The organism is Nocardioides sp. DN36 (assembly GCF_055380375.1).
The window spans coordinates 3,941,281-3,996,889 of sequence record NZ_AP043823.1 but is presented as its reverse complement, the minus strand read 5'-3'; the positions used below and the strand labels follow the sequence as shown (position 1 = coordinate 3,996,889).

Sequence of the window (55,609 nt, the reverse complement as noted above, 5' to 3'; positions counted from 1 at the left end):
GCCGACGCAGGAGGCGCACTGGTCGACACCGCCGACACCTACTCCGACGGGGTCTCGGAGTCGATCCTCGGCACCTGGATGCGGCGCCGCAGGAACCGCGACCGGGTGGTCGTCGCGACCAAGGTCGGAAACCATCCGCGCTTCGAGGGACTCTCCGCGCACACCGTGACCGCAGCCGTCGAGGAGTCATTGCGCCGGCTCGGCACCGACCATGTCGACCTGTACCTCGCCCACTACCAGGACGACCGGACGCCCGTCGAGGAGAGCGTGGGCGCCTTCGACGCCCTGGTCCGTTCCGGCAAGGTCCGGGCGGTGGGGCTGTCCAACTTCAGCGCAGGCGCTGTCCGCCAGTGGCTCGAGGTCGCCCACGGCAACGACCTGGCCGCTCCGGTGGCACTTCAGCCCCACTACAGCCTGGTTCATCGGCAGCCGTTCGAGTCGGAGCTCGCCGACCTCGCCGCCGAGGCACAGCTCGCGGTGCTGCCCTACCGTGCCCTCGGCGGCGGATTCCTGTCCGGGAAGTACCGCACCCAGGCCGACACCCGGGACCGAGCCCGCGGCGCCGGCGTACGACCACTGCTCACGCCCGAGGGCCTGGACCTGCTCGACACCGTGCGTGCGATCGCCGCGGAGCACCAGGTGGGTGCGGCCGGCGTCGCACTCGCCTGGTTGTTGCACCAGTCGACCGTCGTGGCACCGCTGGCGTCGGCCACCAGCATCGGCCAGCTCGACGAGCTCCTCGCAGCACCGGCCGTCGACCTGACGCCGCTCGAGCTCAGCCGGCTCGCCGGCGCATCCGCCCGCCTGTCGTGACGGGTCAGCCGAGCCGCTCGGCGCGCAGCGCCCGGACCACGCGGCCGATCAGGTCGAGCGGCATCGGCTTGTCCAGCGGGAAGCGCCCGGTGCCCCGGGTGGCGCGGTACGCCGCCAGCTCGGACTCGAGCCCGCCGTCGGCCGCGGTGCCGGGCTCGGGCAGCGGGTAGAGGCTGACGTAGCTCTTCCAGCCCGCGAAGTGGACGACCGAGCGTCCACCGACCTTGTAGGTCGGCATGTCGTAGGCGATGGTCTCGGTCGCGTCGGGCAGCGCCGACCGGATCGTCGCGCGCACCTGCTCGAGCACCGGCCGGACGTCGTCGGGGAACGACGCCAGGTAGGCGTCCACGTCGGCGAACTTCGCGGTCACGACTCCCCCTCGAGCTTCTGCAGGCGGGTGCGCAGCAACGGCTCGCGGTGGCTGTTGCCGTGCAGCGCGACGTACCTCTCGCCGAAGGCCGCGAGCAGCGCGTCGTCGAGGCGGCGCACGGCGCCGGGCGGGTAGCGGTAGCCCATCCGCTCGTTGAGCACCGCGGTGTCGATGGGCCGGAGCACGTCGCCGAGCTCGTCGAGGGAGGTGATGCCGAGCTCGAGGAGCAGCCCGGAGATCCACACGTAGTGGTCGGTGCGCGACCAGCCGGCGTCGGCGTACTGCCCCGCCAGGAAGGCCGCCAGCTCGCGCTGGCTGATCCGGGGGTCGTCGTCGGCGGGCTCGGCGGGGGTCGCGCCCATCCCCTCCTGCAGCCGGTCGCGGATGGTGGAGAACTCGCGGTCCGCGAGCTCGAGCAGACCGGCGGCCAGGGTGAAGCGGCGGTCGAAGTCCTGCACGTGCTCCTCGGGGATGGTGCCCTTGTAGCGGATGTCGTGCTCGAACTCCGCCCACGCGTGCTGCAGCACCGTGCGGATCTGGACCTGCACGACCCGGTCGCGCAGCAGGTCGTACGCCGGCTGGCTCTCCCGCGCAGCATCCAGGCTCACCAGCAGGTGCCGGCTGGCGTAGCCGAAGCGCCCCTCGCTGGCCGTCTCCCGGCCCATGTCCCGGTCGTCGCGGACCACGACCTGGTCGCGCAGCAGGTCGGCGACCGCGGCCACGTCGCTGTGCACGTAGGTGATGACCCGGACCCCGATCACGTCGGTGATGTCGTGCAGCGGGTCGGGGAAGGCCAGCTCGCCGTCGACCACCCGCGCGGCCTTGGCCGCGAACGACGCCACGGTCTTGGCCCGGCCGGTGACGCTGAGGTAGTTGATGCCGGCGTCGTCGAGGACGGTCTGCACGAGCGCCACCGCCTGGTCGGCGGCCCGACGCAGCGCCGCGTGCTGGGCGGCGTACTCCCGGACGGCCACCCGGACCGGGTCCTCGACGGCGGCCACCCGGCGCTCCCGCGGGGTCGGGACCAGGTCGTCGGGCAGCGTCGGGGTCACGATGTAGCCGCGCTCGAAGTCGCCGTACGTCGTGGTGAGCTCGGGCAGCCGCTCGGTGAACAGCGCGACGTAGGCGCACACGACCGCGTCGACCTGGTCCTCCACCACGCGCAGCTCGCTCTTGCGGGTGGCCTGCTCGACGCGGACCACAAGGTCCTTCCACGCACCGTCGAGCAGCAGCGGCGGGTCGGCGTCCGCGAGCCCCTGGAGCAGGCCCATCAGGACCAGCAGCTCGCCGCGCAGCCGCTCGAGGGAGCGGCCGGACTTGTTCTTGTACTTCAGGGTGCGGCCGAGCCGGAACAGCGCGACGGTCGCCGGGTGCGGGTAGACCTCGATCGCCCGGCGGGCACGGCCCGAGCGCGGGTTCATGTCCAGGCCCAGCCTCGAGGACAGCTGCGCGCCCCGCGGCGTGCCGCTCAGCTCGGGCTTGCCCGTGTTGGAGGGGTGCGCGCCGGCGTCGAACCGGGCGAAGTCGCGGTTGAGGTCCGCCTCCGCCGGCCGGTTGCCGGTGGCGTTGGGCACGATCAGCGGCGCGTCGATCGCGACCAGGCAGTCGCCGGCGACGTACGGCGCCAGCGCGGCCTCGATCTCCTCGTCGGTGGAGACCGCGGACAGGTGCACCAGCTGGCCGCTGTCGTCGAGGACGGCGAGGCCGGTGGGCTTGCGCAGGCCCCAGGCCAGGTCGACGCCGACGAAGTACATGCGGTGAAGCCTGCCCTATCCGCGGCTGCGGCGCCTCGGGCTCCTAGATTGAGGCCATGCCCCAGGACCTCAGCGCCGTCGACTGGCCCGTCCGGACCGCACGGCTGACGATCCGGCCGGCGACCGTCGACGACTTGCCGGAGCTCTACGAGTTCCGGCGGCTGCCCGAGGTGGCCGAGTGGCTGCCGACGCTGCCCACCGACCGGGACGCGTTCGTCGAGAGGCTCAGCGACCCCGACAAGCTCGCGGTCACGCTGGTGGTGGAGCGGGACGGCCGGCTGGTCGGCGACCTCTACCTCCACATCGGCGACCCCTGGGCCCAGGCCGAGGTGGCGGAGCAGGCGAAGGGCACCCAGGCCGAGCTCGGCTGGGTGCTGGCGCCCGAGCACGCCGGGCAGGGACTCGCGACCGAGGCCGCCGCCGAGCTGCTGCGGATCTGCTTCGAGGACCTCGGCCTGCGCCGGGCGGTCGCGCTCTGCTTCGCCGACAACGTGGCCTCGTGGCGGATCATGGAGAAGCTCGGCATGCGCCGCGAGGAGCACAACGTGGCCGAGTCGCTGCACCGGTCCGGCCGGTGGCTCGACGGCTACGGCTACGCGCTCCTCGCCGACGAGTGGCGTGCGGGAAGGATGGGCGGATGAGCAGCCACCCGTGGTGGACCACCGCCGTCGTCTACCAGGTCTACCCGCGCAGCTTCGCCGACTCCGACGGCGACGGGATCGGGGACCTGCCCGGCATCACCAGCCGCCTCGACCACCTCGAGCGGCTCGGCATCGACGTGCTGTGGCTCTCACCGATCTACCCGTCCCCGCAGGACGACAACGGCTACGACATCAGCGACTACCAGGACGTCGACCCGCTCTTCGGCACCCTGGCCGACCTCGACGAGCTGATCGCCCGGGCGCACGCCCGCGGCATCCGGGTCGTGATGGACCTCGTGGTCAACCACACCTCCGACGAGCACCCGTGGTTCGTGGAGTCGCGCTCCTCGACCGACAACCCCAAGCGGGACTGGTACGTCTGGCGTCCCGCCCGGCCCGGCACCACGCCCGGTGAGCCCGGGGCCGAGCCCACCAACTGGGGCTCGTTCTTCTCCGGACCCGCGTGGGAGTACGACGAGGCGTCCGGCGAGTACTACCTGCACCTGTTCAGCAGGAAGCAGCCGGACCTGAACTGGGAGAACCCGGAGGTCCGGCGCGCGGTGCACCGGATGATGCGCTGGTGGCTCGACCGGGGCGTCGACGGCTTCCGGATGGACGTCATCAACATGATCTCCAAGGACCTGCCGCGCGGGGCCGAGCGCGACGGGGTCGTCCCGCCCGGCGGCACGCACGGCGACGGCGGCCCGTTCTTCCTCTGCGGTCCGCGCATCCACGAGTTCCTCGCCGAGATGCACGCCGAGGTCGTCGCCGGGCACGAGGCGACCCTGCTCACCGTGGGCGAGATGCCGAGCGTGACCGTCGAGGAGGCCCGGCTGTTCACCGACCCGGCCCGGCGCGAGGTCGACATGGTCTTCCAGTTCGAGCACGTGGGCATCGACCAGGGCGCCACGAAGTGGGACGTGCTGCCGTTCGACCTGACCGCGCTCAAGGCCTCGCTGGGCCGCTGGCAGGAAGGGCTGGCGGAGAACGGCTGGAACAGCCTGTACTGGAACAACCACGACCAGCCCCGGGTGGTGTCCCGGTTCGGCGACGACGGCGAGCACCGGGTCCGCTCGGCCAAGCTGCTCGGCACCGTGCTGCACCTGCACCGCGGCACGCCGTACGTCTACCAGGGCGAGGAGCTCGGCATGGCGAACGCACCGTTCGCCGGGATCGACGACTTCCGCGACATCGAGTCGGTCAACCACTACGAGCAGGCGGTCGCCCTCGGCGCGGACCCGGCGGACGTGCTGGCCTCGCTGCGGGCGATGGGGCGCGACAACGCCCGCACCCCGATGCAGTGGGACGCCTCGCCGAACGCCGGTTTCACCAGCGGCACGCCGTGGATCGCGGTCAACCCCGACCACACGGAGGTCAACGCCGAGGCCGCGCTGGCCGACCCGGACTCGGTGTTCCACCACTACCGGCGGCTGATCGCGCTGCGGAAGTCCGAGCCCGCGGTCGCGCACGGCGACTTCACGATGCTGCTGCCCGACGACCCAGTGGTCTATGCGTTCACGCGGCGCCTCGGCGACGTGGAGCTGCTGACGGTGGCGAACTTCTCCGGTGAGCCGGTCCGTCCTGCGGTGCCCGGCTGGGAGCAGTGGGCGGGCGCCGAGCTGCTGCTGGGCAACGTGGCCGGAGCGACCGGTCCCGAGCTGGCGCCGTGGGAGGCGCGGGTGCTGCGGCGTACCGGCTCCTGACGTCGGGCTGCATGCCCATTCTTGGGGCAGCGCACCCCGTCCCGGCGCGCGTAGCGTCCGGGAGCAGGAGGCCGCGATGGACAAGGACTGGCTCGAGGTCGGCTGGAAGCTGCTGGTGACCCGCGGCGCGATCGCGATCGTCTTCGGCATCGTGGCCGTCGCCCGGCCCTCGGAGACCGCGACCGCCCTCGCGCTGCTGTGGGGCATCTGGGCGATCGCCGACGGGGTCGGCTCGCTGGCCCAGGCGTTCTGGCCGGGCGCGGAGTCGTCCGCGCGCTGGCTGCTGGCGGCGATGGGCGTCATCGCCCTGCTCGCCGGGATCGTGGCGGTGACCAGCCCTGCGGTGACCGCGGTGACGCTGACGTGGATCCTCGGCCTGTGGCTGATGGTGCGCGGCGTCTTCGAGCTGTTCGGCGCGGTCTCCTCGACGACCACCGTGCCCCGCGGGCTGCTGGTGCTCACCGGCCTGATCGACCTCTTCCTCGGCGCGCTGTTCGCGGCCAACCCGGGCCGGAGCGCCACCGGCATCGCGGTGCTGCTCGGCCTGGTGGCGCTGCTGTGGGGCGTGGTGTTCCTGGCCGTCGGGCTGTGGGTGCGCCACGAGCGGAACGCCCACCCGGACCCTGCCGGCGCCGGTCCGGCCGGCGCGGGTCCGTCGCTCGGCGTCTGAGGAGCGTGCCTCGGCCGCTGGTCGACGCACGCGGGTGGCACCGCCGAGGGGATACTTGTCGCCGGTCCGGGTAAGGGCCCTTCCATGGCACCGGAACTCATCGCGGGACGTTATGCGGTGCTCCGCGCCGTCGGTCGCGGCGGCATGGGCACCGTGTGGCTCTGCCGCGACGAGCTGCTCGGGCGTGAAGTGGCGCTCAAGCAGGTCGGCGTGCTCCCCGGGGAGTCGGTGCCCGACGTGGCCCGGGCCCTCCGCGAGGCGCGGTTGTCGGCGGCCCTGAACCATCCCCACGTGGTCTCGGTCTTCGATGCGGTCGAGGCTGACGACCACATCTGGTTGGTCATGGAGTACGTCCCGGGCGAGACGCTCTCCGAGCTCGTCGCCCGGGAGGGCCGACTCGCCCCCGAACGGGTCGCCGCCATCGGTGCCCAGGTCGCTGAGGGACTGGTCGCCGCCCATGCCCGCGGCACCGTCCACCGCGACGTCAAGCCCGGGAACGTGCTGGTGGCCGGAGACACCGCCAAGATCAGCGACTTCGGCATCGCCCGCGCCCACGGTGAGGACCAGCTGACCCGATCGGGCCAGGTGATGGGCACGCCGCTCTACTTCTCCCCCGAGCTGGCACGCGGCGCCGACCCCTCGCCCGCGGCGGACGTCTGGGCGCTCGGCGCCACCTTGTACACGGCCGTCGAGGGAAAGCCGCCGATCGCCGGCCGCGGCAGCGCGATCGCGACCCTCGCTGCGATCGCGGAGACCCGGCCGCCGCACCCCGAGCACGCCGGGTTCCTCGCCGAGCCGATCGGGCGGATGCTCGACCCGGACCCGGTGTCGCGCTGGACGATGGCGGACGCGGCGCACGCCCTGCGCCAGGCCGCGGACGTGCACCGATCCCCGGGGACGCTGACGATGACCGGTGCCGCGGAGCCTGCGCCCCGTGCGGCAGCGGCATCGGCACCTGTGAGCGCCGACGTCGAGACGCCGCCGGATCCCGGCCGGCGCTCCCGCTGGCCGGTGCTGCTCGGGGCGTTGGTGCTGCTGCTCCTGGCCGGGGTCGTCGGTGCCGTGCTCCTCCAGCAAGACGGGCCCCGTCCCGCGGCCGGCCCCGACTCCACGAAGCAGACCCCGACCCGAGGGAAGTCGGAGTCACCGAGCCCGTCCGCGACTGGCTCCGCCTCGCAGTCGAGCTCACCGTCGTCCTCGCCGTCGTCATCGACCCCGTCGTCGGCTGCGCCGGGGGCTGCGCAGAGCGTGGCGGCGTACTACGCCCTGCTGCCCGGGGACACCCGGACGGCCTGGGGGATGCTGGGCAGGGACGCCAGGGCGCAGGCGGGCGGCTACGACCGCTACACCGGCTTCTGGGGGACCGTCAACGACGTCGACGTGGACGTGGTCTCGACCGACGGTGACGTGGTCACCGTCCGGCTCACGTACACGAGCGGTGAGGGCACGTCGGACGAGACGCGGCAGCTCGAGGTCGAGCGCGACGGCGGCGACTGGATCATCACCGAGGACCTGGGGCCGGTCAGGTCCTGAGCAAAGGTTCCCACGCGGAAGACGTGCGGCTTCGGCACGGCTCCGACGCAGCGTTTGTCTCGCGATGGCGTCGGCGCCGAACAGTCTTCCGCTCCGAGAACTGCTGTGCTTGGCTGATCCGGCTCGCTTCTCCAGCGGGCAATACTCGGAAAACGGAGGAAATCATGAAGATTGAGGTTCGCAAGGTCGAGCAGGTCCGACTCACGTACGAATGCTCCGCCACCCACTGCGACAGCTGATCGCGCGCTCCCGGCGAGGCAGGCCGCTCTAGAGGCAAGCCCGCCGCAGGAACCACGGTGGCCCGCCACCTCGCACTCGCGAGTGGCGGGCCATCCGTGAGTATCCGTCCGCGCCCACCACTTCCACTCCGCTCGGGGGACCGATCTCGATGAAGCCTGACACCGTTCCGCAGCTCAAGCCGATGGCGTGGCGGCAAGCCGACGATGCCGTGACGATCATCCATGATCCGCGTGAAGCGATCGAGCTGTCCGATGACGAGGGAGCCGTGTCCGCGCTCCTGTCCCTGCTCTCCGACGGCACCCGGGACCTCGCGCAGCTGCACGAGTCGATCCTGGAGACGCACCCGGCAGTGACGGCCGAGGAGGTCGCCGGTGCCGTCGAGGCCCTCGACGAGCTTCGCCTGCTCGAGCGCGTCGCGAGCACGCCTTCGCCGCACGACATCGACGGTCGGCACGTCAGCAACGCCGCCTTCTTCAGCACCTTCTCGACCCTCGACCTCAGCACCGACGAGATGCTGGGCCGGCTCGGCTCCGCCCGGGTGCTCCTCCTCGGCGTCGGCGGCCTCGGGTCGAACGTGCTGCAGAACCTGGCCGGGCTGGGCATCGGCCACCTGACCCTCGTGGACAGGGACCTCGTGGAGCCGCGCAACTTCGCTCGCCAGTTCGTCTACCGCCGCAGCGACATCGGCCGGCCCAAGGTCGAGCGCGCGGCCGAGTGGGTCCGGGAGTTCGACCCGGGCATCGAGGTGGAGACGCTGGTCAGGGACATCACCTGCGCCGACGACGTCGCGGCGCTGATCGACCACACCTCACCCGACCTCGTCGTCTCGGGGGTCGACTCCCCGCCGGAGTCCATCGATCGCTGGGTCAACGCCGCCTGCGTGCGCCGCCGGGTCCCCTACATCCGCGGCGGGATGAGCGTCACCGAAGGTGTCATCTGGTCCGTCGTCCCAGGGCTGACGGCCTGCTACGCCTGCGGTCGAGACGCAGCGGTCAAGAGCGACGACGCGCGTCAGCGAGAGACCTGGGACCAGATGCACCGGGCGGCGGTGCCACGCGTCAACCGGGGGATCGGGCCGGTGGCGACGCTCCTGGGCGGCATGGTGTCGATGGAGGTCACCAGACTCCTGCTGGGCTACGCCCCGCCCGCGTACGCCGGCGGCCTGGCCGTGATCGACCTCCGCGACGGCTGCCGCTTGGACGTCTCGATGGGTGCGCCGAACCCGGACTGCGAGGTCTGCGGACGAACGGGCGACAGTGCCTGAGAGCACCTCGGAGCGGGACCTCGCTCGGCTCCGGCTGGCCCTGGAACCGGTGGTCGTCGTCCCCGAGAACGACGACGAGGTCCGCATCGGGAACCGGGGCACGGCCTCCTTCGTCGCCGTACCCCGCGTCGGCGGCGTCGTGATCGAGGGCCTCAAGGACGGCCGGTCCATCGCCGACGTCGCCGCCGAGGCTTCGGCACTGGCCGGCGCGGAGGTCGACGTCGAGGACTTCCTCGACACCCTGGAGAGCGTCAACGTCATCGACTACGCCGCCGTCGACGTCGCCGCCTACCGCGGGGTCCGGTGGATCGGGAAGCTGCCGCCCTGGGTGGTCGCTCCGTTGTTCGGCCGCATCGCCTGGTGCGTCTACGGCGGCGCGTTCCTCTTCGCGGTCATGGTGCTGCTGCTGAAGCCGGAGCTCCGCCCGACCTGGGAGTCCTACCTCTTCCTCCCCAACCCGCTGGTGGCCATCCTCGTCCTCTACGCCTCGAGCTTCGCCAACGGCTTCCTGCACGAGGGCTACCACTGGCTGGCCGGGATCCACGCCGGGGTGCCGGCGCGCTTCCGCATCAGCCAGCGGGGCATGGGCCTGGTGTTCGAGACCGACCTGACGCTGCTCCTGACGCTGCCGCGTCGCAAGCGCTACGGGCCGATGCTGGCGGGACTGGCGCTCGACAGCGTCCTCCTCGCGGCCTGCCTGGGCCTGCGCTGGGCCTACGCCGATGGGCTCGTGGACCTTCCGGCATGGCTACCGCGGTACGCCGGTGCCCTGGTCCTGCTCATCGGCTTCTCCATGCTCATCCAGTGCGCGGTCTTCCTGCGCACCGACCTGTACGCCGTACTCGCTCTCGCCCTGAGGTGCGACAACCTGTACCGCACCAGCTGGCTCACGCTCAAGGACTCGCTCCGCGGCCTCGACCCGGCCGAGAGCGCCGAGCTCGACCAGGCCAGCCCGAGGGACCGCGACGTCGCACGCTGGTTCTACGTCCTGTACGTCGTCGGCATGCTGGCCGTCTTCTGGTGGTTCGTCACGTACGCCATCCCCTCGCTGGTGTCGCTGACGTTCTGGCTCGTCACGAACCTGGCCTACTACTCGCCGACGACCTGGGACTTCTGGGGCTCGGCAGGTCTCATGCTCCTGGCGGTCGGCGTGTTCCTGGCCCCGCTGCCCATCTGGTTCAGGGAACGTCGTCGACGCGCACGAGGACTGATCGCATGAGCACCGCCCAGACCGCTGCCCGTCGTGGACGGCGCCTCACGCACCTGGTCGTCGTCCTGATCGTCTCGGCGCTGGTGGTCGGCTACTCCCTGAACCAGCAGGCCCGGACGGTCGTCGGCCTGGTCCGCGGGTCCGAGACGGGCCTCGAGGTGCGGACCGAGCCCTGCCTCCCGGGGCGGGCCGTTCCCATCATGGACAGCCCGCACCGGCCGCTGGAGCAGCTGCGCGACCATGACTACTCGTCCGACCCGCCGACCTCCGGACCACACTTCGCGATCCCGCCGCAGCCGGGCATCTACACCGACCCGCTGCCCGCGCCGTCGTTCATCCACGCCGAGGAGCACGGCCACGTCGTGATCGCCTACCGCCACGACCTGCCGCCGGAGAGTGTCGACCAGCTGTCGAAGATCGCTCGAGAGCACCTCGACGAGGTGATCCTGACGCCCTACGAGGAGATGTCGAAGCCGGTCGCGCTCGCGGCGTGGGGCCGTCTCGAGACGATGTCCGACGTGGAGCCCGACAAGGTGGAGGCGTTCATCAACGAGCTGGCAGGGCGGTACGACCACGGCTGGGCTCGGCCACCCGCCTGCTGAAGGACCTGGTCGGGTCCTGAAGTCGGGGACGTCCTTCAGAGGGCGAGCTGGTCGAGGCGGTAGCCGTGTTCCCACTCGAGCTCGCGGGCCTCGGCGCGTTCCTGGTCGTGCTGGTTGCGGAGCTCGCCGAGGGTCTCGAGGAGTTCAGTCGCGGTGAACTGAACCTCGCCGGCCTCGATCTCGAGCTCGGGCCACTCGGTGCTGACGGGTTTGGCGGGCGGGGCCACGTCGTGGGTGAACCCGGCGGGGGTGCGGAGCCGGAACGAGCCGGTCTCGTGCTGCTCGACGGTGAAGCCGGGGGCGTGCTTGGCGGTGTGGCCGCGTTTGCAGGCCGGCCACAGGTTCCCGGGGGTGGTGGCGCCGTGCGGGTAGGGGTCACGGTGGTCGAGCTCGACCTGGGTGGCGGACCGGTCGCAGGCCGGTTCGAAGCAGCTGCCCCATTCGGCGACCACGTGCCGCCAGATCGGGGCGGTCGGCTTGTAGGAGGTGGTGGACAGCTCGACCATCCGCCCGGCGGGGTCGGTGAGCATCCGGTGCCAGGTGGCGTCCGGGTCCGCGGCGATGGCGCGGGCGAGTCCGGCCGGGATGACCGTGCCGCCGGCCAGGACGCCGGGGTCGTCGCCGATCCCCATCACGGTCTGGATCGGGACGGTCAGGTTGATCACCGGTCGGGCGTACGCCGGGGTCGGCACCCCGTCGCCGCGGCCGATCAGGAGGTCGATGGCGAGGTCGGACTTCAGCTGTGCCACGGTCCGCTCGTCGCCCTCGCGGCGGAGTTGGCGGGCGGCGTGGGTGAGTCGGTGGTCGGCCAACATGACCCGGTCGGTGGTGGCGGTGATGCCGAGGTGGGCCATCCCGTCCTCACCCTCCGACGCTCGGACCCGGCGGTCTGCCTTCGCTGTCCGGTGGCGTTCCTCGGCGTCGGCGGCCTTGAGCCGGTTGATCTCGTAGGTCAGCTTGTTCCGCAGCTGCTTGGGGGTGCACACCACCACCGGCGGCACCCCGGCCAGGCCGTGCGCGGTGGAGAGGTGCCTGGTCAGGAACTCGGTGAGCCGTGGGCCCAGGATCCGCAGGCGGAGCGGGTCGGTGACCGCGTGCCGGACCACGTCGGCCAGCACCGTGGCCCGGTAGGAGTCCAGCTGCCCGGCCCCGCACAGGCCCCACACGTCGGGGAGGTACTGCTCCAGGAACAGGGCGACGTTCAGCTCGTGCCGCACCCGTGACTCGGACAGCCCCCACAGGGCGGAGACCTCGGTGACCGTCTCCGCACGGGGGGTGAGGGTGAAGTGCCGGGAGACCGCCGTCCGCGCCTGGTAGTCCGCCTCCCGGCGGCGGTGGAACTCCACCAGCCGCCGCCAACGCTCCGCGTTGGCCCGGGCCTCGACCACCCCGGCGGCGACACCACCGGCCAGCAGGTCGTGGTCACTCAGGTCCGTAAGATCGTGTGCAGGGTCCATCGCTCATCCCTTCCGTCAAGCGTTCGACCCTTCACCACACACGCTAGACGGGACCACCGACACTCCGGCCCCGAGCGGTTCAGCACCCGGGTGCTGAACCGCGGCACGGGTGTCCGTGCCTTGTACTCGCCGGGATCCGAGGAGGGGAAGCTCAGCACTCAGGTGCTGAAACGGGGCAGGGGCTGTAGACGTCCAGCTACCGTCCCCGACGCGAGACCGTTGAGCTCACTGGATCTGAACTCGGGCGTCGAGGACGAAGACGCCGCCGGTTCAGCGCCTAGGTGCTGAAACCTCAACTGCCGCCGACATCGATTCCCGACACCGCGCACGAAGCACGTCCCGTCCGATCGGACAGTGACCGGCGACCCAAGTGTCAGGGGCATTCCGCCCAGATAGACGCACGGTCGATCCGCGTTCACGGATCGCCCTTGACCCGGGCACTGCACGTGAGGTCCTGCCTTACGAGGCTCTTCCTTCGCAGATCGTCTACCCCGCCAGACGGTCTGAGATCACCGCGCGGCGAAGCCGCGGCACACCACGCCCCGGTCAAGGGGTGACCTGCCAACGCGACCAGGCCGGGGCCTGGCTTGTCGTGCACCGTTGGTCGACCACCCGACCTTGAGGATGCGGAGCGCTGCCGAGAGCTCGCTCACATTCACGTAGGTCGCCACTCGACGTCAGTTCATTCATCAGCACCGGAAACGACACGGTGAGAGTCCGTGCTGCGCGTGGAAGGAGAGCCTTCATCAGACCCGGCACGCGATACTGGATCAGACCTTCGGTTGTGCCTACCTCGGTTGAGCGTCACTCGGGATGGCGCCTTGTTTGGAGCGCTGCCTTGCAAGCAAGAGGGATCGCTTAAGATAGGCGTCCGCGAGGGTCGAGACGTCGCGCCTAAAACCAGGCGTTAGCGAAACAAGTTCGGCGTCGATTCCCGCGGCCTTCGCGGTCGCGAGGGATCTCGTCACCGACGGCGCTCCTTCCCCGATCGCCGCGACGACGACATGGGTGACGAGTTCCGGCCGGTAGTCGATGAGCCACGTCGTGACTGACCCGTCTGGTTGAACGAGCGTCGCAAGTGTGAACCGTGATCGCCTCGCTAGGTCCAAGAGCTGAACGAAGCCGTCTTCGGCCTTTCCTCCGGCCTTGTACTCCACGGCGAGGGCGCCTTCCCGGAGCTCGAGGACACCATGGACCCTGAGGCCGCGGTTGCTGAGCTCGGCATTCTCGGCCGAGGTTGTGGCGCGTGCTCGACCGACAATATGGTCCGTTGCCTGTGCCGGCTGGGCGCGCCCGACCGATGCCCGCTGGGTCGCGGACTGGGTTGGTCGGACTGCGCCGGTGCCGTCAACACCTACTGACGTTGTCGGCGCCAGGATCAGCTGCGCGCCTGTGTCCGCGGTGTCGATGACGAAGCCGCCATGTTCCGCGCAGAGCTTGGTCAGGCGTGCGCGGGCCACGATGGCTCTTGCCTGCACCTTGGGATGCAGCTGGCCGAGCAGTTGGGTGAGGAAACCGCGCATGTAACCCTTCGACGGAGGGTGCGCGCCGGCGAGTGCGTTCGTTGCGAGCTGAAGGGCCAGGTCTTGAGCCCTGAGCTCGTGATCGAACGAAAGGTCTGCGGCCGCGGCGCTGCAGCTTTCGGGGTCGGCGAGTTTCTGGCGATCCGAGATCAGGCTCAACATCTCGGGCAGTGGGGCGCGATCGATGATGTTCTTGGCCGCGTCTGGCACGACGGACCCGGTTCCGGCCTTCTCTACGTTAGAGACACCGTCTTGCAGCAGTTTCTTGCCGGTGGCGTCGGTGTGCACCTGCTTCGCGAGAGCTTCGTCGTGGACGCCTGTCCCGGTCAGGGCGGAGTGTGTTTCCGCTGCGGTAGCGGCGGCCCTGTTTCGGATCAGGGCTTGGCTGGCTGTCGGGGTCCGTTGGGCCGCTTCGGCAGCTCGGACGACCGCACGTGCTCGCGGGGTGCTCACCTAGCGTCCGCCAGCGATGATGATTCGCCGTAGCATCACGCCCTGCACGGCAAGGTTGGCGATGTCGGCGAGCTGTCCGGGGTCCTCGGCCGTGTCGCCGCGACGGAGCAGTCGGTTGACTTGCAGAGAGGCGGAATAGAGGGTGCGTTCGGCCGCTCCGAGGCTGCGTCGGAGCAGGAAATCCCCGGTGGCAAAGAGAAACGCCGCGACGGCCCCATAGGGCCCGAGCGGAGCGACCAGGGTACTGATCGCCTGAATGATAGCGCTCGCCGCCTGCTGGTGGGCGGCATCGCGGTCGTGCTTCTCGGCGTCCTCGGCCAGGAGCGCAGAGACCTCAGCCTTGACGCGTGGTGGCATGTTGTCGAGTGCTGTCGGGACGAAGAATGGCAACCTCCAGACAGCGAGCGGTCCCGAACTCTCGACGCTTGCCAGCAGGTCGGCGACCGTCGTCGAGGTCTGGGGCGAGGTCAGCATGGCCTGGGTGGATTGGTTCGCCGCTGCCCTCAGATTGGTGATTGACTCGTCGACCTTGTCGAGTGCCCGGTAGACCAGGTCGATCACGCCTGCCTCAGAGGCTTTGACGTCGCTGGGGTTGAGGAGACCGAGCTCGTCGAGGTCGATTACCAGCAGGATGGGATGCGCGGTCGCCAGGTCCTGCCAGCGCTGCACGAACTGTGCGGTGGCGCGGACCTTGTCCTCGTCCTTCTTGACGATGCCGAGGGACTCGAACGCTGGGCGCCAGCCCTCCTCAACGGTGAACGCAAGGGTCGCCACGCCGTGTGCTGCGCTGGCCGCCTGGCTCAACCGGGCCAGCGGCGTCAGGGCCAAACCGAGTGCCACGGCCCGGACAAGGGTGTTGCTCCCGGAGAGTTTGTCGAGGTCGGCGGCACGGCGCAGGGTCGTCAGTTCGCGGGCGGCGGTCATGAACGTCCTCAGGTCGCGGAGGTTTAACGGCGCGGTCGCGACGTAGGTCCCGCGGATCGCGGGGAAACGGGCTTTGGTCTCGACGACGAGTTGTTCGGTTGCGAACAGGTGCAGGTGGAGCAGTTGACTCGCGGCGATGTGCACGGCGAGAACGCCTTGGGCGAGGCGCGCGATGGAATTGACACGGGCTGTCTCGATGGCGACGAGAGCGTCGTCGAAGGCAACCAGAAGTCGGGTGCGGTCGATCTGCTCGCGGGTGTCGCCTACGTCGTAGAAGAAGTGCTCGAACCACTGGTCTCGCTGTCGGGTCGAGATCTCGAGGACGCCATAGGCGGAGGTCACGGTAGCCGCGTCCAGCCATGTCGGTTTGGACTGGAGAACCGCATCGCAGAATCTCGTCGCGAATCTAGACACCTCGATGTCCGGCACGGCGCCGTACAGGCTTCCTGCGGTGAGCGTGACCGATGCGCGTTCGGCCGCGGTGATCGGGCCGCACCCCATCTGGTAAAGCAGTCGGCGTGTTTCGTCGAGCCAGGCCGGGTTGCGGGCTATTGCTGTGTTGGTTTCAACGCTCATTTCGGGTTCAGACGGTCGGAGGTTTGGAGCTTGACCAGGTCGGTGGGGATGCGAACGCGGTCCAGGCGCACGCGTCGAGGGTGCTTCGGTCGTACCCCAGTCGCCTCTGCGATTTCGTCGGCGATCGACAGGTAGACCGGTTCGTCGACGCCGATCAGGAGGTCGCCGGGCAGCACGATGCCCGTGGACAGGTAGAGCGCCACCGATTGCTCGAACCCAGGACGCACCGGTGCGACCGACCTGGTCGCGCCGGCGGCGAGGAACTTGTCCCACAAGGGGTCATCGGTGCTGGAGGTGATCGCGGTGTCCCAGCCGGAGGTATCACCCCAGTAGTAGGGATAGTGGATCCAGGTGGTGTTCTCCCATTCGATTGCTTGCTCGAGCAGAAGCACCGCGTCCCGGCGCCGGTTCATCGCCTGCTGGTCGATTTCTGGCCAGCGGTCCGCGGGGCTGGTGGCGTCGGGGTCTTGGTGGACGCTGTTGGTGCCGCCGTACGGTGACCGGTCGGGTCGTTGGCCCAACAGTTCTTCGACGATGAGGCGGCGGATCTCGGTCCGTTCGACATCCGCGTGATCGGCGAGGTCGAGGTCGGCGAGGGCTCGTTGCTGGGATGAGGTTGCGAGGGCGTCGGCGAGTCGCGATTCCCAGTCCGAGTGTCGCTGGTTGAAGGCTGCGCTAATCCGGTCGAAGTTGTGGATCTGCCAGGCGGCACGGGCCTCATCTGCGAGTTGGCAGTGCACGGTCACCGAGACGACCGCGCCCTGGCATTCCCGTACCTCCATGATCACCGGGACAGTCGAGCCGCTGTCGGCGTCAATGGTCTGGTGTTGGTCTCCCGACGAGGTCGCCCCGGTCATCGGCAACGAGGTGTCACCTTCGCTGAGCAGTCGGAACGGTGGGTTGTCGCCAACGCCGAGCATGACCAGGCTGGTGGCCGGGTGGCCGACCTCGTCCTTGATCTCGGCGGTGCCCGATGCGGTCCATGACCCAGTGTGATAGCCGTCGGGAACCTGGATCGACGCAGAGGCGAGGTAGGGATCTTGGTCCTTGCTCGGCTGGGTCAGAATGGTGGTGGTCGACCTGAGCTGCGGTGGCGGTGCTTGGATGTCACCGGCGCCGACCTGGGCGGCCATGGCGAGGTAGTTGTCGAAAGTCAGCAGCTCGGCGGTCAGCGGCACCTGTGTGCCGTGCACGTCCACGGTCGGGAATGTCGGTTCCGGGCCGGCGACGGTTTCAGGTGAGTTTGCGGAACGGGCCGCTGCGAGGGCGGCGCGGATGCCGCCGCCGGGCACGGGTAGCAGAAACTCGAGCATTAGTCGCTTGCCGTAGTTCTCCATCCACACGTCGCACACGGCGTCCACGTTGCGGTACACGCCCGACCGGTTCTGGGCCCCCCGGCCGGTGTTGCGGAACGAATGCGCGTCGCGGTCGTCATTTTCGAGAACCCTGGCTGTGGTGCGGGACTGGATGACGCGTTCGACCACTCGTTGCTTGGCCTGTTGGGTAATCGTGTTGGCGTAGGCCTCGGAGGCGTGGTCGGAAGTCTGGCGGCTGTCGCTGCTGGCGTAGCGCGCGTCGACACTGCCGCTGACGAACTCGCCGTACTTGGCGCTGATGCTGAACCCGCCGGATAACGATGTCGACTCCTGGACTGCGGCGCTGGCTTCGCGCAGCAACTGGACCTGTGTCGACGTCGTCAGGTCGGTCTCGATCTCGGTGGTGGTATCGGTGGTGAACGAGGTGGTGCTGGTGGTCTTCTCCCGTTTCCGCAGCACGCGTCGCCGGGACTCCCCGGCCATCACGTTCTCAATGTGGGCGATGCTGCCGAGCTCGTACCGCGCCTTGCCCATACGGACGATCTTCAAGTCTGCGATCAGGGGCGGTCGCGACAAGCGGCTCAACGGGAGCGCCAACTGCGAGGAGAGCCGGATCGGGGTCTGGTCGAGCAGCACGGCTACTGCCGACGGGGCGGTCAGGGCGTCCGGGTCGCCGTCGGCCTCGCTGAGCTTCTCCAGTAAGGCGGCCAGGTGCACGGTCCGAAGCAGGCCGGCGATCCAGGCGACGTTGTCGTCTCGCGTGCCGCCGCCGACGCCGAGTCCGATCTGGATCTGGGAGTGGAGGCGGAGGCGGTAGGAGTTCCAGTCGGGTGAGCCGACGACGTCGCCGAGGGTGCCCAGCAGATTGGTCGAGAGCCACTCATGCAGTTCTGGCGACCCGATCTGATCATCGCGCCCCAGGAGCAGGTCGTTCAGTTCAGCCATAGGAACGCGGATCAGGTCGTAGCCGTCGCGAAGCACGCTCGGATCCTGGATTCCCCCGTTGTCATCGACGCAGGTCCCGTCGTGCGTCCCGGACTCGTTGTCCGGGGGATCCAGCTCGATGTAGCCGGTGGACTCTGAGACCGGTGCCGGTGCTCGTAGAGACGCCAGCCGGAACACGTCGACCGCCTGCCCGGTCTCGAGTTGGCGGTCACCGTCCTGGGCGCGTCCCCCGCCGTCGGCCGCCGAGTGGGCTGCGTTCTCTGGGTCGTGCTCGGAGGTGTTGTCGTTGGACTGCGTCATCCGCGGTTCGTCGTTCTTATCCCGACCTGGTTCCTGACCCTTCCGCTTGGGGTTGCCGGCCTGGGTGTCGTCGCGATCGAGTGCAGGTGCCGCGACTACCGCTATGTCGACGTCGGTGTCGTCATCTAAGACGGTGATCACGATCTGGTCACTGGGGCCGGGCGCGTGGAAGGTCAGGCTGCGCTCTGCAGCCCTTCCGAGGGTCAGCGCGGGTGCATGACGGGCGCCCTTCGGCGCGCTCACTGCGATCGATCCGGCTCGGACGTGGGCGTGAATGGTGAGGTTGACACCCTCGCGACGAACGTTCTTGAGGGGACGAACGAGTCGTAGCCCGGCGTGGCCGGCGACGCGTAATCCGGCCGTCCCGTCGATCCGGTGGCGGATGACTTCCGCTGACATGTCATCGTCGAGGACTAGCCACTTTCCGACGGTGCGGTGGTTCAGTGGGGTGTTTCTGGTCGTGGTCGTCATCTCAGCTCCTGTAGGTCGACACCCGCGCCTACGCGTGGCGTGCTGGGTGCACCCGCACGCTTCCGGGACCGGCCTGCGTGTGCGTCCGCGTCGGTCGGCGCCAGGACCTCCAGCTCGAGGTTCTCCTCAGACGCGGCTCCTCCGTCGCTGACCACACGCACTTGCCACTGCCCTGGGGGTGTCGTCTCTGGCACCCGGAACCTGACGCGGCCCCGTGCGCCGAGAAAGATCAGGTGACGTGGCTTTCTTCGCTCGGCGGGGTCGACGAGCTCGGCGGTGGGTCGATCAACGCCGGGACCAGCGGTGCCAACAACCAGGTTGCTGCCCAGCACCTCCACCACTCCGCCGGCGGGCACGCTGCTGGGGTCGAGTCGGACCAGCTTCAGCGGGTTGGAGGCCAGGCCCTTGTTGCCGGTGTAGACGACAGCCGAGGTGCCGGTCAGGGCAGTGAACGCATCGGGGAGCGCGGGGATCCCGTGGATGGGGCCCTGGACGAACTGCGTGAGCACATAGAGCACGGCTACGAGGTTGAATAGCGCGTACTGGAAGTCGACCAGGTCGAGGTCACCCTGGTCATCGGCCACTAGGTCGAGGACGCTCGCGCGTTTGGCTTGCGCCTTCTGCAGTTTGCCAGATTCGATCTTCTGGCGCGTGGTTACCTGGCTGAGCACGGCGGCTGCGAATGGCCCGCCGAAGGCGATCAGGTACTGGGGAGAGAGGTTCTTGGTCGCGGTGTCCACGAAGTCCGGCGGGACCTGCCCGTGAGGTAGGGGCACTCGGGTGGACTCCAACAGCGCCATGAACACGATGGTCAACAGGCAGTAGCCGATAACGATGGTCCACATCAGCGCGATCGCGCGCGAGGTCGAGAGTCGCCCGTCCTTTCCGACGACTAGGCCGCCGCGCCGTGCAAAGGGCGGCCGCTCCCGGGTCGCTGAGCGCAGGCCCCAGAAGATCAGTGCGAGGAACACGAGCAAGATTCCCAATGCCCACGCCTGCTGTGCACGGAACTCGATGGCCTGGGGATAAATAGCCCGCGCGGCACCATTCATAGCTGCCCCCGAAATCGGTGAACTCTGACCTATGAGCATGTGAAAATGGCCAGCCCGTCGGCAATAATCACTTTGAATAATGAGTCGGAGTACTGGGTCGCAGGTCGCCGAAGGCGCATCCGGGCCTTACTCGGGGGCACCGATGAACGAACGAGAGCACGAAGATCAACGTCCGGTTGTGACCTTGGCCGGCGGCAGCGCCGACGAGGGTGCGTCCCTGTCACGGGAGCTCGATCGCGCGGGCGCGATGCTTCTCGCTGAGCTGATCGAGGCAGACGAGGTACTCCACACGAGGCTCGACCTGGCGGGTGGGACCGCGACCGTCGCCAGTGGCGTCGGCCAGGATCCTCAGTTCGAACTGGGGGAGGCGCTGGGCAGGTTCGGGCACTTGCATCCCGCTGTGCTCAGCTACCTGGCCGAGGGCGACGATCGTCGCCCGCGACGCATCAGCGACGTGTGTGGGTCGTCAGCTTGGCGAAACAACCCCGCCTTCCTCGAGGTCTTTGGCGACAGCAGAGCCATCCACCAACTGAGTCTGGTCACGGAACTCAGCGACAGAGTCGGCGTCGGCTGGGTGCTGACCCGTAGCGGCCGAGACTTCTCCGTGGACGACGTGGCGATCGCGACGCGCGCGCTCCCTCACCTGACCCGGCTGGCAGCCCTCTCCCGACGCCTTCGGCCAGAACCACCGACTCAACCACTCCTCACTGCACGCGAGGCAGCGGTCCTCGATCTGCTCGCGACCGGAGCCGCCGCCCGTACGATTGCCCGAACCCTGGGCATCAGCATTCCGACGACGCGCAAGCACCTGGCGCACATCTACGAGAAGCTCGGTGTACACGACCGCCTGAGCGCTGTATTGATGTCGACCGGAATCCGATGACCATCTGCTGCACCTGGTGCAGTCAACCCATCCCCCCGGGTGCAGCGAGTCCGGGATGACCGGTTCGTACGTGCGTCACTCCGCCGCGACAGCCGCCAGCGTCGTGCCGCTGCCTCGTAGCCCTCCGGAATCGATCTCGAGTCGTGTCACTGGGGCAGCCTCAAGATCCATCGATTAGAAACGCCTAGGACTGCAGGACTAATGCGACTCAGGGGGAGATCGCCGTCGCCATCCTCAACGCTCGGCTGACCGGTTTCACAGCAGCGCAGAACGGTACATACGACCTGAACATCGACTGGTTGGAAGTCCTAACCGCGGCCGCCTCCGTTGGGGCGCCACCAATGGTGATCCTCCCCTATCGGCGACCGCTCATCGAGATCGAATGGCGCATCCTCATGGTGGCCAGCAATCTGACTACGTCGGTTGACCGGCACGGGGTCCAGGTTTGGAGGAAGTCCGACGCCTTCGAACAACTCGATCCAAGCGAGAAGGGGGCGGTGAGCTACTTCTTGGGCATGACGCAAGCCCAAGTGACCTGCAGGCGACGTCTCCGCATACCCTTGCTGGCTCATCTGGATACTCTGCTCAAATTGCTCGGGACAGCATTGGCCGGCAAGCGTCCCGACTTCGTCGGTGTTGACTTCAGCGGCGCGATCCTTCCTGTCGTTGTCGAGTCGAAGGGACGGACCGGGCCAGCCGGGCCGAAGGTTCTGGCGGACGCCAAGGCGCAGGCGCTCGCCTTCCCACATGTGGCCGGTTCATCCGCGCCGGCGGTTGTGGTTTCGGGTTCTGGATTCCGAGCGAGTGGAAGGTGGACCGCGCGGCTTCACGATCCGCCCAACGACCGTGCTTCTGATCTCGTGGTCTCGAGAAATGCGGTCATTGCTAGCCACTACCTTCCTCTGGTCGAGGCCGTCCGCGAGGCTCCAAGCAAGGAACGTCGTGAAAGCGACTGGTATGCGGCGTTGCCAGGAATCGACGCGAACTTCATCATTCCCGCCGTGGCATTCGAGGCACTCTCCGGTTACAGCCTCGCTGAGACGTATTCAGACAAGAGCCTGGCGGAGGCTGGAGCAGCGATCGCGGAATCTCTCGCTCCCCGCAGGGTCCAGCGCGGTCAGCGAAGGTACGTGGGGCGTAACGGCGTTGGGTTGCAACTCGGACCGACTTGGCAGGACATGCTGGGCCCCGAGTCTCGCTGAGGTCTGCTGTTGAACCCTCTTCCCAAGCGAGCGTTCGCAGTCTGATTCCCATTCCGGCGGTAGGCCAACGGGCATGCGTCCTTACGCCGCGAGCAACCGTCGGACGAGGCCGTGACCGCCACCCTCGTTCGGAACTCCGAGGGCGTGCGAACTTCAGAGGCCAAGCCTGGCGGTGACCCTCGGGATCGCGGCGCGAGGCGCGGACTTCATGACCCGTTTGTTGCGTCATCCCCGATCGGCGGGCAGCCGGCTCGTAGGTTTCGATCATGAGGCACGGGGAGACGGAGTGGTTGATGCAGAAACGCCTCACCGCGGGCTGGCTCACCCAGATGCCGGTGATTCATAGCGAGCCGCTCTTCCTTGCTGCCTGGGAGGTGATGGCCAACTACAAGGTGAACGACTCCCGGAGGCACTGGAACGTGCCTTCGATCGACTTCGTGTTTCTCGACCGCGCTGGGTTGATGGTCCTGGTCGAACTGAAGCGAGAAGTTCGCACTCCGCGCGCTGGATGGGACCTCGTCTGTCAGGTCACCCACCGTGCACACGCGCTGGCATCTGGATTCAGCCAAGTCGGACTCGAGAGCGTGTACCTCGACTGCCGTTCAGGACTGGATGGCCGCGCTACACGCTCGTCCGACATCAAGCCGCTACTCGAGGCGCATGCCGAAGCCTTCAGTCAGTCGCCGATAGACGAGCTTCCGGCGCTGCCGGTCAGAAGGATGGTGATGGCTGATGACTTCGCTCCATCGTTCGCACGAGTCTTGCGCTCCGTGAACACGGGGACGCCCACCCAAGTGGCCTCGGCGCTCAGCAGCTACAAGCCCACCGGTGAGATCAAGCGATACCTAGACCTTCGTCAGGATCCGGCCCTCGTTGACACAGGACCAATCCACGCGGTCACAACCAACGGACGAGCCTGGCCGAGGGCCAAGTAGGACTCCGCCGATCTGCGAGCTCCTATGCGTCTCATCACCGCCTGGAGACAGGTTGCGCGCGGGACGATTCGTCCAAGGCGCCTCACTCCGTGTGTGTGGCGATCCGCGGTCGGGCGTTGGCGTCAGGTCGCCGGGAGCCCCGTCATGTCGAAGACCACTCTGCTGCCCTTCCAGCCCGAAGCGATGAGTACGGCTCAGCTGGCTGCGGTGTCCTACCTGGCCCGCTACTCCGGGCACACCCACACCTTGTACGCCTACCAACTGCGCCGCTGGTTCGGCTGGTGCGAGACCAACGGCCTTGACCCGTTGGTCGGGATCCAGCGGGCGCACGTGGAGCTCTACATTCGTCACCTTGGCGACTCCGGCCTCATGCCCTCCTCGGTGACCACGTCCATGCACGCTGTCCGTGGCTTCTCCCGGTTCGCCCACATCGACGGACTGATCCCGGCCGACCCGGCCGTTTACGCGCGGCTGCCCAAAGTCCATGCCGATGAGTCCCGCACCCAAGGGCTGGACCGACTTGAACTGATCCGGTTCCTCCAGGTCGCTCAGACCATCACCGTCCACCATGGCGCCCTGGCCTATCTCCTCGGGATCAATGCACTGCGCGCCTCCGAGGCCGCCGGCGTTCGGATCGAGGACTACCGGGAGACCTTGCGAGGGCACCGGGTGCTGCATCTGGTCGGCAAGGGCAATAAGCCCGCCACGATGCCGTTGACCGTGCCCGTGCTCCGCGTGCTCGAGGCCTGCCGCGGCCAGCGCATCGAGGGACCGCTTGTCCTGCGACCCGTCTCCGGCAATCCCATCGACCGTCGCGATGCGTACCGGATGGTCGTACGGATCGCGAAGGCCGCGGGCATCCCCCGACACATCAGCCCGCACTCGCTGCGGCACGCGGCCATTACCAACGCCCTCGACGCCGGAGTGCCCCTGCGGGACGCACAAATCTTGGCTCGACATGCAGATCCAAGTACGACCGAGCACTACGACCGCGCCCGCGGCAACCTTGATCGACACGGCGTCCACTTCCTCACCGCCTACGTGGCCGGCGTTTGAGACCCGCCTGCGGCTCACTCCAACTCTCGCCAGGCAGTAGCCCTCACAACCCTTCTGTCAGGTCGGAGAAAGCTCCGGTGAGGACCGATGGCCAAAGGAGCACCGGCACGACGGCCACGATGACCGCGAACACCACCAGCCCGAGCCAGGGGCGCCCCTTCCACACATGGAGGATCCCACCACCAAGCATCGCCCCCGGGACGACGAACGGCACGGTGTCGGGAAGTTGGTAAGCGCACCAGGCGACGACGGCGCCGTAAAGGAGCAGCCCGGTCGCCCGGACTCGCAGGGCTCTGGCGACCGCGCTAGTGCGGGACGTAGGTGTCGTGCTGCCATGACGCACGACGTCCCTCATTGGCAGGTGGCACGACAGGCATCCTGACGATGCCACCGCCACCTCGCCCCTACACAGTGGACAAGCCAAGACTTGCGTCACCGAGAGCCTCATGTCCGTCGTATCAGGCGGCACCCGGACGTGCCTGCCCAAACCAACCTCGGTGACCAAGCACCCACACTTGAGGATCGAAGACGGGGACGGGGATCCGTGACGCGGCGTGACCAGGAATGGCAAGGACGTCACCACCCAGTTCAGACCTGCGCCACTTCGCCGCTTGACCGACGCCGCGAGTTGTTCGCGCTCAACTATGCCGCGTCTCAACGCACGCGCTACCCAGAAACCTGAGCGTCAGACACCAGTGCACAGGAACGCAGGTTCGCCGAGAACTGGCCAGGATTCCACGACATCTCGTCCCGTCGTGCCACCAGGCGTGGTGTCGAACAGCTGGATGCCGAAGCGGTACGGCTCTTCTAGGTCGACGGTAACGGGGACACTCATGCCCGGCGTCAGTGGCGGTGAGACGTAGACCTGCGCGTCGTCGGCGGTGAAGGTGATCGAACCTGACGAGCCGTCGCCGGAGATGTCGGCGACGCCGAGGACGGCCTCAAATGCCTTGCAGTGCCGCCCGGGCGTGAATCGGCTCTCCCAAGTTCCAGTGTGGGAGTAGGTGAACGGGCCCCAGCCGCTGTAGGCCTGTCCTGCGATCGTGGTGGTTCCAAAGCCGGCTGCGTAAGGCTCAGCCTCGTAGTACGGGGCGTACTCGTTGAGGGGGATCCAGCGCCAGACCGTGATGTTGACCGCCCCCGAGGTCACGAGTTTGACGACGTTCCGATACGCGACGGCCACGCGGTATCGCTCCGTGTTCTGATCGGTGGCGACGGTCTTGAACGGGATCTTGCTCCGGCCGTTGACCTTCACCGTCTTCACGGTCTGCCATGACGCCGTGCTGGAGTACAGCGGCACGGACCACTTCTGGATCGTCGCTCGGGTGGCCATCCTGGGCGACTTGACCGTGGCCGTCAGGGTCAGCCGATCTCCCTCTTCCACCTGTTTCGCAGAAGGGGTCAGCACGGGCTTGGCGATAGTCGTGGCAGCCGCTCGCGACAATACGGATGCGGCTGGCGTCGAGGCACCAGCTGACGCGCTCATCAGCGCCAGCGGCGACGCCAGACTAAGCAGCAACCCGGCGACCAACCAGACACGTACAAGCTTCATCGCCTTCACCTCACCGCCCAAGACCACCTGGTTGCCGGCCCGAGTATCGGTCACCCAGCGCCTCAGCGTGGGCTTTCCGTGTAGACGACCAGCTATTGATGCCGCCGCGGCCGTGTAACGAACCGCGACCACAGACCAAGGGGCGGCGCCCCACGCCCGCGTCATTACGCCGCAGGTGCCCGCTCTGGTTCAGTAGCTTGAGCTCCCTTGCCAGCGCAGGGTCGTCTCAGAATCGGCTCACGCAATCGCCGCGAAGCGGCCCCAGTCGATCCGATCCGCTTCGGCAAGGAACGTGTCTGCCCGCGAGAAAGCCCTCGACGCGAATAGCGGGTCCTTGGCGTTGACCCTGGCCTGCGGGTGCGCCGCTGAAATGACCTTGTGCACCGACTCGTCGATCAGCTTCCGCTTCTTGATCGCGGGCCCTCCCCACAGCATGAAGACGACGGGCCCCGACCGTCGGCCGCTGACGACCTTGATGACTTCGTCCGTGAACCTCTCCCAGTTCCGGCCGTGATGCGAGCCCGCTGCGCCTCGGCGAACCGTCAGCGTCGTGTTCAGAAGCAGCACACCTTGCTCCGCCCAGCCTTCCAGGTTGCCGTGCCGCGGGGCTTCGATCCCGAGGTCGCGCTCGAGCGCCTTGTGGATCTTGGCGACGGAGGGTGGCTTCCTGACGCCGCGCGGCACCGAGAACGCGAGACCCTGGGCCTGGCCAGGGCCGTGGTATGGGTCTTGTCCGAGGATGACGACCTTGACCTGGTCGAAGGGGGTCTTCTCGAACGCCGCGAACGTCTGAGACGGCGGCGGGTACACGTCACCGGCCATCCGCTCTTGGGCCACGAACTCCAGCAGGTCCACCCAATAGTCCTTCTCGAACTCCGCTCCCAACTGCTGCGCCCAGTCCGCGGGCAGCCAGTCGTCGCGGTCACTCTCCGGCAGCTCGGCACCGACCATCTCCGGCCAGTCGGGGACGGAGCCGGTCTCGTAGACGCCACCGCTTGTGGGGACGATGAGGAGGCCGTCGCCCGCTATGATCTGACCAGGATGGGCCGGGTCGCGGTAGTCGACGACCCAGAGTCCTTGGAGCGGGTTTGGGATGGCCGAGACAGCAACGTCGGGCCGGCCCTGCTCGCGAAGATAGGCGTTCGCTTTCGCGAGCGCGTCTGCCCGCTCAAGCATCTGACGAGCCGGCAACCCGGCCTGCCGCTCGTGAAGAGCCGCCATCAGATCCGAATCGGGATCACGCTGCTCTTCCACGCTTCGCCTCTTTTCCGTCCGGCCCAGTGCGTGGGCGTGATTGCGCATCGGAGACTACGCGGGCATCACGTTCGTGCCCACGAGCCGACGCGAAGCCGTCAACGTCAACGGTGCGGTGCGGTGCGGTGCTGTGCGGTGCGGCATGGTGCAGCACCATCTAGTGGTCGCGCACGGGCCAGGTCCGTAGATGCCGCGATCCAATTGTGGTGAAGGTGCGTCAAACCGCCGCCCGTCGGTCGCGTCCGAAAGCACACCGTCACCGCGTCGATGAGGGGGTGTCTCGGCCGGGGTGACTCCACGCTTTAGAACGGCGGCCGCGCGGCGGAGCCCGTGGTTCCTGCCGGGTCCCAGGCCGGGCTGTCGCTCCCCCGCCAGGATTCGAACCTGGACCACTAGATCCAAAGTCAGGCGTGCTGCCAATTACACTACGGGGGATCGCGGGGCTCCGAACGACCCCCATGGTGGCGCTGTTTCGGCGCCAGGGATGCGGTCAGTCGTGGTCGACGTCCCACTGCTTGGCGACGACCCGGCCGTCGCGGTAGGTCACGGTGGCCCAGGCCCAAAACGCCATCATGTCGTAGTTACAGGTGGTCCGAGCGGCGTACTTCCAGCAGGCCTTTCCGTCGAGGCCCAGCATGTTGCGGACCCGGGCGCGTGTCATGCCTCGGCGGATCCGGCGGAACTCCGCACGCGAGATCGTCGTCGCCGGCGTCTTCTGGGCGACCCGCACGGTATGGGTGCGGGTGAGGCGCTCGCCCCGGCACCAAGCCGTGGTTTTGGAGCGGTAGGCCCCAACCCGGACGCGGGGGAAGTACATGCCGGGCAGCGCGCCGGTCCATCGGTACGTGTGCGACTTGCCGGTCTTCACGCTGGTCAGGGTCCACTTCACGCGGGGGTCGACGGTGTACCGGGTGCAGCTGACGAGCGGGTTCAGCACACCGCCCTTCTGCCCCGTCGGCGCATCCACGGCTGCAGGCGCTGGGATTCTGGGGCTCACGCCGCCCTGTGCGTTCGCGGTTTCAGTGACCAGGAACGTCGTAGCGAAAACGACCGCCACGCAGGCGGCCAGGCCGCGCGCCCAGTTTGTGGTGTGCATGTGTGATTCCCCCGTTTGTGGCGGCATGGGGCGCTCGCCATTGACAAGCTTCTGGTGCCGCCGCCGCGACTCTGATTGACCTTCGACCGAGATTCCGCGTCGGCATGCGCGGAATCCTCCAATGATGAATCAAGAGTGCCGACGGCGGGCGAGATCCGGCCGGAGGGCTTGTGTGAATTCCACCTCCACCGCATCCTCTGTCAGCCGTCGTGTTCCGGCGGCACGGAGGAGTCGTTCATCCATCTGCCCGACGCAAGACGCGCTCACTGCCACCCGGGACTCAGCCGTCTCGGGTCCATAGGCCAGGGGACCGGGCGGGACTCGCCCGGCGAGGCCCGCATTCGATGACCTGCGACGCTCCTATGCTTCGTCAAGCATTAGCGGCCCACTTTCAAGCAGGCGGTAGAGGTCTCGGGCGACGTAGCGAGCGAGGCAGCGTTTGATCTCGCGGCTGGTCTTTCCCTCGGCGGTGCGACGGGCGACGTAGTCGCGAGTGGATTGCTGGTACTGGATCCTGATCTGGACCACGGTGTGCAATGCCGTGTTGAGGCTCCGGTCGCCGTAACGGTTGAGCCGATACCGGGTCGTGACCTGACCACTGTTGGCCGGTATCGGTGCCACGCCGGCGAGCATCGCGAACGCCGCTTCCGAGTGGATGCGGCCGGGGTGGGACCACGCGCACAACACCGTCGCGGCGACGATCGGTCCGACGCCGAACTCCTCGAGGAGGTCTGGGCGCCAGCTGCGGATGATGGTCAGGATCGCCTTCTGCAGCTCGCGTGCCTCCTTCAACATCGCGTGCGCCCGGCGAGCCAGGGTGCGCAGCGCGACGACGGTGCTGGTCGTCTCGACATCCCACGACGACTGGACCCGCAGCTTGGCGGCGGTGTTGAGCATCGCAGCGAGCTTCTGACCACGAAACCGGACCCTGATCGGTTCGGGAGCCGCGATCACCAGGCTGAAGACCTGCTGCTGGGCCTCGGTGGAGGCATTGATCGCCGAGCGGCGAGCAGCCAAGAGCACCGAGAGTGCTTGGCGTTCGCCTCCGCTGCGGGGAGTTCCCAACCGCGGTCGAGCCATCGCTTCACGAGCGGCGCGGATCGCATCGAGGGGATCGGACTTCGCACCGTGGCGGCGCGCTGCCCGCTTGGGGCGGTCCAGCTCGATGACGATCTCCGAGGACTCCAGCAGGTGACGGCTCAACCCAGCGCCGTGGCCGCCGGTTCCCTCGATCGCCCAGGCCCGCAAGGTCGCGTGGTTGTTGGCGAACTCCACAAGTTCGGCATAGCCCTGGGCTGTCGCCTCGACGGTGATCTCGTCGAGGACACCACCGGTCGCGGTGTCGACCACGGCCGCGGAGTGGGTATGGACGTGGGTGTCCACGCCGATGACGACATCGACCACCTCACGTAGTTCGGTCAGACTGGTCATGCGTTCTCTCCTTCGCCGGACGGGACGTGGTTCCGGTCCGGAACGGAGGCTCGGCAGGACTGTGATGAGACACGCCTGGCGGGGCTAACGCCTGGTGGTCAAGCTCCTGATCAGGCCAGCTCCTCCAACCGGGCCGGGGCCGGCGACCACGAGCGGACAAGTCGCACCAAGGCACGAAGCCAGTCATTCCGGGGGTCACACCCGCAGTCACCCAGCCCACAGCCCAGCACCATCAGGCTGCGTACGCGATCCTCACAGTCTTTCCGCCGCGACAGCGGCCGGCGACTTACCGGAGCTTCAGGAAGTCAGCCGCGTGCGGCTATGGCCTCACAGAGCATTCGCACGGCTTTCGGCTCGACTTCATGGACCTTGAGCAGGCTGTTGTCGAGGTCAGCGGGCAGATCACCAAGCTTTCGGAGGCCGGCGTCGAGCAGAACTCCGGTTGCCGGGCGCCCAACCAGGACGCCATCGAAGTCCGGACCACCGTTCCCGATGGGTCATCTGCAGTCAGCGGCTTACAAGGAGCCCAGCTCTCGATCTGCTCGAGCCAGCCACGCGAGGGCACGGACGCTTTCCCAACTCCCAGCTTTGAGCCCCGAGGCCGACGACCGGGCCGAGGCGAGCATCCTGGCGCCGTCGGGCAGGTCCTTGGTTTCAATCGCCAGTGCCGACAACACCTCAACGCTCTCCCAGGTTCCCGCCTTCAAGCCGTTGACGGCTTCCAGCGCTCGAACGAGCGGCGGCCGGTCGTCTTGTCTACCCATGGACCTGACTATCGCAGAGCACGGCCACCCGATGTGGCGTGCGCGAGGCCGCGTCACCTCGCCGCGAGCCGGACGGTCCGGAGGTCGATCGCCGGGAGAAGCGTGCCCTCGCAGGCTCCCAGCTGTAACTCACCCGGACGGGCGCGGAGACCGTCCCCGCCCGGATTCAGACCAAGCAGGTACCGGCCGTGGAAAGGGCCCTCGAGGAGTGCGGCGTCCCGGCCGAAATCGCCGGGATGGGCTTCCCCGGCGCTCCACTGCCGCGATGAGCCCCGCTCGAGCTTCAGATCGCGATGATCACCACGCATGCACCATCGCCCCCGTGATCGCCGCAGGCCCGCCTACGCCGCCGTGCGGTGCCAGGTCCAGGCGCAGCGGATGATGAAGGCGAGGAGGATCACTTCGACCACGGCGCCGAGCCCATAGAAGAGCATCCAGGACTCGCCGGCCACGTTGAACGCCGAGACGGGGACGTAGAGCGATGCCACGACGAGGTTGAGCATGCGGTTCGCACGGGCGGGCAGTGCCATGGAGAGCAGGATCATGAGACTCGGGATCCCCACGAGCATCAGCGAGATGACGACGAAGGTCTGGCTGATGTCGAACTCGAAGACGACGCCCGCCAGGATGTCGTCGATGGCTCCGGGCTTGTACAGGTGGAGGTAGTCCACGTAGATGTAGAAGAACATGAAGCTGGTCCAGGCCGCGGCGAGCTTCGCCCTGACCGGCGCGGGCGGATCGTGCAGGGCCGTCGTGGTCGTGGTCGTTGTCGTGGTCCTGGTTGCAGTGCTCACGATCTCTTCTTTCTCATCGGGTGGTCATTGCCACGATGACCGAATGTCTGGTCGGTGCCATCGGTCTGTCGGCTCGTTCCCCCTGGCCTCTGGTACGAGGGTTTCTCGTCCTTCTGGCCGATCTGCGACCGGCACGCCCTTCGCTGACGATGTCGGGTGACACGCTGAGCCGCCCCATTCCGCCGCCCATCGCCGGCCTGACCAACTTGGGCCTAGCGCCCCCGCCGTAAGACGGGTACCAAGGAGGGAGCGGGTCACCTCACCCGCGAGAAGGAGGTTCGAGATGACCGGCCACATGTCGCAGCACGGCGACGAGTACGTCTGGACCTACGACGACGACCGGGGCTCCGCGGTCATGGCGTTCCTGGCAGCGCTGCTGATAGACGCGGCGATCATCGGGCTGTTCATGTTCATCACCTGGCTCACGTACGCCACGAACTGAGCAGTCCCGGCGTCGACGCAGCTGCCGAACCGTCGGGGGCGTGGCCTCCACAGCGAGACATGGAGGTGCCCCCGGTGCGCGTCCACGGACACGCTGACGATCGGTTCGCGAACGTGGTGTCGGTGATGGCCGACGTGCTGGCCGCCCAGCCGGGCACCGGCGCGTCGTTCGCGATCTGGCACGACGGCCGCTGGGTGGTCGACCTGTGGGGTGGGTACGCCGACGCGGCGCACACCCGGGACTGGTCACCCGACACGCTGGTCATGCCCTACTCGGTGACGAAGCCCTTCGCGGCCGTGGCCGTGCTGTCCCTGGTGCAACGCGGCCGGATCGACCTGGATGCCCCGATGCAGCGGTACTGGCCCGAGCTGGCCGCCCCGGCGACAGTGCGGGACGTGCTGACCCACCGCGCCGGCCTGGTCGCGCTCGACGAGGACGCTCCCGAGGAGGCGTTCTACGACTGGGACCTGATGTGCTCCCTGCTGGCCCGGCAGCAGCCCTCGTGGCCGCCGGGGACGGCGCACGGCGAGTCGGCCCTGTTCTACGGCCACCTGCTCGGTGAGCTGGTGCGCCGAGTCGACGGCCGCCCGCTCGGTGTGTTCCTCCGTCACGACGTGTGCGGCCCGCTCGGGCTGGACTTCCATGTCGGGCTCGACGACACCGAGCTGGGCCGGGTCGCGGACCTGACCGGTTTCGGGGCGGACTTCGCCGCGGCACAGCAGGCCGGCAACGACCTCTACCGCCGCGGCGTCACCAACCCGCCGGGGGCCCGTGACCCGCACGTGGCCAACAGCGAGCGCTGGCGCCGGGCCGAGGTGCCCGCGGTGAACGGTCACGGCACTGCCCGGGCGGTCGCGGGCCTGTACGTCGCGTTGGCGGAGGGCCGGCTGCTCGATGCGGACCTGCGCAGCGAGCTGGGTCGCGGTCACGGGATGGAGCGCGACCTGATGATGGGCGATGAGCGCGAGTGGGGCCTGGGTGTCGTCGTCGACTCCGACGGCTATGGGATGGGCGGCCTCGGCGGAAGCTTCGGCTGGTGGAGCGAGGTGGGTGGGTACGCGGTCGCGTTCATGACCGGCCACATCGGCGGCTACGACCGCGGCGACCGGCTCGAGGGCGCGCTGCGCGAGGCCCTCGGCCTGCCGCCGCTCTAGGTCTACGCGTCCGCCCCGGGCGCACAGTGCGATCCTTGCGGCATGCAGCCCGTCCATGTGTGGATCCGGTCCGAGTCGCGCGGCACGGAGCGGCGCGCGCCCGTCGTACCCGCCGACATCCCGATGCTCCTGGACGCCGGGCTCGAGGTGAGCGTCGAGGAGTCGCCGCAACGCATCTTCCCCATCGAGGAGTACGACGCAGCCGGGGCGACCGTCGTGGCCGAGGGCACCTGGCCCGAGGCTCCCCGCGACGCCTACGTCCTCGGGGTCAAGGAGCTCCCCGACGAGCCGGCGTCGCTGTTCCACCGGCACATCTACTTCGCGCACGCATTCAAGGGCCAGGAGGACGCCCGGCCCACCCTCGAGCGGTTCCGCCGCGGCGGAGGTCGGCTGCTCGACATCGAGTACCTCGTCGACAAGGACGGCAAGCGGGTGGTCGCCTTCGGCTACTGGGCCGGCTACGTGGGCGCCGCGCTCGGCGTGCTGCACCTGGCCGGCAGGCTGGCCGCGCCGCTCACCCCGATGGCCAAGCACGAGCTCGACGCCGAGCTGGAGGCCGCCGGGCGGGCGGGGGTCGACCAGCTGCTGGCGCTGGTCACCGGGGCGCACGGGCGATCCGGTCGCGGCGCCCAGGGCGCGCTGATCGCCGCCGGTGTGCCGACCACCCGGTGGGATCGCCAGGAGACGCAGGACCTGCACAAGCAGGCGCTGCTCGGACACGACCTGCTGGTGAACTGCGTGGTCACACACACCCCGACGACTCCGTTCGTGGAGCAGTCGGACCTTGGCCACGAGCGCCGGCTGCGGGTGCTCGCGGACGTGACCTGCGACGTCACCGGACCCACCAACATGCTCCCGGTGAACACCGAGGTCACCACCTGGCAGCAGCCGGTCCGGCGACTGCACGACGGCGCCCCGGAGACCGGCGGCGTGCCGCTGGAGGTGATCGCCATCGACAACCTGCCCTCGCTCCTCCCGCGCGAGGCCAGCGAGGGGTTCAGCGCCGACCTGACCCCGCACCTGCTCGGGCTGGCGGAGGAGGGCGGGTCGGCACCGTGGCGGGCGGCCGGCCACGCCTTCGACCGGGCGATGGCGGAGCTCGACGCACCCGCGGGCCCCTGACCGGGCTGGTGGGACCTCAGCCCGCCCCGGGGTCGTCCAGCACGTCGCGCCAGGAGTGGCGCGGGGCGAACCCGACGAGCTCGCGCGCCTTGCCGATGGCATAGAAGGTCTCGTCACGGCCCATGTCCCGGCGCACCTCGACCCCGTCGTAGAAGCGGTCCCGGATCTCCTCGGTCGTCGCGGCCACGGACATGTCGGCGTTGGCGACGTTGAAGACCTCGTAGCCGAGACCGTCGACCTCCAGGCAGCGTTGCACCATCTGGCCCAGGTCGCGGACGTCGATGTAGGCGAACAGGTTGCGGCGTCGGAGCGCCGGGTCGGCGAGGAAGGCGGGGAAGCTCTCGGCGTACTCGTGCGGCTCGATGACGTTGTTGATCCGCAACCCGTAGACGTCGGCGCCGGTGCGGGCCTGGAACGAGCGCGCGGTCACCTCGTTGGCCACCTTCGACATCGCGTAGGAGTCCTCGGGGACCGTCGGGTGCTCCTCGTCGACGGGCACGTAGAGCGGCTTCCGCTCGCCCTGGGCGAAGCAGACCCCGTAGGTCGTCTCGGACGAGGCGAAGACGATCTTCCGCACGCCCAGCCGCGTCGCCGCCTCGAGCACGTTGTAGGTGCTGAGGACGTTGGTCGCATAGGTCGCTGCGTCCGACGTGAGGAGGATCCTCGGCACCGCGGCGAAGTGGACCACGGCGTCGTACGTCGGCTTCGCGGGCAGGTCCAGCTCGTCGAAGGTCGCCAGCCCGGCGAGCGCCGAGTACGTCTCGCCGGCATCGGTGAGGTCGACCCGGAGGTCGGCAACCGCCGGGTGCCCCAGCGGGACGAGGTCGGCGTTGGTGACGTGGTGGCCCTGGTCGGCGAGGTACGGCGCGACGTGCTTGCCCGCCTTGCCGCTGCCGCCGGTGAAGAAGATGCGCATGTCCCTTCTTACCCCCTGTGGCGCAGCCCAGACCCGTGACCGGGTGCCCGCCACGGCGACATCCTCGCGGTCCTACTCGGAGCTCTAGGCGAAGTGGTTGCCGATCGCCCTGAGCGGCTCGTCGTCGAGGATCCGCTCGATCGAGGACAGGAGATCGGTGGCGCCGTCCCCGAAGGTCCGCGCCACGTCGTCAGGATGGCTGCTCGGGTAGGACAGACGGCGCGGGTTCCCCCAGATGTACGTGACGACGGCCCGGCTCAGTCGACCATCAACCATCTCGCCATGTTCCCAGAGCGCTGGTCGCATGGGTGAGGTCCTCTCCTCGCGGCCGCCCCGTGGACGGCCTCTCACCAGTGCCACGAACAGGTCCACCGCGATCCGACAGCCGGGACGGGAACGCGCATGTCTCGGCCCGGAGGCGGTACGAGTAGACATGGAGCTGATGAGAAGCGCCGCAGCCGGGCCTGACGGGACCTGAGTGACTGCCGTACAGAAGAAGCGTCCCAACCCCGTCGCGCACCTGTCGACCGAAGACATCGAGCTGATCTCGACCGAGCTCGACACGATCCGGCAGCAGGTCATCGACGACCGGGGTGCGGGCGACGCGCGCTACATCCGGCGGGTCATCGGCGCCCAGCGCACGCTCGAGCTGGGCAGCCGGGTGGTGCTCCTGTTCTCCCGCTCCCGGCCTGCCTGGCTGCTGGGCACTGCCGGGCTGGCGCTGGCCAAGATCCTGGACAACATGGAGATCGGTCACAACGTCCTGCACGGCCAGTGGGACTGGATGCGCGATCCGAAGATCCACTCCTCGACCTGGGAGTGGGACCACGCCACCCCGGCCGCGGAGTGGAAGCGCTCCCACAACGAGATGCACCACGTCTTCACGAACATCCTCGGCAAGGACAACGACCTGGGCTACGGCATCCTCCGCGTCGACGAGGACCAGCCCTGGCAGCGCCGGCACCTGGCCCAGCCGCTGTGGAACCTCGTCAACGCCTGCATCTTCGAGTACGGCATCGCGATGTACGACCTCGACCTGGGCGAGACCCTGCGGCAGAGGCGCGGCTTCACTCCCGAGCTCCGCACCCGCGTGGGCGGCACCCTGCGCAAGGTGCGCCGGCAGGCGATGAAGGACTACCTCGTCCACCCCGTGCTGTCGGGGCCGGCGTTCCGGTCCACGCTGGCCGCCAACCTCACCGCGAACCTGGTCCGGAACGTGTGGAGCCACTCGGTGATCATGTGCGGACACTTCCCCGAGGGCGTCGAGACCTTCGAACGCGACGAGCTCGACCCCGACGAGACCCGCGGCGAGTGGTACCTGCGCCAGATGCTGGGCTCGGCCAACATCTCGGGACCGCCGCTGATGCACCTGTTGAGCGGGAACCTCTCCCACCAGATCGAGCACCACCTGTTCCCGGACCTGCCGTCCAACAGGTACGGGCAGATCGCGCCGCGGGTGCGTGACCTCTTCGAGCGCTTCGGGCTGCGCTACCACTCCGCCCCGCTGCCGCAGCAGGTCGCGAGCGCCTGGCACAAGGTGCTGCGGCTCTCGCTCCCCAACGACTGGCTGGCCCGGACGACGTGGCGCAACGCTCCTGGGCGGATGGCCGGGCTCCTGCGTGCCGGCGCGAGCCCGCTCGACGCCGTGACCTGACGAGCCGCTGCCCCGACGGCTCGAATCCATCCTGTTCCCGAAGTCGGGTCAGCGGGTCGAGACCCACCGGCCGAATCGGTGGTGCCTCGGCGCGACGTCGAGGGCGTAGCTGCTGCTGAGATCCGAGGACTCGAGGTTGACCCGGATCCTCTTCGGCTTGGCGCCGTGCGACTTCAGGCAGCGCAGCGGCACGACGTAGTTCTGACCAGGTCGGTTGGTGTCGGGGTAGCGCACCTTCAGTCCCCGGCAGCGCTTCTCGGTCGGGCCGCCCGCCCAGCCCTTCGTCCACGTGTCGATGCGCCCCAGGTACGCGCGGTCGGCGATGTCGTAGCTCCAGCTGATCATGAACTCCGGGCCGCGGTTGCTCTTGACCGTGTCCAGCTGCCAGAACATGCCGCCGGCCCACTCGCTTCCAGGGGCACCGCGCCAGGCGAGGTGCACGGTCCGCCGCTTGGCGGTCACCGTGACCTTGCCGATGTCCCCCTCGCCGGGGGTGCCCGAGTAGCCCGGCTTGGAGTCCCCGCTCGGGTCGACGTGGCGCCAGGTACCCGCGAATGCGATCGAGCCGCTCAGCAGGAGCGCGACTGTCAGTGCCGTGGTCAGCGCCGCCCTCAGCATCGGTTGCATTGCCCTGCTCATCGCCATCGTCGGGTCTCGTTTCCTCGCTGAACGGTGGCCTGTTGGAGCGCCGTTCGGCGAGCGTAAGCGACGCGCGGCGCGGCTGTTGGTCCTTCGGACGAAACGTGCGGGTCGTTCTCGAAGGCCCCGGTCGGCTCGACGGCGTACACGCGCGGAGCACCCTCGCCCGCCGTGAGCTCCGCGGCCAGCCCGGCACCGTCGGGCACCGCGGTGAAGCAGACGTGATTCATCACGACCTCTGGCCGGTCGTTCGACCGGAAGCCGGCGGTGAGGAGGTCCCCACCCGCAGGTCGGCCGTCGTGCCGTGGAAGAACGGCCCCTCGTCCAGAAGAAGCAGGTCAACCCCGAAGAGCCCCGACCACGGACGCGGGTCGGGGCTCTTCGTGGTGAGATCAGGAGACGCGGACGTTCTCGGCCTGAGGCCCCTTGGGGCCTTGGGCGAGGTCGAACTCGACCTTCTGGTTCTCATCGAGCGACTTGTAGCCACCGGACTGAATGGCGGAGTAGTGGACGAACACGTCCTCGCCGCCGCCATCCTGCGCGATGAAGCCGAAACCCTTGTCGGCGTTGAACCACTTGACAGTTCCCTGAGCCATGATCTTTTTCCCTTGTTCACATGTCGGGGGCGTCGTGCCCTCGAGCCGCTGAAGACATCCACCTGAGCTGATGTCCAGCGAACCGAAAACCAGGGGTATGAGATACGAGCCGCGACATCGTGTGCGGCCAGGACGCGTGTACAGCCATCCCTTCAACAGAAACCACGGTACGGCATCGGTCGTGTGTTCAGGATTTCGGCGGGGCGCGCGGACAACGCCGTTCCCGCGAGGTCGGCATTGCAGGCCGCGACGACGTCCGGGGCTAGCATTCGCGCTCCGCCCCGAGAGGAGCTCCACATGGCCACCGACTACGACGCATCGCGCAAGACCGAAGAAGAACAGAAGGAAGAGAGCCTGGAGGCCCGCCGCCTCACCTCGGGCGAGCAGGACAAGACCTCCGGCAAGGTCGACGAGGACGAGACCGAGCTGGCCGAGTCGTATGAGCTTCCCGGCGCGGACCTCTCCCACGAGACCCTCTCCATCGAGGTCACTCCGAAGCAGACCGACGAGTTCACCTGCTCAGCCTGTTTCCTCGTCCAGCACGAATCTCGACGGTCCTCGCCGGCCGCCGACCTGTGTGCCGACTGCGCCTGACGATCGACGGCTCCGCTGATGCGGCTCTCCCTCCCCAACGACTGGCTGGGCCGGACGACGTGGCGCAACGCTCCCGGACGGATGGCCGGGCTCCTGCGTGCCGGCACGAGCCCGCTCGAGACCGCAGCGCCGGTCAGTTGATGATCTCTCCGCGCTCGTCCGCGAGGATCGCTGCCAGCCGGTCGCGCCAGGCCTGGAGCGCCTCGGGGGTCAGGCGGGTCCAGTCGGCCACCTCGCCGACGACCCTGAGCGGCTTCCGGCTGCGGTAGGACCGGGTGGGGTTGCCGGGGAACTTCTTGTCGGTCACGTTCGGGTCGTTCTCGAACGCTCCGGTCGGCTCGACGGCGTACACGCGCGGAGCGCCCTCGCCGGCCGCGAGCTCCGCGGCCAGCCCGGCGCCGTCGGGCAGCGCGGTGAAGTAGACGTGGTTCATCACGACGTCCGGTCGGTAGTTCGACCGGAAGCCGGCGGTGAGGAGGTCCCCCACCCGCAGGTCGGCCTTCGTGCCGTGGAAGAACGGCCCCTCGTCCAGCACGTCGCTCACCGCCACAGCCTAGGTGAGCACGGAGGTCGCCGGGAGGGACTCGAGGGGCCGGAGGGCCCTGTCAGCCCCTCGCGCGCGGTGCTGCACTGGTGCGGGAGATCAGTCGCGCGGGTGAGGGGAAGCCAGAGATGGGAGAGCTGCGGCGACGATGCGCGGCACTGGTGGCCGCCGGCGCGCTGGTGCTGCTCGCCGCCATGTCGTCGCCGTCCGCGACGGCCGCGGAGGGCGAACCCGGCACCTTCACCGGCGAGGGCTTCGACGCGTGCAGCGCGCCCAGCTCGTCGACCATGGACGCGTGGCTGGCCTCGCCGTACCGCGCGATCGGCGTCTACGTGGGCGGGGTCAACCGGGCCTGCGCACAGCCCGAGCTCACCGCTGCGTGGGTGGCCCACCAGCGGGCGGCGGGCTGGCACCTGCTGCCTGTCCACCTCGGGCTGCAGGCGCCCTGCACGACGTCGAACAAGAAGTACCTCATCGACCCGGCCCAGGCGCGCTCGCAGGGCCGGGCCGAGGCGAGCTCGGCGGTGGCCGCGGCCGAGGACCTCGGCCTGCCCACCGGCAGCACGCTGTTCTTCGACATGGAGGCCTACCGGACCGGGGACGCAGAGTGCACCACAGCGGTGCTGCGGTTCCTGGGCGCCTGGACCACCCGGCTGCACGACCTCGGCTACATCTCCGGCGTCTACTCCAGCCTCGGCTCGGGGGTCGCCGACCTGGTGCAGGACTACACGTCGACCGCCCGGCCGCACCCGGACCACCTCTGGTTCGCCCGGTACGACGGGGACGCCGGCACCGACAACGACACGATCCCGGACAGCTACTGGTCCCCGCACCGGAGGCTGCACCAGTACCGGGGCGGGCACGACGAGACCTACGGCGGCGTGCGGATCAACATCGACAACGACTTCGTCGACGTCCGACCGCTGCCCGGACCGAGGTTCGGCGACTTCACCGGCAACGGCTGGGGCGACCTCCTCGCGCGTGACCGGACCACCGGCACGCTCTTCCTCCACCCCGGCAACGGCGCCGGCCTGGAGGGCCCGACCAGCCTCGGCACCGGCAGGTTCGGCTCCGCCACCCGGTACGGCGACTTCGACCGCGACGGGCACGAGGACGTGATCGCCCGGGACGGGTCCACCGGCGTCCTGTGGCTGTACCCCGGCACCGGAGCGGGCCTGGGCCAGCGGGTCCGGCTCGGGACCGGGTGGGACGCGATGCGCGAGATCACTGCCGTCGGCGACCTCGACGGCGACGGCTACCCCGACCTGCTGGCGGTGTCCAAGGCCTCCGGCTACCTGTTCTTCTATCCCGGACGCGGCAACGGTCTGGGTCCCCGGACCCGGCTCGGTGGGGGATGGAACGCGATGAGCGAGCTGACCGGCATCGGTGACCTCACCGGGGACGGCCACCGCGACCTGCTGGCGCGTGCCACCGCCACCGGCACCCTCTACCTCTACCCCGGCACGGGAGTCGGGTTCGGACCGCGGACCAGCCTCGGCACCGGCTGGTCCGGTCGCCGCAGCCTGGTCGGGGTGGGCAACTTCGACCGCCGGGGCGCTCCCGACCTGATGGCCGTCGACGCGGCCACGGGTGCCCTCTACCTCTACCCCGGCCGGACAGGTGGCTTCCTGCCTCGCGTCCGGCTCGGCGGCAGCTGGTCCGACCGAGGGCCGCTGCTCTGACGCGACCCAGCGGCGCAGGGCAGGCGACGGGTCTCAGGCCAGCAGGTCGCGGGTGACCTCGTCGAGGCTGCGCGCACCGGCCAGCGCCATGGTCAGGTCGAGCTCGGCCCACACGTGCTCCATCACGGCGCGTACGCCGTCGGCCCCGGCCAGCGCGAGGCCGTAGACCCAGGGCCGGCCGACCAGCACCGCGCTCGCCCCGAGGGCCACCGCCTTGAAGGCGTCGGCGCCGCTGCGTACCCCGCTGTCGAAGAGCACCGGCACCCGGCCGTCCACCTCCTCCACGATGCCGGGCAGCGCGTCGAGGGAGGCGATCGCGCCGTCCACCTGGCGCCCGCCGTGGTTGGAGACCACGATCCCGTCGACCCCGTGCTCGAGGGCGAGCGCCGCGTCGCGGGGGTCCTGCAGCCCCTTGAGCACGATCGGCAGCGAGGTGCGCTCGCGCAGCCGGGCGAGGTCCGCCCAAGTGAGCGAGGACCGGGAGAAGACGTCGAGGAAGGTCTCCACCGCGGCGCGGGGCAGCGGCGAGCGCAGGTTGCCGAGCAGGTCGCCCGGGTAGTGCCGCGCCATCGAGACCAGCGCCCGCACCGCCGCCAGCGTCGGACGGGGGGTGGGCTCGGTCGAGGGGGTCTGCGCCCGCTCCTCGACCAGCCGCCGGAACGCCGGGTCGCTGGTGTACTGCGCGATGCCCTCGGCCCGGGCGAACGGCAGGTAGGCCAGGTCGAGGTCGCGCGTGCGCCAGCCGAGGACGTGCGTGTCGAGGGTGACCACGATGGCGTCGCTGCCGATCGCCTCGGCGCGGGCGACGAAGGAGTCCACCACGTCGTCGTCCCGGCTCCAGTAGAGCTGGTACCACCGCGGCGCGTCGCCCAGCGCGGCCGCGGTCTCCTCCATCGGCACCGAGCCCTGCGTGGAGATGACCATCGGCAGGCCCAGCGTCCGGGCCGCCTCGGCGACCGCGCGCTCGGCCTGCGGGTGCGCCATCTCCAGCACCCCGATGGGCGCGAGCAGCAGCGGCGCCGGCAGCCGGCGCCCGAACAGCTCGACGGAGGTGTCGCGCTCCTCCACGTCGACGAGCATCCGCGGCACGATCCGGTGCCGGTCGAACGCCTCGAGGTTGGCCCGGGCGGTGCGCTGCTGGCCGGCGCTGCCCGCGACGTACGACCACGCCTGCGGGCTCATCCGGCGCTCCGCCGCCGCCTCCAGCGCCGCGGGCTCGACGGGTACGACGGGCCGGTGGCCGAACACGCCGGCGCGGTAGATCCGGCCCTGCACCTCCCGGCCCATGCTCACCACGGAGGCCACGGCCCGGTCCCTCTTCGTCTGCCCGTCCACGACCAGCAGTCTCCTACACGGATGCTCCGAACGGGTCTGGCGTCGCTGAGCGTCGGGGCGCAGACTCGCGGGTATGGCCGTGCGGATGCGGGACCTCGTCATGGGGGCACTGCCGCAGCTGCGGGTGCACCCGGTGCACAAGTGGGTGCGGGCCACGGTGGGGGATGCCGTCGTCGTCGACTCGCAGGCGCCCCGACTGGTGTGGGAGCCGCGGCGGGTCGTCCCGTCGTACGCCGTGCCCCGCGAGGACGTGCTGGCCGACCTCCTCCCCCACACCCCGGCGACGGGCCCCGACGGGCAGGAGCGGCCGGTGCCGTCGGGCACTGGTGGACCACCGGTGCTCGACCCGCGCACGCCGTTCACCGCGCACTCGACGCCGGGGACCGCGCTCACCGTGCGCACCCCGCACGCCGAGCTCCCGGGCGCGGCGTTCGCCCCCGACGACCCGGACCTGGCGGGGTACGTCGTCCTCGACTGGAAGGCGTTCACCCTCTGGTTCGAGGAGGACGAGCCGGTGATGGGGCACCCCCACGACCCGTTCGACCGCATCGACTGCCTGCGCAGCGTCCGGCACGTGCGGATCGGCGTCGACGGCGTCGTCCTGGCCGACACCCGTCGGGCGACGCTGCTCTTCGAGACGCCGCTGCCGGTGCGCTACTACCTGCCCCGCGAGGACGTTGCGATGGAGCTGCTGGAACCGAGCAACCTGCGCACCGTGTGCGCCTACAAGGGCCGGGCGTCGTACTGGTCGGCGCGGGCCGGGGAACAGGTGCTCCGCGACATCGCGTGGACCTACGAGCGCCCGCTGCACGACGCCGTGCCCGTCCAGGGGATGGTCGCCTTCTTCACCGAGCGACTCGACGTCGTGCTCGACGGCGTCGCGGTCCCCCGCCCGGTGACCCCGTGGTCGGACCTGCCGCCCGGCTAGTCACTTCGCGGGCAGGGACCGGGCGAAGGCCACGCCCCGGTCGACCCAGCGGCGCAGGGCGGCGTCGCCGTCCAGCCCGGCGAGGTCGACCCGCAGCCAGCCGTCCATCGCGCGCCCCCGCATCACCACCAGGTGCACCGACTTGTCGGCGACCAGCGACGGCCCGTCCGCCGGGTCTACCCGCACCATCAACCCGCCCTGGCCGCTGGCCGAGACCGCCAGGTTCCCGGCGACGAGGAAGCCGAGGCCTCCGAACATGCGTTTCTCGGTCACTCCCGGCTCGTCCTGCAGGACCACCCGGATCCGGTCGGCGAGGTCCTCGTCGTAGGCCATGAGGGCAGTATCCGCCTGCTCGACCCGGTCAGCGCAACGTCAGCACCACGCCGTACCCGCCGATCAGGCAGAACAGCACGCCGGCTGCGAGCAGGGCGCACCCGGCCGCCCCACCACTGGTCCCGTCGGTACCGAGCGTGGTCGCCTCCGCCGGGTCGTCCGGGTTGAACCGCAGCGGCAGCAGCGTCCCCGGGGCGAGCTCGTGCCGCAGCCCGGTCTCCGTCCACACCTCGTGGCTGCGACCCGACGGGTCGGCGTAGCGCAGCTTGTGGAAGAACATCGGTCCCAGGCGGTCGATGTCACTCAGGTCGTTGCGGCGCAGCACCTCCACCACGGCCCCCGTGGTGGTCGTCCACGTCGACAGCAGCGCCGGGGTCAGGCGCCGGATCCGCCGGCCCCTGCTGACGAGCAGCAGCCCGAAGGCGGCGAACAGCAGCAGCAGGACCCGGAAGAACCAGATCACGGCATCACCGGCGGCTCGAAGTCGAAGGTCAGGCCGAGCAGCCAGAGCAGCAGCAGGCAGACCGGCAGGTGGAAGAGGAACTGCAGGAACGTGAAGCCGACCAGATCGCGCGCCCGCAGGCCCAGGACCGCGAGCAGCGGCAGCATGAAGAACGGGTTCACCAGGTTGGGCAGCGCCTCGGCGGCGTTGTAGATCTGCACCGTCCAGCCGAGGTTCATGTGCACGTCGGTGGCCGACTGCATGACGTACGGCGCCTCCACCAGCCACTTGCCGCCACCGGAGGGGACCAGCAGCCCGAGCAGCGCGGTATAGACCGCGATCACGACCGCGAACGCGCCCCCGCCGCCGAGGTCGGTGAACAGGTTGGCGAGGTGCTGGGAGACGGTGAGACCGTCGTGGCCGGCGGCGCGGGTCAGCACGGCGGACATCGCGGCGTACAGCGGGAACTGCACGAGCACGCCTGCGGTGGCCGGCACCGCCTTGGCCGTGGCGTCGAGGAAGCTGCGCGGGGTGCCGTGCAGCATCAGCCCGAGCACCAGGAAGATCAGCAGGTAGCCGTTGAGGTTGCTCAGCACGCTCAGCACCGGCAGCGTGGCGAGCTGGAGCACCAGCCAGCCGAAGGCGAGCAGGCCGATCAGCGCCGGCAGGATCGGAGAGTGCTCCAGCCACTCACCCGGGCGGGTACGCGGCGCGGCGGGCGCGACGGTGTCGTCGAGGTCGACGTCCATGTCCTCGGCGGTGCGCACCGACGCGCCCTGCGGCGCCGAGGCCCAGGCGACGCCGACCGACAGCGCGATCAGGACCGCCGCCATGGTCAGCGACTGCCAGGTCAGGATGGTCCTGCCGAAGTCGAGGACCCCGGTGATCTCGAGCAGCTCCGGCGGCAGCGAGGCCGGGGTCGCCTGCAGCTGTGCCGCCGAGGAGGACAGGCCCAGCGCCCACACGGCGCCCAGGCCGAGGTACGCCGCGGCGCCGAGCGCGCGGTAGTCCGCGCGGAGGTCGGTACGCCGGGCGATCGCGCGCGCCAGCAGCCCGCTGAAGACCAGGGACAGGCCCCAGTTGAGCATCGAGACCAGGCACGAGACCAGCGCGACGAACGCGACCGCGCCCCGCGGCGTGGACGGCACGGTCGCGATCCGCTCGATGATCCGCGCGACCGGCGGGGACGAGGCGACGACGTAGCCGGTGAGCACCACCATCGCCATCTGCAGGGTGAAGGCGGTCAGGTCCCAGAACCCGTCGCCGAAGGTGCCGACCACGACCTTCGGGCTGGCCCCGTTGACGAGGGCCGCGACCGAGACGACCACGACGCCGATCAGGGCGAAGACGTAGGCGTCGGGGAACCAGCGTTCCGTCCATGCCGCCGAGCGCTGGGCGAAGCGGGCGAGGCCGCGCTCCTGGGTCTGCGTGGTGGCCACCGAGTCGGCCTGCGTCATGGCTGGTGCTCCGTTCGTCCCGAGATCGGGCTCGACGCTAGCAGCGCGCGCGGGCGGGTCGACCGCCCGTGACGCGTCGCGGCCCGGCTCAGGTGCCGCTGGTGCGCGGCAGCCTGGCCATCCCGTAGGCCCGGGTCGGCCGGATCCGCACCACCAGGCGCCGCTCCTCGACCATCGCCTCGCGGTACGCCGCCCAGTCGTCGTGCTCCCCCACGAGCGCGCGGTAGAGCTCGACCAGCTCCTCCACGGTGGCGTCGCCAGGGCGCTCGGCGACCGGGGACAGCTCGGCGTCGCCCTCGAGCACCGCATAGGAGAAGAAGGTGTCGCCGTTTACGTGCACCGCGGCCCAGGGCCGGCGGGCCAGGTTCCTCGCCTTGGCCCGGTCGGCGGTGGTCGAGATCCGGATCAGCCCGTCCTCACCCACCGCCTGCAGCACGTTGGACAGCTGGGGCAGGCCGTTGCCGCGGATCGTGGTGAGGACTGCTTCGCGGTTGGCTCGCGCCAGCACCAGTGCGTCGGACAGCTCCATGTCTGGGCAGCCGTCACGGGCGCGCCGCTATTCCCGCCCCGCTCAGCCGGCGGCGAAGACCTGCACGACCGTCTCGCCCGGGCAGTCCGCGGACTCGCGGATCGCCCACCGGCCGACCTGGTCGCCGGACTTCCAGCTCGCCTCCGCGTCGTGCTCCTCCGTCTCGCCCTCCGTGACCGCGAACCCGGCGTCCACCGCGTCGTGGTTGAGGAAGTGGAGGATGTCGGCGAACGGCGCCGAGGAGACGCCGGTGACGATGATGCCGGTCTCGCCGCGGTCCTCCACGTCGTAGACCGTGGTCTGCGGCGGGAACACCCAGTCCTCGGGGAACCCGTCGGCGTACGGCGTGTCGACGGCCTCCGCGTCGGCCCGGCAGGTCGACCGGTCGGCCGCGCCCTCCATCTCGTGCTCGGCCGCCTGCTCGCGCGCCCGCTCCGAGGCCGGCTCGGCCTCGCTGTCGCCGCCGCAGGCCGCCAGCAGCGGGAGCCCGAGCAGCAGCGCGGTCACGAGCGCCGCGGCCCGTGCCGGCCCGGGCCTGCTCACTGGCTCACCCGGGGGTCGTACTTCGGGAACAGGGTGCGGCCACCGCTCTGCCGCGCGATGGTGGCGTAGGCGTCGTGGCCGTTCTTCCCCGGATGGTCGACGCAGGCGTCGATGCAGCCGTCGGCGTACCCCACGAGGACCCGGCCGTGCCGGTCGAGGGTGATGTCCATGAAGTCCAGGAGGTTGCGGTCGTCGCCGCACGTCGTGCCGGCGGTGCACAGCGACCCGCGCTGCACCGGGTCGTGCGGGGTGGCGTCGCGCGTCACCCAGTGCCGGCCCCCGTCGTAGGTGGTGCTGACGTAGAGGTGCCACACGCCGCGGAAGGTGTCGGCGTTCTGGTAGTCGCCGCCCTTCGTGGTGCCGAGGTAGGCGAAGGCGGCGCGGTCGTCGGCGCCGGCCACCACGGCCGGGAAGACGGCGTTCTTCACGCCGAGGTCGCCCGCGACCTGCTGGCCGTGCTTCCAGGTCTTGCCGTGGTCGTGGCTCACCGCGACCCCGGGGCGCCCGTCGGCGCCGACGTAGCCGAAGTAGACCGTGCCGTTGCCGCCGATCCCGACCGACGGGTCGGAGTCGCCGACGGTGCTGGACGGAACCTTCCGGACGGTCCAGCTCTGACCGTCGTCCCGCGAGACCGCCACGGCGGCGTTCGAGCCACACCCCTTGTTGGGGAGGTACGCCGTGCCGTCCGGCGCCACCTTCACGTGGCCGTGCAGGCCCCCGCACTGGGTCAGGTCGTAGGTCGGGACACCGGGGCCGAACGTCGTGCCACCGTCGTGGGAGGCGGCGCAGAACGCGGTCGCGATGTCCTGGCTGCAGTAGTAGACGGCGTGGTCGTAGTCCGTCGTGGGCAGGCTGCCGAGGCCGCCGGCGGTGTAGGAGCCGCCGCCGAGCGTCTGGTGGTCGACGCCGCTGGGGATGCCGCCCCCGGTGCTGGGCAGCCAGGTCTTGCCGTCGTCGTCGGTGTAGCAGGTGAAGGAGTTGACCCCGGTCAGCTGCGACTCGAAGGTCCGGCCGGTGGCGCGGTCGGTGAAGAGGATCGGGTCGAGGCTCTCGGTGCTGCCCTGGGGGCACCCGTTGGTGGCGTTCGCCGAGACGTCGGTCCAGGTGGCCCGCCCCTGCTTCCAGCGCACCTTGAAGGTGGAGAGGTAGGCCTGGTACATCGTGGCCCCGCTGGCGAAGCTGTTCCCGATCGACGGCTCACCCGCGTTGTTCGCGTCGGCGAGCGCCTTGGGCGCCCTGAAGTTGCGGAACGACGGGGCCTTCCCGGTGCCGGGGGCGGGGTTGTCGGGCTTGTCGACCAGCTTCGCGGTGGCCGTGTAGCCCTCACCGGCGGGCGCGAACGGCACCACCCGGACGGTGTAGTCGCCCGCGGCGGGTGCGGTCAGGACCACCTCGGGGTCGGCGCTCGAGGCCGCGGTCGCCACAGACTGGCCCTTCGTGTCGAGCAAATAGACGTCGAAGTCCGCGGCGGCGTTCGCCCAGGCCACCGACACCTTGAGCTGGTGCCGGCTCCCGTAGCCGGACGGGGTGTCGACGTGGAGCGTGAAGTCGTCGCACGAGTCCGGCGCGGAGCAGTCCGGGGCGTCCAGGGCGGTGCCCGTGGCGTTGGGCACGACGAACGGCCCCCCGGTCCACGACACCTTGCGGGGGCCGTCCGCGGACACGGACCCCTCCGCAGGCTCCGCGGCGTCGGCGCTGGCGAGCACGGTGAGACCACCTGCCAGGAGCAGCAGTGACGCGGTGGCACCGAGGACGGTGCGGGGCAGGGTGAGGCGCATGCTGGTGGCCCTTCGCCGGGGAGGTCGAACCCTTGTTCAACGACCCACGTGCCCGGGCGCTACGTCTGCGAAACCCGAGTCATCGACCGGTCTGGACCCGCCTGCCGCGCTCAGCCCTCGTGGATGGGCTGCTCGGGGAGCTTCTTGACCCGCGCCCGGCGCTTGCGGCGCGCCGGGATCATCGACTTCATCTCCTCGAGCTTCCCGAAGCACAGCAGCCGGTCGCCGGCCTCGACGACCTCCTTGTGCCGCGGGTTCGGGATGACCTTGGCGCCCCGGTGCAGGGTCAGCACCGTGATGTCGCGCTCGTCGAGCCCCGACTCGCTGAGCTTCCGCCCCACCAGGTCGGCGCCGGTGTGGACCAGCAGCTCGGCGACGCCGTACCCGGTCGAGACGCTGAGCCGCTGGCGCACGTCGATCTCCGGGAAGGCCACCTGGTTGGCGATGTAGTCGATGACCGCGCCGGCCACGTCGAGCTGGGTGGCGGTCTCGATGCCCTCGAGGCCCGGCGAGGAGTTGACCTCCATCACCAGCGGCCCGTCGTTGCCCTCGAGCATGTCGACACCGGCGACCCGCAGCCCCATGATCTGGGCCGCCTGCACCGCGGTCCGCTCGTACTCCTCGTCCAGCGCGACCGGCTCCACCGAGCCGCCGCGGTGCACGTTGGACCGGAACTCGTCACCCTGCGCGACCCGGCGCATCGCGGCGACCACCCGGTCGCCGACGACCAGCGCCCGGATGTCGCGCCCCTTGCTCTCCTTGACGAAGCGCTGGATCAGCACGTTCTGCTGGGTGCTGTGCAGGGTCTCGATGATCGCCTCGGCGACCTTGCGGTCGGGCGCGAGGATGACGCCGATGCCCTGGGTGCCCTCGAGCAGCTTGATGACAACCGGCGCCCCGCCCACCCGCTCGATCGCGGGGATCACGTCGGCGCGGTCGCGCACGAAGGTGGTGGCCGGCATCCGGATGTTGTGCCGCGACAGGATCTGGGTGGCGCGCAGCTTGTCGCGGCTGTTGGTGATGCCGTACGCCGGGTTCGGCGTGTAGACGTCCATCTGCTCGAACTGCCGCACCACGGCGGTGCCGAAGTAGGTGATCGAGTTGCCGATCCTCGGCAGGATAGCGTCGTAGTGCGAGAGCTGCTTGCCCCGGAACTGCAGGTCCGGCTCCTCGCCGGAGAGGTCGATGGAGAAGCGCAGCGTGTTCAGCACCTTGACCGTGTGACCGCGCTCCAGCGCGGCCGACCGGAGTCGCTGGGTGCTGTAGGCGCGCGGGGCGCGGGAGAGGATCGCTAGCTTCATGCCCGTCCTGGATGCCGAGAAGGGGTGCCGGTCGCCCATTCAAGCACCGGCGGTGCGGCGACGGGCAGGCGCCTGCTGACAGGATGGGTGCATGCCGACGACCGATGAGAAGACCATCGCCGGCTGGCGGGAGTGGGTCGGTCTCCCCGACTGCGGTGTCAGCTGGGTCAAGGCCAAGATCGACACCGGCGCCCGCTCCTCGGCGCTCCACGCCTTCGACATCACGGGGTTCGAGCGCGACGGCGAGGCGTGGGTCCGCTACTCGATCCACCCCTGGCAGGGCTCCGGCGAGGACGCCACCACCGTGGAGAGCCGGGTGCACGACCGCCGCGTCGTGCGCAGCTCGTCGGGGCACTCCGACGAGCGGTACGTCGTGCTGATGGACGTCCTGCTGGTGGGCCGCACGGTCACCGCGGAGATGACGCTGTCGCGGCGCGACCAGATGGGCTTCCGGATGCTGGTCGGGCGCGAGGCGCTGCGCCAGGACTTCGTGGTCGACCCCGCGCGCTCCTACCTCGGCGGCCGGCCGCCGCTGCCGGTCCGCCGCCGGAACCGGGGTCGTTGATGGCGCGCGACTCGTTCGCGATCGGGCCGGTCCGGGTCCGGGCGGGCAGCGCCCGGGACCTGGAGCTGCCGATCACCCGGATGATCACCGGGGCCGACGTCGGCCTGCCGGTCCGGATCATCCACGGCCGCGACGACGGCCCGGTGGTGTGGGTCAACGCAGCCACCCACGGTGACGAGGTCGTCGGCGTCGAGGTGGTCCGCAGGCTGCTGGCGGCCCTCTCCCCCCGCGAGATGCGCGGCACCCTGATCGCGGTCCCGGTCCTCAACGTCCTCGGCGTGATGACCGGCGAGCGCTACCTGCCGGACCGGCGCGACCTCAACCGCTCGTTCCCGGGGTCCTCCCGCGGCTCCCTGGCCAGCCGGATCGCGCACCTGATGATGACCGAGGTCGTCGCCAAGTGCGAGGTCGGGATCGACCTGCACACCGGCTCGGACCGGCGCACCAACCTGCCCCAGGTGCGCGCCGACCTCGACGACGAGCGCACCCGGTCGCTGGCCGCCGCGTTCGCCGCCCCGGTCATGCTGCACGCCCGGATCCGGGACGGGTCGCTGCGGCACGCGGCGCGGGAGCGGGGTGCCACGGTGCTGCTCTACGAGGGCGGCGAGGCGTGGCGCTTCGACGAGTGGGCGATCACGGCCGCGGTCGACGGCGTACGCCGGGTCCTGGCCGCGCTCGGCATGATCGACGCGGTGGACGAACCGGCTCCGGCGCCCAGCGTGGAGTGCCGGCAGAGCGGCTGGGTCCGGGCCCGGCACACCGGCTTCCTCCACCTCGACGCCCAGCTCGGGCAGCACGTCTCCGACGGCGAGCGGCTGGGCAGCCTGTCCGACTCGTTCGGGCGCACGCTGCGGCTGGTGCGCGCCGACCGGGCCGGCATCGTGATCGGCCGGACCGAGGCGCCGGTCGTCAACGGCGGCGACGCGGTCGTGCACCTCGCCGCCCCTGCGGACTGAGGACGCCGGCGGCGCCGGCTCAGCCGCCGACGTACGCCGCGAGGTGCTGGCCGGTCAGGGTGGAGCGGTCGGCGACGAGAGCCGCGGGCGTGCCCTCGAAGACCACCCGGCCGCCGTCGTGCCCGGCGCCGGGGCCGAGGTCGATGATCCAGTCGGCGTGCGCCATCACGGCCTGGTGGTGCTCGATGACGACGACCGACCTGCCGCTGTCGACCAGCCGGTCCAGCAGACCGAGCAGCTGCTCGACGTCGGCGAGGTGCAGGCCGGTGGTCGGCTCGTCGAGGACGTAGACCTCGCCCTTGTCGGCCATCTGGGCGGCCAGCTTCAGCCGCTGGCGCTCGCCGCCGGAGAGCGTGGTGAGCGGCTGGCCGAGGCTGAGGTAGCCGAGCCCGACGTCGGTGAGCCGGTCCAGGACCTTGTGGGCGGCGGGCACCTTGGCCTCGCCGTCGGCGAAGAAGGCGGCGGCCTCGCTCACCGACATCGCCAGCACCTCACTGATGTCCCGGCCGCCGAGGGTGTACTCCAGCACCGACGCCTGGAAGCGCCGGCCCTCGCACTCCTCGCAGGGCGACTCGACGGTCGCCATCACGCCGAGCTCGGTGAAGATCACGCCCGCGCCGTTGCAGGTCGGGCAGGCGCCCTCGGAGTTGGAGCTGAACAACGCGGGCTTGACGCCGTTGGCCTTGGCGAAGGCCTTCCGGATCGGCTCGAGCAGACCGGTGTACGTCGCCGGGTTGCTCCGCCGCGAGCCCTTGATCGCGCTCTGGTCGACCGACACGACCCCGTCGCGGCCGAGGACCGAGCCCGTCACCAGCGAGCTCTTCCCGGAGCCGGCGACCCCGGTCAGGACGCACAGCACCCCGAGCGGCACGTCGACGTCGACGTCGCGCAGGTTGTGGGTGGCCGCGCCGCGGATCTCGAGCGTGCCCGTGGGCGTGCGGACCTCGTCCTTGAGCGCCGCCCGGTCGTCGAGGTGGCGGCCGGTGACGGTGTCGCTGCGGCGCAGCCCCTCCACGGTGCCCTCGAAGCAGACCGTGCCGCCCCCGGTCCCGGCGCCCGGGCCGAGGTCGACGACGTGGTCGGCGATCGCGATCGCCTCGGGCTTGTGCTCGACGACCAGCACCGTGTTGCCCTTGTCGCGCAGCTGGAGCAGCAGCTGGTTCATCCGCTCGATGTCGTGCGGGTGCAGCCCGATCGTGGGCTCGTCGAAGACGTAGGTGACGTCGGTGAGCGACGACCCGAGGTGGCGGATCATCTTGGTGCGCTGGGCCTCCCCGCCCGACAGCGTGCCGGAGGGTCGGTCGAGCGAGAGGTAGCCGAGCCCGATCTCGGCGAACGAGTCGAGCAGGTGCCGCAGCCCCGCCAGCAGCGGTGCGATCGACGGCTCCTCGAGGTCGCGCACCCAGGCGGCCAGGTCGCTGATCTGCATCGCGCACAGGTCGGCGATGTTCTTGCCGTTGACCTTCGCGGCCAGGGCCTCCTTCGTGAGCCGGGTGCCGTCGCACTCGGGGCAGGTCTGGAAGGTCACCGCCCGCTCGACGAACCGGCGCACGTGCGGCTGCATCGCCTCGGGGTCCTTGGACAGCATCGACTTCTGGATCTTGGGGATGATCCCGTCGAAGGTGAGGTTGACGCCCTCGACCTTGATCTTGGTCGGCTCGGCGTAGAGCATCGTCTCGAGCTGCTTCTTGGTGAACGCCGCGATCGGCTTGTCCATCGGCAGCCCGACGCCCTCGAAGAGCCGGCCGTACCACCCCTCCATCGAGTAGCCCGGGATCGTCAGCGCCCCCTCGCGCAGCGACTTCGACTCGTCGTACAGCGCGGTGAGATCGATGTCGCTGACGTTGCCCATCCCCTCGCACCGCGGGCACATGCCGCCGAGGTAGACCGCGCCGCGGACCACGCTCCTCTCCACGCGCCCGCCCTTGTCGGTCGACATCACGCCGCTCGCCCTGCGCGTCGGCACGTTGAAGGAGAACGCGGTCGGCGGGCCGACGTAGGGCTCTCCGAGGCGGCTGAAGAGGATGCGCAGCATCGCGTTGGCGTCGGTGGCGGTGCCGACGGTCGAGCGGGGGTTTGCGCCGAGGCGCTCCTGGTCGACGATGATCGCCGTCGTCAGCCCCTCGAGGAGGTCGACCTCGGGGCGGGCCAGGCTCGGCATGAAGCCCTGCACGAACGCGCTGTAGGTCTCGTTGATCATCCGCTGCGACTCGGCGGCGATCGTCGCGAAGACCAGGGAGCTCTTGCCCGAGCCGGACACCCCGGTGAACGCGGTCAGCCGCCGCTTCGGGATCTCGACGCTCACGTCCTTGAGGTTGTTGACGCGCGCGCCGTGCACGCGGATCAGGTCGTGGGTGTCGGCGACGTGCGTCATGGTGCTCCCCCTTGTCGGGCCGCGGCTCGCGGCGTCGGTCTCAGTGGACCTCGTTGATCCGGATCAGGTTGCCGGCCGGGTCCCGGACGGCGCAGTCGCGGATGCCGTACGGCTGGTCGATCGGCTCCTGGACGATGTCGGCACCGCCGGCCTCCAGCGCCGCGAAGGTCGCGTCGAGGTCGGGGGTGGCGAGGGTGAGGATCGCGTAGGTCCCCTTGGCCATCATCTCGGTGATGGTCCGGCGCTCCTCGTCGGTGACGCCGGGGTCGGCGGCCGGTGGGTGCAGCACGAGCGACGTGCCGGGCTGGTCGGGGTGGCCGACGGTGAGCCAGCGCATCCCGTTGTAGCCGACGTCGTTGCGCAGCTCGAAGCCGAGCAGGTCGCGGTAGAAGCCGAGCGCTGCCTCGCCGTCGTCGTGCGGCAGGAAGGCGTTGTGAATGGTGATGTCCATGCCGATCACGCTAGTTGCGCGCCGGCTCCTGTGCTTCTCGATTCCTGACCGGTCTGGTGACCTGCTTCGAGACGCACGCCGGCATCTCGCTCGTGGCCGGGGCCATCCGGGCCCGGTAGGCGCTCGGTGACATCCCGACCAGCTCGGTGAACCGGGTGCTGAACGTGCCCAGCGAGGAGCAGCCGACCTCGAAGCAGACCTCGGTGACGCTCAGGTCGCCGCGTCGCAGCAGCGCCATCGCCCGCTCGATGCGCCGGGTCATCAGGTAGGCGTACGGCGACTCGCCGTACGCGAGCCTGAACTGCCGGCTCAGGTGGCCGGCCGACATGTGCACGCCGCGGGCGAGCGCCTCCACGTCCAGCGGCTGCGCGTACTCCCGGTCCATCCGGTCGCGGACGCGGCGGAGCAGCGCGAGGTCGCGCAGGCGCTGCGGGTCGACGGGGCTGCTCGTCACCTCACGATCGTGCCACGTCCCGGGCACGGCACCCATTGATTGGGCCGCCCTGACCGGGGTTTCCGTCCCCTAAACCCGGGTGCCCGCAGTGTCGATAGTTCTGTTGCCCGCTGAATCTGTTCGCCGTGCCGGACTCGCGGGTCCTGGTCGCTGCCTGCTCACTGCTCGGAGGAACCCGCATGACGACGTCCGGCACTTGCCCGAAGGTTGGAACGTTCTCGGGGTCGGTCACCGCTGCACTGCTCGTCGCCTCTGGTGTGGTCACCGCAACCGCCCCCGCCCACGACTCGCAGCCAACGCCTGCCCCCATCGGCAACGCCGGCAGTGCGGTGGCTTCGGCACTTCCGCAGACGCTGGAGTTCTCCGACGAGGGAGTCCGGGTCACCCGCAAGAGCCTGCTCTCGGCGTCGGCTCCCGAGAACGTCGAGATCGGGCAGCGGGTCAAGGTCAGCGGCGTGGTGACCCTGCGTGGCGGGTCGGCCCGCGAGCCTCGGCCGGTTCGTCTGCAGGAGCGGTCCGCCGGGTCGTGGCAAACGCTGACCAGCAAGATGTCGACCCGCAAAGGCACGTTCGTGCTGTACGCGGGCGCGAAGGACGCCCCGATGACCCGCACGCTGCGGGTGACCGCGCCCCGGGCAGCCGGGCTGCCTGCGGTCGCCTCCACGGTGTTCCGGGTGGAGGTCGTCGACACCACCACCCCGCCGACCGATGACCCGACCACGCCGCCCACCGATGACCCGACCGGTGACTGGGACCCGGCGGAGTACCCCAGCGCCGACGACCCCGCGCCGGTGGGACAGACCGGCGACTGGACCTTCCTGTTCGACGGCGGTGGGTCGCGATGGGACCCGTGCACGACCATCCGGTGGGCCTACAACCCGGCCAACGCGTACACCGGCTCCCTCGATGACATGAAGCGTGCCTTCGCGCGGATCGCGGGCCGCACCGGGCTGCACTTCAAGTACGTAGGCACCACTGACTACGTGCACTACACCGGCGGCACTTTCCCGACCGGCGTGGACATTGCGGTCGGCTGGTCGGACTCATCGGTCGTGGGTCAACTGTCCGGCAGCGTGGTCGGGATCGGCGGCGGGTCCGGCCAGAGCGTCTACGACAGCGACGTGGCCTACCGCATGTCTCGCGGCTACGTGGTCCTCGACGACCAAGCCTCGCTGCGCCCCGGCTACGACTCCACCGGCTCCCCCACCTGGGGTCAGGTGATGGAGCACGAAACGATGCACTCGCTGGGGCTGGGCCACGCGGGCGGCGCCGAAGAGGTCATGTACGGCGCGGTGAGCTCCACCAACCACCTGTTCGGCAACGGTGACCTCACCGGGCTGACCACGATTGGTGCCGGCAGCGGCTGTCTCTGACCTGGTGCGACACGGGTGACGGCCCGCTGCCACGACCATGGCGGCGGCCCGTACCCACGAGCGATGACCGTGGTCCCCGGCGCCACACCTGCATCGGCAACGACAGGGCTAGTGCGCCATGTCGACGAAGCGCGAGTAGTGGCCCTGGAAGGCGACCACCAGGTCCCGGGTCGGGCCGTTGCGGTGCTTGGCCACGATCACGTCCGCCTCGCCGGGGCGGGTGGACTCCTTCTCGTAGACGTCGTCGCGGTGCAGCAGGATCACCATGTCGGCGTCCTGCTCGATCGATCCCGACTCGCGCAGGTCGGAGACCATCGGCCGCTTGTCCGCGCGCTGCTCGGCGCCACGGTTGAGCTGGGAGAGCGCGATGATCGGGATCTCGAGCTCCTTGGCGAGCAGCTTGATCTGTCGGGAGAACTCCGAGACCTCGAGCTGGCGCGACTCGACCTTCTTGCCCGAGCTCATCAGCTGGAGGTAGTCGATGACGATGAGGCGCAGGTCGTGGCGCTGCTTGAGCCGGCGGGCCTTGGCCCGGATCTCCATCATCGTCATGTTCGGCGAGTCGTCGATGAACATCGGCGCCGACGACACCTCGCCCATCTTGCGGGCCAGCTTGGCCCAGTCGTCGTCGTTCATGTTGCCGTTGCGGATGTGGTTCAGCGG

53 protein-coding genes and 1 tRNA gene (2 of these 54 running past the window's edge) are annotated in these 55,609 nt (G+C 69.7%); 23 read left to right on the top strand and 31 right to left on the bottom strand.

From position 1 onward, the window contains the following. On the top strand, positions 1-813 hold the 3' portion of the coding sequence (locus ACZ43H_RS20155; RefSeq protein ID WP_464590885.1) for an aldo/keto reductase. Its footprint begins 78 nt before the window's first position; the window shows 813 of its 891 coding nt (coding positions 79-891); the start codon falls outside the window, past its left edge; the stop codon is at positions 811-813. A gap of 4 nt (positions 814-817) precedes the next feature. On the opposite strand, the gene ACZ43H_RS20150 is transcribed toward ACZ43H_RS20155, so the two are convergent. Together ACZ43H_RS20150 and ACZ43H_RS20145 are read right to left on the bottom strand one after the other, a co-directional pair. Then, a complete protein-coding gene (locus ACZ43H_RS20150; protein ID WP_464585894.1) occupies positions 818-1,183 on the bottom strand; it encodes an iron chaperone in 366 nt (121 codons plus the stop codon). Further along, the gene (locus ACZ43H_RS20145) at positions 1,180-2,937 is read right to left on the bottom strand and encodes a DUF429 domain-containing protein (RefSeq protein WP_464585892.1); all 1,758 of its coding nucleotides are present in this window, start codon (positions 2,935-2,937) and stop codon (positions 1,180-1,182) included. The genes ACZ43H_RS20150 and ACZ43H_RS20145 overlap by 4 nt, the downstream gene beginning before the upstream one ends. 56 nt (positions 2,938-2,993) lie before the next feature. On the opposite strand from ACZ43H_RS20145, the gene ACZ43H_RS20140 reads away from it, so the two are divergent. The 7 genes from ACZ43H_RS20140 (at position 2,994) to ACZ43H_RS20110 (ending at position 10,800) form a co-directional block, all read left to right on the top strand. After that, on the top strand, positions 2,994-3,578 hold the full coding sequence (locus tag ACZ43H_RS20140) for a GNAT family N-acetyltransferase (RefSeq protein WP_464585890.1): 585 nt from the start codon (positions 2,994-2,996) through the stop codon (positions 3,576-3,578). Further along, positions 3,575-5,281, top strand: coding sequence for a glycoside hydrolase family 13 protein (locus tag ACZ43H_RS20135; protein ID WP_464585888.1), 1,707 nt, complete (start codon positions 3,575-3,577; stop codon positions 5,279-5,281). Before ACZ43H_RS20140 ends, ACZ43H_RS20135 begins: the two co-directional genes overlap by 4 nt. Before the next feature lie 76 nt (positions 5,282-5,357). Further along, on the top strand, positions 5,358-5,951 hold the full coding sequence (locus ACZ43H_RS20130) for an HdeD family acid-resistance protein (RefSeq protein ID WP_464585886.1): 594 nt from the start codon (positions 5,358-5,360) through the stop codon (positions 5,949-5,951). Between the two features lie 84 nt (positions 5,952-6,035). After that, a complete protein-coding gene (locus tag ACZ43H_RS20125; RefSeq protein WP_464585884.1) occupies positions 6,036-7,484 on the top strand; it encodes a serine/threonine-protein kinase in 1,449 nt (482 codons plus the stop codon). 505 nt (positions 7,485-7,989) lie between these two features. Then, positions 7,990-8,988 (top strand): ThiF family adenylyltransferase, encoded by a 999-nt coding sequence (locus tag ACZ43H_RS20120; protein WP_464585882.1) that lies wholly within the window; start codon positions 7,990-7,992, stop codon positions 8,986-8,988. Then, positions 8,981-10,207 carry a hypothetical protein gene (locus ACZ43H_RS20115; RefSeq protein ID WP_464585881.1) on the top strand — a complete coding sequence of 409 codons (1,227 nt, stop codon included), beginning with the start codon at positions 8,981-8,983 and terminating at the stop codon, positions 10,205-10,207. The genes ACZ43H_RS20120 and ACZ43H_RS20115 overlap by 8 nt, the downstream gene beginning before the upstream one ends. Further along, the gene (locus ACZ43H_RS20110; RefSeq protein ID WP_464585879.1) at positions 10,204-10,800 is read left to right on the top strand and encodes a DUF3105 domain-containing protein; all 597 of its coding nucleotides are present in this window, start codon (positions 10,204-10,206) and stop codon (positions 10,798-10,800) included. Before ACZ43H_RS20115 ends, ACZ43H_RS20110 begins: the two co-directional genes overlap by 4 nt. Positions 10,801-10,835: 35 nt before the next feature. On the opposite strand, the gene ACZ43H_RS20105 is transcribed toward ACZ43H_RS20110, so the two are convergent. The 5 genes from ACZ43H_RS20105 to ACZ43H_RS20085 all read right to left on the bottom strand — a co-directional run bounded on the left by ACZ43H_RS20105 (position 10,836) and on the right by ACZ43H_RS20085 (position 19,736). Continuing rightward, positions 10,836-12,257 carry an HNH endonuclease signature motif containing protein gene (locus ACZ43H_RS20105; protein WP_464585877.1) on the bottom strand — a complete coding sequence of 474 codons (1,422 nt, stop codon included), beginning with the start codon at positions 12,255-12,257 and terminating at the stop codon, positions 10,836-10,838. Positions 12,258-13,045: 788 nt separating this feature from the next. After that, positions 13,046-14,068, bottom strand: coding sequence for a hypothetical protein (locus ACZ43H_RS20100; RefSeq protein ID WP_464585875.1), 1,023 nt, complete (start codon positions 14,066-14,068; stop codon positions 13,046-13,048). Positions 14,069-14,233: 165 nt separating this feature from the next. Beyond that, positions 14,234-15,733 (bottom strand): hypothetical protein, encoded by a 1,500-nt coding sequence (locus ACZ43H_RS20095; RefSeq protein WP_464585873.1) that lies wholly within the window; start codon positions 15,731-15,733, stop codon positions 14,234-14,236. Further along, positions 15,730-18,765, bottom strand: a complete 3,036-nt coding sequence (locus tag ACZ43H_RS20090; protein ID WP_464585871.1) for a hypothetical protein — start codon at positions 18,763-18,765, stop codon at positions 15,730-15,732. Before ACZ43H_RS20090 ends, ACZ43H_RS20095 begins: the two co-directional genes overlap by 4 nt. After that, positions 18,762-19,736 carry a hypothetical protein gene (locus tag ACZ43H_RS20085; protein WP_464585869.1) on the bottom strand — a complete coding sequence of 325 codons (975 nt, stop codon included), beginning with the start codon at positions 19,734-19,736 and terminating at the stop codon, positions 18,762-18,764. The genes ACZ43H_RS20090 and ACZ43H_RS20085 overlap by 4 nt, the downstream gene beginning before the upstream one ends. A 223-nt stretch (positions 19,737-19,959) precedes the next feature. Here ACZ43H_RS20085 and ACZ43H_RS20080 point away from each other — a divergent pair, with 223 nt between their 5' ends. The 4 genes from ACZ43H_RS20080 to ACZ43H_RS20065 all read left to right on the top strand — a co-directional run bounded on the left by ACZ43H_RS20080 (position 19,960) and on the right by ACZ43H_RS20065 (position 23,893). Continuing rightward, positions 19,960-20,700 (top strand): response regulator transcription factor, encoded by a 741-nt coding sequence (locus tag ACZ43H_RS20080; RefSeq protein ID WP_464585867.1) that lies wholly within the window; start codon positions 19,960-19,962, stop codon positions 20,698-20,700. Between the two features lie 341 nt (positions 20,701-21,041). Further along, positions 21,042-21,902: a hypothetical protein gene (locus ACZ43H_RS20075; RefSeq protein WP_464585865.1), complete on the top strand. Its 861-nt coding sequence runs from the start codon at positions 21,042-21,044 to the stop codon at positions 21,900-21,902. Positions 21,903-22,168: 266 nt separating this feature from the next. Then, positions 22,169-22,837 (top strand): hypothetical protein, encoded by a 669-nt coding sequence (locus ACZ43H_RS20070; protein ID WP_464585863.1) that lies wholly within the window; start codon positions 22,169-22,171, stop codon positions 22,835-22,837. A 144-nt stretch (positions 22,838-22,981) separates the two neighbouring features. Then, the gene (locus ACZ43H_RS20065; RefSeq protein WP_464585861.1) at positions 22,982-23,893 is read left to right on the top strand and encodes a tyrosine-type recombinase/integrase; all 912 of its coding nucleotides are present in this window, start codon (positions 22,982-22,984) and stop codon (positions 23,891-23,893) included. Positions 23,894-24,578: 685 nt separating this feature from the next. Here ACZ43H_RS20065 and ACZ43H_RS20060 read toward each other — a convergent pair. From ACZ43H_RS20060 to ACZ43H_RS20035, 6 genes are all read right to left on the bottom strand, one after another. Further along, complete coding sequence (locus ACZ43H_RS20060; protein WP_464585860.1) at positions 24,579-25,499, bottom strand: hypothetical protein; 921 nt, start codon at positions 25,497-25,499, stop codon at positions 24,579-24,581. A 183-nt stretch (positions 25,500-25,682) separates the two neighbouring features. Beyond that, the gene (gene ung / locus ACZ43H_RS20055) at positions 25,683-26,699 is read right to left on the bottom strand and encodes a uracil-DNA glycosylase (protein ID WP_464585859.1); all 1,017 of its coding nucleotides are present in this window, start codon (positions 26,697-26,699) and stop codon (positions 25,683-25,685) included. Between the two features lie 363 nt (positions 26,700-27,062). Continuing rightward, positions 27,063-27,134 (bottom strand) — tRNA-Gln (locus ACZ43H_RS20050). Between the two features lie 55 nt (positions 27,135-27,189). Next, positions 27,190-27,795 (bottom strand): hypothetical protein, encoded by a 606-nt coding sequence (locus tag ACZ43H_RS20045; protein ID WP_464585857.1) that lies wholly within the window; start codon positions 27,793-27,795, stop codon positions 27,190-27,192. Between the two features lie 360 nt (positions 27,796-28,155). Next, a complete protein-coding gene (locus ACZ43H_RS20040; protein WP_464583525.1) occupies positions 28,156-29,226 on the bottom strand; it encodes an IS110 family RNA-guided transposase in 1,071 nt (356 codons plus the stop codon). 1,105 nt (positions 29,227-30,331) lie between these two features. After that, on the bottom strand, positions 30,332-30,784 hold the full coding sequence (locus ACZ43H_RS20035; RefSeq protein WP_464585855.1) for a DUF6326 family protein: 453 nt from the start codon (positions 30,782-30,784) through the stop codon (positions 30,332-30,334). A 283-nt stretch (positions 30,785-31,067) separates the two neighbouring features. On the opposite strand from ACZ43H_RS20035, the gene ACZ43H_RS20030 reads away from it, so the two are divergent. The 3 genes from ACZ43H_RS20030 to ACZ43H_RS20020 all read left to right on the top strand — a co-directional run bounded on the left by ACZ43H_RS20030 (position 31,068) and on the right by ACZ43H_RS20020 (position 33,502). Then, a complete protein-coding gene (locus tag ACZ43H_RS20030; protein ID WP_464585853.1) occupies positions 31,068-31,226 on the top strand; it encodes a hypothetical protein in 159 nt (52 codons plus the stop codon). A gap of 74 nt (positions 31,227-31,300) precedes the next feature. Further along, positions 31,301-32,380, top strand: a complete 1,080-nt coding sequence (locus tag ACZ43H_RS20025) for a serine hydrolase domain-containing protein (RefSeq protein WP_464585851.1) — start codon at positions 31,301-31,303, stop codon at positions 32,378-32,380. A 42-nt stretch (positions 32,381-32,422) separates the two neighbouring features. Then, entirely contained in the window at positions 32,423-33,502 is a 1,080-nt protein-coding gene (locus tag ACZ43H_RS20020; RefSeq protein ID WP_464585849.1) for a saccharopine dehydrogenase, read from the top strand. A gap of 16 nt (positions 33,503-33,518) precedes the next feature. On the opposite strand, the gene ACZ43H_RS20015 is transcribed toward ACZ43H_RS20020, so the two are convergent. Together ACZ43H_RS20015 and ACZ43H_RS20010 are read right to left on the bottom strand one after the other, a co-directional pair. Beyond that, positions 33,519-34,418 carry an NAD-dependent epimerase/dehydratase family protein gene (locus ACZ43H_RS20015; protein WP_464585847.1) on the bottom strand — a complete coding sequence of 300 codons (900 nt, stop codon included), beginning with the start codon at positions 34,416-34,418 and terminating at the stop codon, positions 33,519-33,521. 84 nt (positions 34,419-34,502) lie between these two features. Next, positions 34,503-34,694, bottom strand: a complete 192-nt coding sequence (locus tag ACZ43H_RS20010; RefSeq protein WP_464585845.1) for a hypothetical protein — start codon at positions 34,692-34,694, stop codon at positions 34,503-34,505. A gap of 202 nt (positions 34,695-34,896) precedes the next feature. On the opposite strand from ACZ43H_RS20010, the gene ACZ43H_RS20005 reads away from it, so the two are divergent. Continuing rightward, on the top strand, positions 34,897-36,072 hold the full coding sequence (locus ACZ43H_RS20005; protein WP_464585844.1) for a fatty acid desaturase family protein: 1,176 nt from the start codon (positions 34,897-34,899) through the stop codon (positions 36,070-36,072). 48 nt (positions 36,073-36,120) lie between these two features. Here the strand turns inward: ACZ43H_RS20005 and ACZ43H_RS20000 are convergent, their stop codons facing one another. The 3 genes from ACZ43H_RS20000 to ACZ43H_RS19990 all read right to left on the bottom strand — a co-directional run bounded on the left by ACZ43H_RS20000 (position 36,121) and on the right by ACZ43H_RS19990 (position 37,307). After that, positions 36,121-36,699 carry a hypothetical protein gene (locus tag ACZ43H_RS20000; RefSeq protein ID WP_464585842.1) on the bottom strand — a complete coding sequence of 193 codons (579 nt, stop codon included), beginning with the start codon at positions 36,697-36,699 and terminating at the stop codon, positions 36,121-36,123. A gap of 8 nt (positions 36,700-36,707) precedes the next feature. Further along, positions 36,708-36,941 carry an NAD(+)--rifampin ADP-ribosyltransferase gene (locus tag ACZ43H_RS19995; RefSeq protein ID WP_464585840.1) on the bottom strand — a complete coding sequence of 78 codons (234 nt, stop codon included), beginning with the start codon at positions 36,939-36,941 and terminating at the stop codon, positions 36,708-36,710. Positions 36,942-37,103: 162 nt separating this feature from the next. Beyond that, entirely contained in the window at positions 37,104-37,307 is a 204-nt protein-coding gene (locus ACZ43H_RS19990) for a cold-shock protein (RefSeq protein ID WP_464585838.1), read from the bottom strand. 297 nt (positions 37,308-37,604) lie between these two features. Here ACZ43H_RS19990 and ACZ43H_RS19985 point away from each other — a divergent pair, with 297 nt between their 5' ends. Together ACZ43H_RS19985 and ACZ43H_RS19980 are read left to right on the top strand one after the other, a co-directional pair. Beyond that, the gene (locus ACZ43H_RS19985; protein WP_464585837.1) at positions 37,605-37,901 is read left to right on the top strand and encodes a DUF4193 family protein; all 297 of its coding nucleotides are present in this window, start codon (positions 37,605-37,607) and stop codon (positions 37,899-37,901) included. 18 nt (positions 37,902-37,919) lie between these two features. Beyond that, a complete protein-coding gene (locus ACZ43H_RS19980) occupies positions 37,920-38,042 on the top strand; it encodes a hypothetical protein (protein WP_464585836.1) in 123 nt (40 codons plus the stop codon). Here ACZ43H_RS19980 and arr read toward each other — a convergent pair. Beyond that, positions 38,035-38,451: an NAD(+)--rifampin ADP-ribosyltransferase gene (gene arr / locus ACZ43H_RS19975; protein ID WP_464585834.1), complete on the bottom strand. Its 417-nt coding sequence runs from the start codon at positions 38,449-38,451 to the stop codon at positions 38,035-38,037. The two genes, ACZ43H_RS19980 and arr, sit on opposite strands and share 8 nt — an antisense overlap. Before the next feature lie 122 nt (positions 38,452-38,573). On the opposite strand from arr, the gene ACZ43H_RS19970 reads away from it, so the two are divergent. Continuing rightward, complete coding sequence (locus ACZ43H_RS19970) at positions 38,574-40,127, top strand: glycoside hydrolase domain-containing protein (protein WP_464585833.1); 1,554 nt, start codon at positions 38,574-38,576, stop codon at positions 40,125-40,127. Between the two features lie 33 nt (positions 40,128-40,160). Here ACZ43H_RS19970 and ACZ43H_RS19965 read toward each other — a convergent pair whose 3' ends face one another. Then, on the bottom strand, positions 40,161-41,462 hold the full coding sequence (locus tag ACZ43H_RS19965) for an alpha-hydroxy-acid oxidizing protein (protein ID WP_464585831.1): 1,302 nt from the start codon (positions 41,460-41,462) through the stop codon (positions 40,161-40,163). A gap of 73 nt (positions 41,463-41,535) precedes the next feature. Here ACZ43H_RS19965 and ACZ43H_RS19960 point away from each other — a divergent pair, with 73 nt between their 5' ends. Further along, positions 41,536-42,390 carry a DUF427 domain-containing protein gene (locus ACZ43H_RS19960; protein WP_464585830.1) on the top strand — a complete coding sequence of 285 codons (855 nt, stop codon included), beginning with the start codon at positions 41,536-41,538 and terminating at the stop codon, positions 42,388-42,390. Here the strand turns inward: ACZ43H_RS19960 and ACZ43H_RS19955 are convergent, their stop codons facing one another. The 7 genes from ACZ43H_RS19955 to ACZ43H_RS19925 form a co-directional block, all read right to left on the bottom strand. Then, on the bottom strand, positions 42,391-42,723 hold the full coding sequence (locus ACZ43H_RS19955; RefSeq protein WP_464585828.1) for a TfoX/Sxy family protein: 333 nt from the start codon (positions 42,721-42,723) through the stop codon (positions 42,391-42,393). A 28-nt stretch (positions 42,724-42,751) separates the two neighbouring features. Next, entirely contained in the window at positions 42,752-43,186 is a 435-nt protein-coding gene (locus ACZ43H_RS19950; RefSeq protein ID WP_464585826.1) for a hypothetical protein, read from the bottom strand. Continuing rightward, a complete protein-coding gene (locus tag ACZ43H_RS19945; protein WP_464585824.1) occupies positions 43,183-44,622 on the bottom strand; it encodes a short-chain fatty acid transporter in 1,440 nt (479 codons plus the stop codon). Before ACZ43H_RS19945 ends, ACZ43H_RS19950 begins: the two co-directional genes overlap by 4 nt. 88 nt (positions 44,623-44,710) lie before the next feature. Next, complete coding sequence (locus tag ACZ43H_RS19940) at positions 44,711-45,151, bottom strand: PPOX class F420-dependent oxidoreductase (RefSeq protein ID WP_464585822.1); 441 nt, start codon at positions 45,149-45,151, stop codon at positions 44,711-44,713. A 42-nt stretch (positions 45,152-45,193) separates the two neighbouring features. Next, positions 45,194-45,694: a hypothetical protein gene (locus ACZ43H_RS19935; RefSeq protein WP_464585821.1), complete on the bottom strand. Its 501-nt coding sequence runs from the start codon at positions 45,692-45,694 to the stop codon at positions 45,194-45,196. Beyond that, complete coding sequence (locus ACZ43H_RS19930) at positions 45,691-47,472, bottom strand: sialidase family protein (RefSeq protein WP_464585819.1); 1,782 nt, start codon at positions 47,470-47,472, stop codon at positions 45,691-45,693. Before ACZ43H_RS19930 ends, ACZ43H_RS19935 begins: the two co-directional genes overlap by 4 nt. A gap of 110 nt (positions 47,473-47,582) precedes the next feature. Next, positions 47,583-48,773 carry a RimK family alpha-L-glutamate ligase gene (locus tag ACZ43H_RS19925; protein WP_464585817.1) on the bottom strand — a complete coding sequence of 397 codons (1,191 nt, stop codon included), beginning with the start codon at positions 48,771-48,773 and terminating at the stop codon, positions 47,583-47,585. A gap of 91 nt (positions 48,774-48,864) precedes the next feature. On the opposite strand from ACZ43H_RS19925, the gene ACZ43H_RS19920 reads away from it, so the two are divergent. Both ACZ43H_RS19920 and ACZ43H_RS19915 read left to right on the top strand, forming a co-directional pair. Then, positions 48,865-49,338, top strand: a complete 474-nt coding sequence (locus ACZ43H_RS19920) for an ATP-dependent zinc protease family protein (protein WP_464585815.1) — start codon at positions 48,865-48,867, stop codon at positions 49,336-49,338. Continuing rightward, complete coding sequence (locus ACZ43H_RS19915; RefSeq protein ID WP_464585813.1) at positions 49,338-50,294, top strand: succinylglutamate desuccinylase/aspartoacylase family protein; 957 nt, start codon at positions 49,338-49,340, stop codon at positions 50,292-50,294. The genes ACZ43H_RS19920 and ACZ43H_RS19915 overlap by 1 nt, the downstream gene beginning before the upstream one ends. A 19-nt stretch (positions 50,295-50,313) precedes the next feature. Here ACZ43H_RS19915 and ACZ43H_RS19910 read toward each other — a convergent pair whose 3' ends face one another. Genes ACZ43H_RS19910 through ACZ43H_RS19900 form a run of 3 tightly spaced genes read right to left on the bottom strand, consistent with a single transcriptional unit; the run spans position 50,314 to position 53,609 of the window. Next, complete coding sequence (locus ACZ43H_RS19910) at positions 50,314-52,668, bottom strand: ATP-binding cassette domain-containing protein (protein ID WP_464585811.1); 2,355 nt, start codon at positions 52,666-52,668, stop codon at positions 50,314-50,316. Between the two features lie 40 nt (positions 52,669-52,708). Then, positions 52,709-53,119: a VOC family protein gene (locus tag ACZ43H_RS19905; protein WP_464585809.1), complete on the bottom strand. Its 411-nt coding sequence runs from the start codon at positions 53,117-53,119 to the stop codon at positions 52,709-52,711. 10 nt (positions 53,120-53,129) lie between these two features. Further along, positions 53,130-53,609, bottom strand: coding sequence for a helix-turn-helix transcriptional regulator (locus ACZ43H_RS19900; RefSeq protein ID WP_464585807.1), 480 nt, complete (start codon positions 53,607-53,609; stop codon positions 53,130-53,132). A 143-nt stretch (positions 53,610-53,752) separates the two neighbouring features. Here ACZ43H_RS19900 and ACZ43H_RS19895 point away from each other — a divergent pair, with 143 nt between their 5' ends. Beyond that, complete coding sequence (locus ACZ43H_RS19895; RefSeq protein WP_464585806.1) at positions 53,753-54,946, top strand: zinc metalloprotease; 1,194 nt, start codon at positions 53,753-53,755, stop codon at positions 54,944-54,946. Positions 54,947-55,054: 108 nt separating this feature from the next. On the opposite strand, the gene dnaB is transcribed toward ACZ43H_RS19895, so the two are convergent. Beyond that, positions 55,055-55,609 carry the 3' end of a replicative DNA helicase gene (gene dnaB / locus ACZ43H_RS19890; RefSeq protein WP_464590883.1) on the bottom strand. The gene runs 735 nt beyond the window's last position, so 555 of the gene's 1,290 nt are visible here — the last part of the coding sequence; the start codon falls outside the window, past its right edge; the stop codon is at positions 55,055-55,057.

Coding starts and splice junctions, on each gene's coding strand:
- ACZ43H_RS19930 (WP_464585819.1), bottom strand. CDS start 47,472: ATGCGCCTCACCCTGCCCCGCACCGTCCTCGGTGCCACCGCGTCACTG.
- ACZ43H_RS19960 (WP_464585830.1), top strand. CDS start 41,536: ATGGCCGTGCGGATGCGGGACCTCGTCATGGGGGCACTGCCGCAGCTG.
- ACZ43H_RS19910 (WP_464585811.1), bottom strand. CDS start 52,668: ATGACGCACGTCGCCGACACCCACGACCTGATCCGCGTGCACGGCGCG.
- ACZ43H_RS19925 (WP_464585817.1), bottom strand. CDS start 48,773: ATGAAGCTAGCGATCCTCTCCCGCGCCCCGCGCGCCTACAGCACCCAG.
- ACZ43H_RS20125 (WP_464585884.1), top strand. CDS start 6,036: ATGGCACCGGAACTCATCGCGGGACGTTATGCGGTGCTCCGCGCCGTC.
- ACZ43H_RS20130 (WP_464585886.1), top strand. CDS start 5,358: ATGGACAAGGACTGGCTCGAGGTCGGCTGGAAGCTGCTGGTGACCCGC.
- ACZ43H_RS19940 (WP_464585822.1), bottom strand. CDS start 45,151: ATGGAGCTGTCCGACGCACTGGTGCTGGCGCGAGCCAACCGCGAAGCA.
- ACZ43H_RS20090 (WP_464585871.1), bottom strand. CDS start 18,765: ATGACGACCACGACCAGAAACACCCCACTGAACCACCGCACCGTCGGA.
- ACZ43H_RS19980 (WP_464585836.1), top strand. CDS start 37,920: ATGCGGCTCTCCCTCCCCAACGACTGGCTGGGCCGGACGACGTGGCGC.
- ACZ43H_RS20040 (WP_464583525.1), bottom strand. CDS start 29,226: ATGACCAGTCTGACCGAACTACGTGAGGTGGTCGATGTCGTCATCGGC.
- ACZ43H_RS19955 (WP_464585828.1), bottom strand. CDS start 42,723: ATGGCCTACGACGAGGACCTCGCCGACCGGATCCGGGTGGTCCTGCAG.
- ACZ43H_RS19905 (WP_464585809.1), bottom strand. CDS start 53,119: ATGGACATCACCATTCACAACGCCTTCCTGCCGCACGACGACGGCGAG.
- ACZ43H_RS20020 (WP_464585849.1), top strand. CDS start 32,423: ATGCAGCCCGTCCATGTGTGGATCCGGTCCGAGTCGCGCGGCACGGAG.
- ACZ43H_RS20000 (WP_464585842.1), bottom strand. CDS start 36,699: ATGCAACCGATGCTGAGGGCGGCGCTGACCACGGCACTGACAGTCGCG.
- ACZ43H_RS19970 (WP_464585833.1), top strand. CDS start 38,574: ATGGGAGAGCTGCGGCGACGATGCGCGGCACTGGTGGCCGCCGGCGCG.
- ACZ43H_RS20095 (WP_464585873.1), bottom strand. CDS start 15,733: ATGAGCGTTGAAACCAACACAGCAATAGCCCGCAACCCGGCCTGGCTC.
- ACZ43H_RS20015 (WP_464585847.1), bottom strand. CDS start 34,418: ATGCGCATCTTCTTCACCGGCGGCAGCGGCAAGGCGGGCAAGCACGTC.
- ACZ43H_RS19985 (WP_464585837.1), top strand. CDS start 37,605: ATGGCCACCGACTACGACGCATCGCGCAAGACCGAAGAAGAACAGAAG.
- ACZ43H_RS19995 (WP_464585840.1), bottom strand. CDS start 36,941: ATGAATCACGTCTGCTTCACCGCGGTGCCCGACGGTGCCGGGCTGGCC.
- ACZ43H_RS20145 (WP_464585892.1), bottom strand. CDS start 2,937: ATGTACTTCGTCGGCGTCGACCTGGCCTGGGGCCTGCGCAAGCCCACC.
- ACZ43H_RS20110 (WP_464585879.1), top strand. CDS start 10,204: ATGAGCACCGCCCAGACCGCTGCCCGTCGTGGACGGCGCCTCACGCAC.
- ACZ43H_RS19895 (WP_464585806.1), top strand. CDS start 53,753: ATGACGACGTCCGGCACTTGCCCGAAGGTTGGAACGTTCTCGGGGTCG.
- ACZ43H_RS19920 (WP_464585815.1), top strand. CDS start 48,865: ATGCCGACGACCGATGAGAAGACCATCGCCGGCTGGCGGGAGTGGGTC.
- ACZ43H_RS20140 (WP_464585890.1), top strand. CDS start 2,994: ATGCCCCAGGACCTCAGCGCCGTCGACTGGCCCGTCCGGACCGCACGG.
- ACZ43H_RS20070 (WP_464585863.1), top strand. CDS start 22,169: ATGAGGCACGGGGAGACGGAGTGGTTGATGCAGAAACGCCTCACCGCG.
- ACZ43H_RS19945 (WP_464585824.1), bottom strand. CDS start 44,622: ATGACGCAGGCCGACTCGGTGGCCACCACGCAGACCCAGGAGCGCGGC.
- ACZ43H_RS20075 (WP_464585865.1), top strand. CDS start 21,042: ATGGTGATCCTCCCCTATCGGCGACCGCTCATCGAGATCGAATGGCGC.
- ACZ43H_RS20045 (WP_464585857.1), bottom strand. CDS start 27,795: ATGCACACCACAAACTGGGCGCGCGGCCTGGCCGCCTGCGTGGCGGTC.
- ACZ43H_RS20030 (WP_464585853.1), top strand. CDS start 31,068: ATGACCGGCCACATGTCGCAGCACGGCGACGAGTACGTCTGGACCTAC.
- ACZ43H_RS20080 (WP_464585867.1), top strand. CDS start 19,960: ATGAACGAACGAGAGCACGAAGATCAACGTCCGGTTGTGACCTTGGCC.
- ACZ43H_RS19990 (WP_464585838.1), bottom strand. CDS start 37,307: ATGGCTCAGGGAACTGTCAAGTGGTTCAACGCCGACAAGGGTTTCGGC.
- ACZ43H_RS20010 (WP_464585845.1), bottom strand. CDS start 34,694: ATGGTTGATGGTCGACTGAGCCGGGCCGTCGTCACGTACATCTGGGGG.
- ACZ43H_RS19900 (WP_464585807.1), bottom strand. CDS start 53,609: ATGGGTGCCGTGCCCGGGACGTGGCACGATCGTGAGGTGACGAGCAGC.
- ACZ43H_RS20105 (WP_464585877.1), bottom strand. CDS start 12,257: ATGGACCCTGCACACGATCTTACGGACCTGAGTGACCACGACCTGCTG.
- ACZ43H_RS20065 (WP_464585861.1), top strand. CDS start 22,982: ATGTCGAAGACCACTCTGCTGCCCTTCCAGCCCGAAGCGATGAGTACG.
- ACZ43H_RS19915 (WP_464585813.1), top strand. CDS start 49,338: ATGGCGCGCGACTCGTTCGCGATCGGGCCGGTCCGGGTCCGGGCGGGC.
- ACZ43H_RS20135 (WP_464585888.1), top strand. CDS start 3,575: ATGAGCAGCCACCCGTGGTGGACCACCGCCGTCGTCTACCAGGTCTAC.